The sequence below is a fragment of the Methylophilus luteus genome, from assembly GCF_042676265.1.
GTDB classification, from domain to species: Bacteria; Pseudomonadota; Gammaproteobacteria; order Burkholderiales; family Methylophilaceae; genus Methylophilus; species Methylophilus luteus.
In genome coordinates, this window is sequence record NZ_JBHTKB010000001.1 from 1472842 (window position 1) to 1530512 (window position 57671).

Annotated in this window: 55 protein-coding genes (1 of these 55 running past the window's edge); 14 read left to right on the forward strand and 41 right to left on the reverse strand. The window is 54.1% G+C overall.

Annotated features, from left to right (window positions below; translation table 11 throughout):
- Nucleotides 1–100: 100 nt before the first annotated feature.
- From kdsB to ACFQ1Z_RS06885, 9 genes are all read right to left on the reverse strand, one after another.
- Complete coding sequence (gene kdsB, locus ACFQ1Z_RS06845; protein ID WP_379056552.1) at nt 101–844, reverse strand: 3-deoxy-manno-octulosonate cytidylyltransferase; 744 nt, start codon at nt 842–844, stop codon at nt 101–103.
- A gap of 11 nt (nt 845–855) precedes the next feature.
- The gene (locus ACFQ1Z_RS06850; protein WP_379056554.1) at nt 856–1038 is read right to left on the reverse strand and encodes a Trm112 family protein; all 183 of its coding nucleotides are present in this window, start codon (nt 1036–1038) and stop codon (nt 856–858) included.
- A complete protein-coding gene (lpxK, locus tag ACFQ1Z_RS06855; protein WP_379056556.1) occupies nt 1035–2075 on the reverse strand; it encodes a tetraacyldisaccharide 4'-kinase in 1041 nt (346 codons plus the stop codon). The genes ACFQ1Z_RS06850 and lpxK overlap by 4 nt, the downstream gene beginning before the upstream one ends.
- A complete protein-coding gene (msbA, locus tag ACFQ1Z_RS06860; RefSeq protein ID WP_379056558.1) occupies nt 2075–3829 on the reverse strand; it encodes a lipid A export permease/ATP-binding protein MsbA in 1755 nt (584 codons plus the stop codon). Before msbA ends, lpxK begins: the two co-directional genes overlap by 1 nt.
- A 197-nt stretch (nt 3830–4026) precedes the next feature.
- Complete coding sequence (locus ACFQ1Z_RS06865; protein ID WP_379056559.1) at nt 4027–4455, reverse strand: ExbD/TolR family protein; 429 nt, start codon at nt 4453–4455, stop codon at nt 4027–4029.
- Between the two features lie 26 nt (nt 4456–4481).
- Complete coding sequence (locus ACFQ1Z_RS06870; protein WP_379056561.1) at nt 4482–5087, reverse strand: MotA/TolQ/ExbB proton channel family protein; 606 nt, start codon at nt 5085–5087, stop codon at nt 4482–4484.
- Between the two features lie 102 nt (nt 5088–5189).
- Entirely contained in the window at nt 5190–7553 is a 2364-nt protein-coding gene (locus ACFQ1Z_RS06875; RefSeq protein WP_379056563.1) for a DNA internalization-related competence protein ComEC/Rec2, read from the reverse strand.
- Between the two features lie 85 nt (nt 7554–7638).
- Nucleotides 7639–8346 (reverse strand): ABC transporter ATP-binding protein, encoded by a 708-nt coding sequence (locus ACFQ1Z_RS06880; RefSeq protein ID WP_379056564.1) that lies wholly within the window; start codon nt 8344–8346, stop codon nt 7639–7641.
- Complete coding sequence (locus ACFQ1Z_RS06885; RefSeq protein WP_379056565.1) at nt 8339–9646, reverse strand: lipoprotein-releasing ABC transporter permease subunit; 1308 nt, start codon at nt 9644–9646, stop codon at nt 8339–8341. The genes ACFQ1Z_RS06880 and ACFQ1Z_RS06885 overlap by 8 nt, the downstream gene beginning before the upstream one ends.
- A 214-nt stretch (nt 9647–9860) precedes the next feature.
- On the opposite strand from ACFQ1Z_RS06885, the gene ACFQ1Z_RS06890 reads away from it, so the two are divergent.
- The gene (locus ACFQ1Z_RS06890; RefSeq protein ID WP_379031573.1) at nt 9861–10064 is read left to right on the forward strand and encodes a CsbD family protein; all 204 of its coding nucleotides are present in this window, start codon (nt 9861–9863) and stop codon (nt 10062–10064) included.
- A gap of 124 nt (nt 10065–10188) precedes the next feature.
- Here the strand turns inward: ACFQ1Z_RS06890 and ppc are convergent, their stop codons facing one another.
- On the reverse strand, nt 10189–12978 hold the full coding sequence (ppc, locus tag ACFQ1Z_RS06895) for a phosphoenolpyruvate carboxylase (RefSeq protein WP_379056567.1): 2790 nt from the start codon (nt 12976–12978) through the stop codon (nt 10189–10191).
- Nucleotides 12979–13153: 175 nt separating this feature from the next.
- On the opposite strand from ppc, the gene ACFQ1Z_RS06900 reads away from it, so the two are divergent.
- On the forward strand, nt 13154–13363 hold the full coding sequence (locus tag ACFQ1Z_RS06900; protein WP_379056568.1) for a hypothetical protein: 210 nt from the start codon (nt 13154–13156) through the stop codon (nt 13361–13363).
- A 42-nt stretch (nt 13364–13405) separates the two neighbouring features.
- Here the strand turns inward: ACFQ1Z_RS06900 and ACFQ1Z_RS06905 are convergent, their stop codons facing one another.
- From ACFQ1Z_RS06905 to rsmD, 5 genes are read right to left on the reverse strand one after another with little or no spacing between them, the layout of a single operon-like run.
- Entirely contained in the window at nt 13406–13666 is a 261-nt protein-coding gene (locus ACFQ1Z_RS06905) for a hypothetical protein (protein ID WP_379056570.1), read from the reverse strand.
- Nucleotides 13659–14066, reverse strand: a complete 408-nt coding sequence (gene gloA / locus ACFQ1Z_RS06910) for a lactoylglutathione lyase (protein WP_379056571.1) — start codon at nt 14064–14066, stop codon at nt 13659–13661. The genes ACFQ1Z_RS06905 and gloA overlap by 8 nt, the downstream gene beginning before the upstream one ends.
- A 44-nt stretch (nt 14067–14110) precedes the next feature.
- Nucleotides 14111–14359, reverse strand: a complete 249-nt coding sequence (locus tag ACFQ1Z_RS06915) for a YfhL family 4Fe-4S dicluster ferredoxin (protein ID WP_379056572.1) — start codon at nt 14357–14359, stop codon at nt 14111–14113.
- Entirely contained in the window at nt 14360–14845 is a 486-nt protein-coding gene (gene coaD, locus ACFQ1Z_RS06920) for a pantetheine-phosphate adenylyltransferase (RefSeq protein ID WP_379056573.1), read from the reverse strand. It abuts the gene before it with no gap.
- A 31-nt stretch (nt 14846–14876) separates the two neighbouring features.
- Nucleotides 14877–15437: a 16S rRNA (guanine(966)-N(2))-methyltransferase RsmD gene (gene rsmD, locus ACFQ1Z_RS06925; protein WP_379056574.1), complete on the reverse strand. Its 561-nt coding sequence runs from the start codon at nt 15435–15437 to the stop codon at nt 14877–14879.
- 133 nt (nt 15438–15570) lie between these two features.
- Between rsmD and ACFQ1Z_RS06930 the strand changes: the two genes are divergently transcribed.
- Nucleotides 15571–15777, forward strand: coding sequence for a PLDc N-terminal domain-containing protein (locus ACFQ1Z_RS06930; protein ID WP_379056576.1), 207 nt, complete (start codon nt 15571–15573; stop codon nt 15775–15777).
- 58 nt (nt 15778–15835) lie between these two features.
- On the opposite strand, the gene ACFQ1Z_RS06935 is transcribed toward ACFQ1Z_RS06930, so the two are convergent.
- The gene (locus ACFQ1Z_RS06935; RefSeq protein WP_379056578.1) at nt 15836–17146 is read right to left on the reverse strand and encodes a M16 family metallopeptidase; all 1311 of its coding nucleotides are present in this window, start codon (nt 17144–17146) and stop codon (nt 15836–15838) included.
- Between the two features lie 54 nt (nt 17147–17200).
- Entirely contained in the window at nt 17201–18592 is a 1392-nt protein-coding gene (locus ACFQ1Z_RS06940) for a M16 family metallopeptidase (protein WP_379056579.1), read from the reverse strand.
- Nucleotides 18593–18789: 197 nt separating this feature from the next.
- Between ACFQ1Z_RS06940 and ftsY the strand changes: the two genes are divergently transcribed.
- Genes ftsY through ftsX form a run of 3 tightly spaced genes read left to right on the forward strand, consistent with a single transcriptional unit; the run spans nt 18790 to nt 21412 of the window.
- Nucleotides 18790–19773, forward strand: a complete 984-nt coding sequence (gene ftsY / locus ACFQ1Z_RS06945; RefSeq protein ID WP_379056580.1) for a signal recognition particle-docking protein FtsY — start codon at nt 18790–18792, stop codon at nt 19771–19773.
- Nucleotides 19774–19833: 60 nt separating this feature from the next.
- Nucleotides 19834–20511, forward strand: coding sequence for a cell division ATP-binding protein FtsE (gene ftsE / locus ACFQ1Z_RS06950; RefSeq protein WP_379056581.1), 678 nt, complete (start codon nt 19834–19836; stop codon nt 20509–20511).
- Between the two features lie 10 nt (nt 20512–20521).
- Nucleotides 20522–21412, forward strand: a complete 891-nt coding sequence (ftsX, locus tag ACFQ1Z_RS06955; RefSeq protein WP_379056583.1) for a permease-like cell division protein FtsX — start codon at nt 20522–20524, stop codon at nt 21410–21412.
- A 1622-nt stretch (nt 21413–23034) separates the two neighbouring features.
- On the opposite strand, the gene ACFQ1Z_RS06960 is transcribed toward ftsX, so the two are convergent.
- Together ACFQ1Z_RS06960 and ACFQ1Z_RS06965 are read right to left on the reverse strand one after the other, a co-directional pair.
- On the reverse strand, nt 23035–24681 hold the full coding sequence (locus ACFQ1Z_RS06960) for an electron transfer flavoprotein-ubiquinone oxidoreductase (protein ID WP_379056585.1): 1647 nt from the start codon (nt 24679–24681) through the stop codon (nt 23035–23037).
- A gap of 28 nt (nt 24682–24709) precedes the next feature.
- Nucleotides 24710–25648 (reverse strand): LysR family transcriptional regulator, encoded by a 939-nt coding sequence (locus ACFQ1Z_RS06965; protein ID WP_379056587.1) that lies wholly within the window; start codon nt 25646–25648, stop codon nt 24710–24712.
- A 179-nt stretch (nt 25649–25827) separates the two neighbouring features.
- On the opposite strand from ACFQ1Z_RS06965, the gene ACFQ1Z_RS06970 reads away from it, so the two are divergent.
- The 4 genes from ACFQ1Z_RS06970 to ACFQ1Z_RS06985 all read left to right on the forward strand — a co-directional run bounded on the left by ACFQ1Z_RS06970 (nt 25828) and on the right by ACFQ1Z_RS06985 (nt 28871).
- A complete protein-coding gene (locus ACFQ1Z_RS06970) occupies nt 25828–26580 on the forward strand; it encodes an electron transfer flavoprotein subunit beta/FixA family protein (protein ID WP_379056589.1) in 753 nt (250 codons plus the stop codon).
- Nucleotides 26577–27506 carry an electron transfer flavoprotein subunit alpha/FixB family protein gene (locus ACFQ1Z_RS06975; protein WP_379056590.1) on the forward strand — a complete coding sequence of 310 codons (930 nt, stop codon included), beginning with the start codon at nt 26577–26579 and terminating at the stop codon, nt 27504–27506. Before ACFQ1Z_RS06970 ends, ACFQ1Z_RS06975 begins: the two co-directional genes overlap by 4 nt.
- A 63-nt stretch (nt 27507–27569) precedes the next feature.
- Nucleotides 27570–28352, forward strand: coding sequence for a ferredoxin--NADP reductase (locus ACFQ1Z_RS06980; protein WP_379056591.1), 783 nt, complete (start codon nt 27570–27572; stop codon nt 28350–28352).
- 51 nt (nt 28353–28403) lie between these two features.
- Nucleotides 28404–28871, forward strand: coding sequence for a GNAT family N-acetyltransferase (locus tag ACFQ1Z_RS06985; protein ID WP_379056592.1), 468 nt, complete (start codon nt 28404–28406; stop codon nt 28869–28871).
- Between the two features lie 27 nt (nt 28872–28898).
- Here ACFQ1Z_RS06985 and ACFQ1Z_RS06990 read toward each other — a convergent pair whose 3' ends face one another.
- The 3 genes from ACFQ1Z_RS06990 to ACFQ1Z_RS07000 form a co-directional block, all read right to left on the reverse strand.
- On the reverse strand, nt 28899–30317 hold the full coding sequence (locus tag ACFQ1Z_RS06990) for an MFS transporter (protein WP_379056594.1): 1419 nt from the start codon (nt 30315–30317) through the stop codon (nt 28899–28901).
- 116 nt (nt 30318–30433) lie between these two features.
- Nucleotides 30434–31225, reverse strand: a complete 792-nt coding sequence (locus tag ACFQ1Z_RS06995) for an SDR family NAD(P)-dependent oxidoreductase (RefSeq protein WP_379056596.1) — start codon at nt 31223–31225, stop codon at nt 30434–30436.
- Between the two features lie 24 nt (nt 31226–31249).
- Entirely contained in the window at nt 31250–32272 is a 1023-nt protein-coding gene (locus ACFQ1Z_RS07000; protein WP_379056598.1) for a zinc-binding alcohol dehydrogenase family protein, read from the reverse strand.
- A 99-nt stretch (nt 32273–32371) separates the two neighbouring features.
- Between ACFQ1Z_RS07000 and ACFQ1Z_RS07005 the strand changes: the two genes are divergently transcribed.
- Nucleotides 32372–33259: a LysR family transcriptional regulator gene (locus ACFQ1Z_RS07005; RefSeq protein WP_379056600.1), complete on the forward strand. Its 888-nt coding sequence runs from the start codon at nt 32372–32374 to the stop codon at nt 33257–33259.
- A 75-nt stretch (nt 33260–33334) separates the two neighbouring features.
- Here ACFQ1Z_RS07005 and ACFQ1Z_RS07010 read toward each other — a convergent pair whose 3' ends face one another.
- From ACFQ1Z_RS07010 to ACFQ1Z_RS07095, 18 genes are all read right to left on the reverse strand, one after another.
- Entirely contained in the window at nt 33335–34267 is a 933-nt protein-coding gene (locus ACFQ1Z_RS07010) for a response regulator (protein WP_379056601.1), read from the reverse strand.
- The gene (locus ACFQ1Z_RS07015) at nt 34264–37701 is read right to left on the reverse strand and encodes a hybrid sensor histidine kinase/response regulator (protein ID WP_379056602.1); all 3438 of its coding nucleotides are present in this window, start codon (nt 37699–37701) and stop codon (nt 34264–34266) included. Before ACFQ1Z_RS07015 ends, ACFQ1Z_RS07010 begins: the two co-directional genes overlap by 4 nt.
- 216 nt (nt 37702–37917) lie before the next feature.
- Nucleotides 37918–38481, reverse strand: coding sequence for a HupE/UreJ family protein (locus ACFQ1Z_RS07020; protein ID WP_379056604.1), 564 nt, complete (start codon nt 38479–38481; stop codon nt 37918–37920).
- Nucleotides 38482–39089: 608 nt separating this feature from the next.
- The gene (gene ureG / locus ACFQ1Z_RS07025) at nt 39090–39743 is read right to left on the reverse strand and encodes an urease accessory protein UreG (protein ID WP_379056605.1); all 654 of its coding nucleotides are present in this window, start codon (nt 39741–39743) and stop codon (nt 39090–39092) included.
- Nucleotides 39740–40423, reverse strand: a complete 684-nt coding sequence (locus ACFQ1Z_RS07030) for an urease accessory protein UreF (protein WP_379056607.1) — start codon at nt 40421–40423, stop codon at nt 39740–39742. The genes ureG and ACFQ1Z_RS07030 overlap by 4 nt, the downstream gene beginning before the upstream one ends.
- On the reverse strand, nt 40424–40918 hold the full coding sequence (gene ureE / locus ACFQ1Z_RS07035; RefSeq protein WP_379056608.1) for an urease accessory protein UreE: 495 nt from the start codon (nt 40916–40918) through the stop codon (nt 40424–40426).
- Nucleotides 40919–40920: 2 nt separating this feature from the next.
- Nucleotides 40921–42624: an urease subunit alpha gene (ureC, locus tag ACFQ1Z_RS07040; protein WP_379056610.1), complete on the reverse strand. Its 1704-nt coding sequence runs from the start codon at nt 42622–42624 to the stop codon at nt 40921–40923.
- 15 nt (nt 42625–42639) lie between these two features.
- Entirely contained in the window at nt 42640–42948 is a 309-nt protein-coding gene (locus tag ACFQ1Z_RS07045) for an urease subunit beta (RefSeq protein WP_379056611.1), read from the reverse strand.
- A 313-nt stretch (nt 42949–43261) separates the two neighbouring features.
- A complete protein-coding gene (gene ureA, locus ACFQ1Z_RS07050; RefSeq protein ID WP_379056612.1) occupies nt 43262–43564 on the reverse strand; it encodes an urease subunit gamma in 303 nt (100 codons plus the stop codon).
- 30 nt (nt 43565–43594) lie between these two features.
- The gene (locus tag ACFQ1Z_RS07055) at nt 43595–44461 is read right to left on the reverse strand and encodes an urease accessory protein UreD (protein ID WP_379056614.1); all 867 of its coding nucleotides are present in this window, start codon (nt 44459–44461) and stop codon (nt 43595–43597) included.
- Between the two features lie 442 nt (nt 44462–44903).
- A complete protein-coding gene (urtE, locus tag ACFQ1Z_RS07060) occupies nt 44904–45593 on the reverse strand; it encodes an urea ABC transporter ATP-binding subunit UrtE (RefSeq protein WP_379056615.1) in 690 nt (229 codons plus the stop codon).
- A gap of 28 nt (nt 45594–45621) precedes the next feature.
- Nucleotides 45622–46365 carry an urea ABC transporter ATP-binding protein UrtD gene (gene urtD / locus ACFQ1Z_RS07065; RefSeq protein ID WP_379056616.1) on the reverse strand — a complete coding sequence of 248 codons (744 nt, stop codon included), beginning with the start codon at nt 46363–46365 and terminating at the stop codon, nt 45622–45624.
- Nucleotides 46362–47648 carry an urea ABC transporter permease subunit UrtC gene (gene urtC / locus ACFQ1Z_RS07070; RefSeq protein ID WP_379056617.1) on the reverse strand — a complete coding sequence of 429 codons (1287 nt, stop codon included), beginning with the start codon at nt 47646–47648 and terminating at the stop codon, nt 46362–46364. Before urtC ends, urtD begins: the two co-directional genes overlap by 4 nt.
- A gap of 334 nt (nt 47649–47982) precedes the next feature.
- The gene (gene urtB / locus ACFQ1Z_RS07075) at nt 47983–48900 is read right to left on the reverse strand and encodes an urea ABC transporter permease subunit UrtB (RefSeq protein ID WP_379056618.1); all 918 of its coding nucleotides are present in this window, start codon (nt 48898–48900) and stop codon (nt 47983–47985) included.
- A gap of 115 nt (nt 48901–49015) precedes the next feature.
- Complete coding sequence (gene urtA, locus ACFQ1Z_RS07080) at nt 49016–50254, reverse strand: urea ABC transporter substrate-binding protein (protein ID WP_055867838.1); 1239 nt, start codon at nt 50252–50254, stop codon at nt 49016–49018.
- 83 nt (nt 50255–50337) lie between these two features.
- On the reverse strand, nt 50338–50676 hold the full coding sequence (locus ACFQ1Z_RS07085) for an FmdB family zinc ribbon protein (protein ID WP_379056620.1): 339 nt from the start codon (nt 50674–50676) through the stop codon (nt 50338–50340).
- A 50-nt stretch (nt 50677–50726) separates the two neighbouring features.
- Entirely contained in the window at nt 50727–51950 is a 1224-nt protein-coding gene (gene fmdA, locus ACFQ1Z_RS07090; RefSeq protein ID WP_379056622.1) for a formamidase, read from the reverse strand.
- A gap of 41 nt (nt 51951–51991) precedes the next feature.
- Nucleotides 51992–53176: a porin gene (locus ACFQ1Z_RS07095; protein WP_379056623.1), complete on the reverse strand. Its 1185-nt coding sequence runs from the start codon at nt 53174–53176 to the stop codon at nt 51992–51994.
- A gap of 143 nt (nt 53177–53319) precedes the next feature.
- Between ACFQ1Z_RS07095 and ACFQ1Z_RS07100 the strand changes: the two genes are divergently transcribed.
- The 3 genes from ACFQ1Z_RS07100 (at nt 53320) to rpoH (ending at nt 55962) form a co-directional block, all read left to right on the forward strand.
- Nucleotides 53320–53973: a hypothetical protein gene (locus ACFQ1Z_RS07100; protein WP_379056625.1), complete on the forward strand. Its 654-nt coding sequence runs from the start codon at nt 53320–53322 to the stop codon at nt 53971–53973.
- Between the two features lie 248 nt (nt 53974–54221).
- Entirely contained in the window at nt 54222–54695 is a 474-nt protein-coding gene (locus ACFQ1Z_RS07105) for a hypothetical protein (RefSeq protein ID WP_379056626.1), read from the forward strand.
- A gap of 421 nt (nt 54696–55116) precedes the next feature.
- Nucleotides 55117–55962: an RNA polymerase sigma factor RpoH gene (gene rpoH / locus ACFQ1Z_RS07110; protein WP_379056627.1), complete on the forward strand. Its 846-nt coding sequence runs from the start codon at nt 55117–55119 to the stop codon at nt 55960–55962.
- A 73-nt stretch (nt 55963–56035) separates the two neighbouring features.
- On the opposite strand, the gene ACFQ1Z_RS07115 is transcribed toward rpoH, so the two are convergent.
- On the reverse strand, nt 56036–57671 hold the 3' portion of the coding sequence (locus tag ACFQ1Z_RS07115; protein ID WP_379056629.1) for a dynamin family protein. The gene runs 320 nt beyond the window's last position; only the last 1636 of its 1956 coding nucleotides appear in the window; its start codon lies beyond the right edge, outside the window; it ends in the stop codon at nt 56036–56038.

Genomic DNA, 57671 nt, shown 5'->3' on the forward strand with positions numbered 1-57671 from the left:
GCGCAGTTGCAAAAAAAAGCCTCATATTCATGAGGCTTTTTTGTTTTCTGCGGCTTAAGCATGCTGACTTATGCATGCCGACCTTAAGTAAAGGGCGGCATCAAGCGGTGCGGGAGAAGATCTCGCGCACGGCAGCCAGGTCGGCGGGGGTATCCACGCCAGTGGCTGGTGCATGCTCGGTCACGGTGACCGCGATCTGGTAACCGTGGTAGAGCACGCGCAGTTGTTCCAGGCTCTCTATCTGTTCAAGGCTGGTCACCGGCAGGCTGGCATAGCGCTTGAGAAAACCGACGCGATAAGCATAAATGCCTATGTGGCGGTGCGCGACCAGATGTTGTTTATATTCGGCATCACGTGGATAAGGGATAGCGGCACGACTGAAGTACAGCGCCTGCCCGCTGGCGTTGAGCACGACTTTGACCACATTGGGGTTTTCAAAGTGCTCCAGGTCATGGATAGGGTGGCAGGCCGTGGCCATGACTGCCTGACTATCGTTGTGCAAAGCTTGCGCGACTTCATTGATCAACACCGGGTCTATCAAAGGCTCGTCGCCCTGCACATTGACCACTATGGTTTCATCTGACCAGCCCATGCTTTGCACCACCTCGGCAATGCGGTCTGTGCCTGAAGGGTGGTCCGCACGCGTCATGACTGAGGCATAGCCATACTGCCCGGCCACTTGCAATATAGGGGCATGGTCAGTGGCTATTACCACCTCGCCCGCCTGGCTTTTGCTGGCCTGCACCGCCACCTGGATCACCATAGGCTTACCGGCGATATCCAGCAGGGGCTTGCCTGGCAGGCGGCTGCTGGCGAAACGGGCAGGGATGACGACCTTGAACATATGCGCCTGCCCTACTCGCTGTACTCGTGCTCTTGCAGGCGGCGCGCTTCATCTTCGAGCATGACGGGAATGCCGTCGCGCACCGGATAGGCCAGGCGGGCAGACTTGGAGATCAACTCCTGTTTTTGTTTGTCGTAGACCAGCGGCCCTTTGGTGACCGGGCACACCAGGATTTCCAGCAACTTGGGATTCATTTTTTATTTCCTTCGCGTTGTTTTAGCAGACTGATCACGCAATCTGCGAATGTTTGGCTGTGCCCTAGCGGTTTCAACTCGGCAGTCACAGGTAAAAACCAGGCATCGCTTAAAGCCAGATGCCTGCATTTTACGGCATCTTTCTCGGTCATCAGTATGGTTTTAGCAGACAAGTCTGCAAAATCCGCCTGCGTGTAAGCATGATGGTCGGCAAATACTTTAGTTTCACAATTTAGCCCCAGCGCCTGTATGGTCTGGAAGAATCGTTGCGGATGGGCTATGCCGGCGATGGCCACTAACGGCCGCGCCTGTAATGCGGCCAGGCTGATATGGCGGGAAGAATCAGACAGTGAGGTCCACTGCCCCAGCTGCAAAGACTGCTGAAAGGCTGGCGCTTGCTTTTCAGCTGTAGGCACTTGGCTTTCAGCCGCTGGTAGTTGCCCGCTCTCGACCAGCAGGTCCACCGTTTGCAAACGCTTTAAAGGCTCACGCAATGGCCCGGCGGGCAGCAAGCGGCCATTGCCCAAACCATGCGGGCGGTTGACCACCGCGATCTCAATATCGCGCTGCAAGGCATAATGTTGCAAGCCATCATCGCAGATCAACACATCGGTTTCAGGATGCGCCTGTAGCAGAGCGCGGCCAGCGACTGCGCGCAAGGCATGCACCCATACCGGGCTAGCGCTGCGTTGCGCGATCAGCACCGGCTCATCGCCATACAGCTCAGGTGCGCTTTCAGGGCTGACGGCGCCAGTCTGCCGGCCACCATAGCCGCGACTTATAATACCCGGCGAATAGCCTGCTGCACGCAATGCCTGGGCCAGATGTATCACCAGTGGGGTTTTGCCTACACCGCCGACTGAAATATTGCCGATGACGATCACCGGCACCGGTAATCTGCTGCTGGCAAACAGCCGCCAGCGATATAGCGCACGGCGTAAGGCCGCCAGGCCGGCAAACAGCCAAGATAATGGCAAAAGCAGGCATTGCGCCCACCCTTTGTATTGCCATTGCCGCTCAAACCATGACTGCCACATCAGTCGTCTTGAAACTCTTTGTGGTACAGCCGGTTGTAATAGCCATTGAGCGCCAGCAACTCCTGGTGCGAGCCAGTCTCTATGATCTTGCCGTTATCCATCACCAGTATGCGGTCGGCGTTCTCCACCGTGCTCAGGCGGTGTGCGATCACTATGGTCGTGCGGTTCTGCATCAGTCTGTCGAGGGCGTTCTGCACATGCAGTTCTGACTCGCTATCGAGCGCAGAAGTCGCTTCATCGAGTAGCAATATAGGTGCGTTCTTGAGGATGGCACGCGCGATGGCGATGCGTTGGCGCTGGCCGCCGGACAAACGCACGCCGCGGTCGCCTATCTCACTTTGCAGACCCAGCGGCATATGCTGGATAAATTCCCAGGCGTTGGCGGCTTTGGCGGCTTCTATCACCTCGGCTTCGCTGGCATTGCGCAAGGCTCCATAAGCAATATTGTTAAACAGGGTGTCGTTGAACAACACGATATCCTGGCTCACCAGGGAGAACTGCGCGCGCAGGCTTTCCAGCTGGTAGTCGCGCACATCGACGCCATCCAGCAGTACTGCGCCCTCCTGCACTTCATAAAAGCGCGGCAATAGATTCACCAGCGTGGTTTTGCCACTGCCGGAACGGCCTACCAGTGCGACTTTCTCGCCGGCACTGACCTGAAAACTCAGCTGGCTTAAAGCACTGCTCTTGGCTTGCGGGTAGCGCACGGTCACATCTTTAAACACCAGCTCACCGCGCGCATGCGCCAGGCGGTAACTGCCGCTTTCGCGCTCATTGTCCAGGTCCATCAGCTCAAACACACTTTGTGCAGCTGCCAGCCCGACCTGTACATCTTCATTGGCGGCAGTGATATGTTTGATAGGCGCGATCAGCATCAGCAAAGCGCCTATAAATGCCGCGAACTCGCCGACCGTGAACTGGCCCAGGGCGTAATACACCACCAGCCCCAAGGCCAGTGCCGACAGGATCTCGATGACAAAACTATTCAGGCCGGAGATCCTGGCGGTGCGTAATTCCAGGGTGCGGTTTTTAGCCACCACATTGGCAAAACGCTCATTCTCAAACGCCTGCGCGCCGAAGATCTTGACGATACGTTGCGCTGAAATCGCTTCTTCGGCAGTTTTGGTGATCTCGCCCACCGCCTCCTGCACTTTCTTGGCATTGGCGCGCAGTTTGGGCGTAGACCTGGCCAGGTACATGCCCATGATAGGTGCCACGGCGGCAAATACTAGCGTCAGTTTCCAGTCCAGGTAGATCATGTATGCCACCAGGCCTATCACCGTCAGCACGTCGCGCAACACATTCAGGGCCGAGCGCGTCACCACATTAGAAAGGCGCTCAATGTCATAGGTCAGTTTGGAAACCAGCAGGCCATTGGAGTTGGCATCAAAAAAACTGACCGGCAGCATCAGCAGCTTGGAGAACACCTGGTTACGCAGTTTTTCTACCACGCGGCGGGCGACGATACGCAGGCTATAAGAAGAAAAGAATCCGGCCAGCGCGCGCACCGTCATCAGGGCGAACAGCAGCAAAGGCAGTCCGAACTTCTGTTGCGACGACTGTCTGACAAAGCCTTCATCGGTGATCTCCTTGATCAGGGCGAGGAAGGCGGTATTGCTGGAGGAAAGCACGGCAGTGGCGACCATGGACACCACAAAGTGCATCTTGTGATCCCAGGCGTAGGCGATCAGCCGTTTATACAGCTTGCCGGGATTAACGATTTTATTCTGATCAGATTTCTGTTTGCGGGCCATGCCACTTCTCGGGAAAACGGTTAAGGAAACACAGACCAGTTGTTAAATAGGTGCAAGCCGCAGCGATGTGCGACTGATGTTTCCTAAACAAATAGCCCGCCAAAATGACGGGCCTGTAAACGGAACTTATAACAAAATAACTGGGCACCAAAATAGCAAGGCGAATGGTTCAGGCGACAAAGTAAGCCTAAGTTCACCTAGTTAGCATTCACCTGGGTGGCAAAAGTGATATGGGTGTAATTCGCCAGGCGAGATGCTTCCATAATATTGATCACAGACTGATGCGTGGCCTTGGCATCGGCATTGATGATAATGGTAGGCTCTTTACCTGCTGGCCCTTTGGCCCCGGCCTGCGCCAACGCGCTGGACAACTCGGACACCACTGCACCATTGGCTTCTTTACCGTTCACCAGGTAACGGCCACTGGCATCTACTTCAACGGTGATGGTGATTGGTTTTTCTTGTGGCGAACTGGCATCTGCGGTCGGCAGATTGATCTGCAGTTCGCTAGTGCGTGAAAAAGTGGCACTGACGATCAGGAAAATAATGATCACCAGCAACACATCGATCAGTGGAATAAAGTTGATCTCCAACTCTTCGTCGCGGACACCACGCTTGAAATTCATAATTTGCCTTAAACCTTGATTGCGACCTAGTTGCGGTCACCGTGGATGATCTCGACCAGCTTGATCGCCTGCTGCTCCATATCCACCAGGAAACCATCTACTTTGCTGCGGAAATACCTGTAGGCGATCATGGCAGGCACCGCCACCACGATACCGGCGGCCGTGTTGTACAGTGCCACTGAAATACCACGCGCGAACTGGGCGACATCGTGGCCGCTATTGGTGAATGAACCAAACAGTTCCACCATACCTATCACGGTACCCAGCAGACCCAGCAATGGCGCGACCGTGGCGATGGTGCCCAGGGTAGGCAGGTATTGTTCAAGCTTGTGGGCGACTGCACGGCCGGTTTCTTCGATCGCTTCTTTGGTGATCTCGCGCGAGTTGCCGATATTGGCCAGTGCGCTGGCAAAAACCTTGCCTAACAGGGAGTGGGCTTCGAGCCGGCTTAAGGTTTCGCGCGTGACGCCACCTTGTTTGAGCCAGTTTTGCACTTCGGGTAATAATTGATCAGGAGTGACGACTGATGCGCGCAAAGCCCAGGAACGCTCCACAATAATCGCCAGCGCAATAACGGAAGCAATAACCAGAGGCCAGATTGGCCAACCGGCCGCTAAAATGATTTCCCACACAGCAAACACTCCAGTTGTTTTTAAACTTCCGCTACTTTAGCGTTAACCAGCCCTGAGGGCAAGTTTTGTCAGGTATCGCCAGCGTTACAATTCACAGCGTGACTATTCCCAATAGCGCGGTTCGACCTGGCGCCAGCGTCGCACTAGTGGCTTGTGTCCGGATAAAAAATCAATCAGCACTGCGCCATCTCTGTCTGATCGCAGTATTTGCGTGCCTTGCGTCTCATAGCGGGCAAGCACCTCGGCTTTGGGATGGCCAAAGCGATTCAGGTAACCAGCCGTGGCGATCGCAACCGCCGGTTGCGTGCCCTGCACAAAAGCGGGCGTGGAAGAGGTCTTGCTGCCATGATGCGGGATGGTCATCACGGTAGTGGGTAATTGATCAGGGGCGGTTTCTAATAACCAGTGTTCCGCTTCTTTCTCGATATCACCGGTCAACAGCAAGCTGCCGTGGGCCGACGTCACTTTGATCACACAACTCTTGTTGTTATCTTTCACCTCTGCTGTTGCAGCTTGTGCTGGAGCAAGCACGTGAAAAACCACTTGATCCCACTGCCATTGTTGCCCCTGACGGCATGATTGAAGCGGCAAAGCGGGTGCGTGCGGCAGTGCCTGCATTTGCCTGAAAAAATCAGCCTCTGCTGTGAGCGAACTCAGGAGTTTGCCAGCGGGAACACCCGCCAGCACCGAGGCCATGCCACCGGAATGATCGTTATCATCGTGCGATATCACTGCGGTATCCAGCTGACGCACCCCCAGATGGCGTAAATAAGGCAACACGATGCGCTGACCGGCATCGCTTTCTTCATTGTAAGCAGGGCCGGCGTCATACAGCATGCTATGGTGGGCGGTCTGCACCAGCACACTGAGACCCTGGCCGACATCCAGCACCGTGACCCGCATTTGACCGGGTTGCAGCACTGATAGCGTGGGTAGCAATAGCGGCAACCACAACAGCAACCCGGCCCAGCGCAATGGCCAGCCCCGTGGCAGTAACCAGACCAGCATGCCTGCCATAGACAGACACCACGCCCACACGGAAGGCGTAGGCAAATACCAAACCGCGCCTGGCCACTGTCGTAACCAGTACAAGCCATGTGCGCACCACTCCCACAACGTGGCGGCAAAATGTAACAGGAAATCCAGCGGCAGGATGGCGCCAGCAATCGCCAGTGGTACTACCGCCAGACTTACTACGGGTATCGCCAGGCCATTCGCCAGCGGTGAAATCAACGACAACTGGTTGAACAGGAAAATCAACACCGGCACAAACGCCAGCGTGATCACCCACTGGGTGTGCAATGCATTACGCCACCAGCGCGCAGGCCGCAAACGGCCACTCAGCGCAAAAGCCAGGATGGCCACTGCGCCGAACGATAACCAGAAACCTGGTGCCATCACCGCCCAGGGATCCAATACCAGTACGACCCAGACCGCTGCACTCAACACCCAGGCAAAAGGCACGCGCTGCTTTAAACTCAGCATCGCCATCATGGTCAGCAGCATGAATAAGGTACGCTGGGTGGGGATAGAGAATCCGGCCAGGGCAGCATAGGCGATGGCGACCAGTGCCCCGCCGCTGCCTGCTGCCAGGCGGGAAGGGATACGCAACGCCCAGCCAGGGCGCAGCCGCCATAGCCAGCTGACGAACAGATAGCCTAAAGACGCCAGCATGGTGATATGCAAGCCGGAGATAGAGACCAGATGATTGACGCCGGTATCGACAAACAATTGCCAGTCGGCGCGCGCTATCTGGCTATCGTCGCCTATCACCAGCGCCCTTAATACTGCACTCTGCGGCGTAGTGCCCAGCACTTTTTCTATCCTGTCGCCGACACGGGCGCGAGCATAAGCGATCAGCGCGGATGGCTGCCACACCAGTGCCTGCAACCTGCGCATAGGCGCTTTGCTGACGATAGAACCGCCAGCTCCTATCTGGTTAGCCAGGCACCAGCCTGCATAATCAAAGCCGTGCGGGTTTCTGGTCGCGTGTGGGCGTTTGAGCCTGACCTGCCATTGCCAGCGCTCGCCTGCCTGCAATTGCGGTAATACTCGCGATGATGCCGCTGCTGGGCTGCAAGAAAATTGCTGGTCGGGAGAAAATTTTCGATTGGGATAAGACTGCTGGTAAAGATGTAATCTGACGCGCTGCGGCAGCGGGCAGTCTGCCCTGAAACTGCGCTCTATGGCAAAGTCCACATGCTGGCCACGCGCGTCGCGCTCAGGCACACCGACGATGACGCCCTGCACGGTGATCACCTGATGTTCGCAAGCGGCGGGCAACTGTGCCTGCAAGCGATGCCAGGCACGCAGTTGCGCCCAGGCAAAGCCTAGGGCCGCCACCAGTAAAATCACAAACAGTTTACGGAATAACTGGGAATAAGCCTGCCAGCGCGCGCCGGCAGTAGCACTGCGATAAGCCAGCGACCAGGCCAGCGTCAACGCCAGCAACCAACAGAGCCACACAGCCAGAGACCAAAGACGGGGTTGTTGCTGTAACAGCCATACACCAAACAACAACCCTAAGGTGGCGCCCGGCAGCATGAATGTTCTACACCGGGGTCAGCACCTGCTCGCCAAGCGCGGTGATCGCTTGCAGTGTGCCATCTTGCAGGCGATATTGCTTGTGCATACGCGCTGCCAGCGACAGGTCATGCGTCACCACCACCAGCGCCGTGCCCCGCTCTTGCTGTATCTTTAACAGCAGCTCGAATACGTGTTCGGCAGTTTGCCGGTCCAGGTTGCCGGTAGGCTCATCGGCCAGCACGCAGCGTGGCTCTGTCACCAGTGCGCGTGCCAGTGCCGCACGTTGCCGCTCGCCACCAGATAACTCGCCCGGCGTATGTTCCAGGCGGTGGGACAGGCCCACCAGCGTCAGATAGTATTCGGCTTGTGCCAGTGCCTGCGCACGTGGGATGCGGCGTATGAATAAAGGCATGGCCACATTTTCCAGCGCACTGAACTCAGGCAACAAGTGATGAAACTGGTAAACAAAGCCCAGATACTGGTTACGCATGGCGCTTTTTTCCACCTCGGACAGCGTAGACAGCGGCTTGCCTAACCATTGCACCTGGCCGTGGCTAGGGGCATCCAGCCCGCCCAGCAGATGCAGCAGTGTGCTCTTGCCACTGCCGGATGCGCCGACGATGGCGATATGTTCACCGGCTGCCAGGGTCAGGTCGACGCCGGTCAATACCGAGGTATCCAGCCCCTGATAGGTTTTAGCCAGGCCCTGGCACTGCAAAATCAGATCACTCATAACGCAAGGCCTCCGCCGGATTCATTTTGGAAGCACGTCCACTTGGGTATAGTGTCGCCACCAGGCTCAGAAAAATAGATAGGCCGATGATGGTCGTCACATCGGACCACATCAGTTTGGAAGGCAGGTCACTGATGTAGTAGACGTCTTTGGATAAGAACTGCACATTGAAAGTATGCTCTATCCACGGCACCACCGTTTCAATGTTCAGTGCCAGCAGCACGCCCAGCAATGCGCCAGAAAAAGTGCCTATCACGCCTATCATGGCGCCCTGCACTACGAACATGCGCCGTATCGCCTGCGGCGTCGCCCCCATGGTGCGCAGAATGGCGATGTCGGCCCGCTTGTCGGTCACCGCCATCACCAGCGTAGACACGATATTGAAGGCAGCCACCGCCACGATCAACGCCAGGATGATAAACATGACGCGTTTTTCGAGCTGGATAGCCTTGAAGAAATTGGCATGCTGCTGGGTCCAGTCGGTAATGTAATAATTGGGCCCCAGCGCCTGCATCAATTCACGGCTGACGCGGTCTGCGGCAAACAGGTCGGCCAGTTTGAGGCGCAAGCCAGACACCTGGTCGCCCATGCGATAGAGTTTGGCCGCATCATCCAGGTGTATCAGCGCCAGGCCGGCATCATATTCATACATGCCGACCTGAAAGATACCAGTCACGGTAAATTGCTTGATACGTGGCACCAGCCCGGCCGGGGTCACCTGCCCTTGCGGTGCCATCAGCACGACTTTCTCGCCTATGCGCACACCCAGCGCCTGCGCCAGGTCGCCACCCAGCACGATATTGAATTTGCCGGCCTGCAGATCCTGCAGCTTGCCTATCTTCATCTGCGTGGATAAATCGGACACCGCGCCTTCGGCAGCAGGCAGCACGCCGCGTATCAATACGCCTTGCACCGCCTGGTCACGCGTCAGCATGCCTTGTGCCATCACATAAGGCGCCATGCCTTGCACCGGGCTGGAGAAAGTGTTGGCCGGCAGGGATTTGATCTGGCCCTCTACATGCTGCCAGTCAGACAAGCCGGCATCAAAACTGCGCACCTCTATATGCGAAGCCACGCCCAGGATGCGTTTGCGTAACTCATCCTGAAAACCGTTCATGACTGACAATACAACGATCAGGGCCATTACCCCGAGGGCGATACCTACCATGCTGGTCAGTGAGATGAAAGAAATAAAATGATTGTTACGCTTGGCGCGCGTATAGCGCCAGCCTATCCACAATTCATAAGGTAGCCGTTGGGCCAGCGCGTGTTTAAACGCAGAAAAAGAGGCTTTATTCATGCTCGCATGTTAACAGGTTTAAAGCGCAATTTGATGAGTGGCCAGCGCCTTATGCGCAAGCTTTAACACTATCAGCGCTTTTAGCTGGGTCTGCTGTCAGCCAAGTCTTACGCACAAATACAAGATCGTCCGACTGTTCTGCCTGCTGCTTGTGGCTACTATAGCTCACAGGTCGTTGACCGAGACACTACTCTAAAACTTAGGAGATTTAATCATGAACAAAGATATTTTTGAGGGCAACTGGAAACAACTTAAAGGTAAAGTTCAGGAGCAATGGGGCAAACTGACCAATGATGACCTTGACGTGATTGAAGGTAAACGTGACCAGGTGGTCGGTAAGATCCAGGAACGTTATGGCATCTCTAAAGATGAAGCCGAAAAACAGATCAATACCTGGGAAAAAGATAACCACCATTAATTAATATGGTGAGACCCAGATGTGAGTCCCACAATGTGAGACTCATCATGTGATCTGAAAAATAGCCACTTTTAAAGTGGCTATTTTTTTAACTGGCCCTGCTGCGTGGTTGAGCACTCTGCGGCTAGCCGGTATTTCTTAACCCGGCGGCAATGCCATTGATGGTCAGCGGGATCGCCAATTTGAGTTTTTCATCGGTCTCGCCATTGCGGTAGCGTTGTATCATTTCGACCTGCAGGTGGTTGAGCGGGTCCAGATAAGGCAGGCGGTCACGTATGGATTTGGCCAGCACCGGCTGGCTGGCAAGCCGCTGCGAGCTGCCTAACAGCAGGTTGACCACCTGGGTGGTCAACTGGTGCTCGTGCTCTATGCGGCTGAAGATCTCTTCGCGCAGGCTGCGGTCAGGTAGCAGGTGGGCGTAATGCCTGGCTACAATCAGGTCGGTTTTGGCTAACACCATATCGACGTTATTGATCAGGGTCTTGAAGATAGGCCAGCCCAGCAACATTTCCCTGAGTAAGCCTAAGCGGGTCTCCTTGTTGCTGCCTGCCTGATGCAGGTATTGATGTATGGCGCTGCCCAGCCCATACCAGCCTGGCAACAGCAACCGGCATTGCCCCCATGAAAATCCCCAGGGGATGGCGCGCAGGTCTTCAATACGGCGGGTGGATTTGCGTGAAGCGGGACGGCTGCCCAGGTTGAGGCCGGCGATCTCCTCTATCGGTGTGGTGTTAAAAAAGTATTCGGCAAAGCCCGGGGTCTCATACACCAGGCTGCGGTAGCTGGTCATGGCGGTGGCAGACAGGGTCTCCATCACGCTCTCAAAGGCGCGTCGCCTGGCCGGTTCCAGCTGGTCGGCCGGAAACAGGCTGGCGTCCAGCGTGGCCGCGATCAGGGTTTCCAGGTGCTGACGGCCGACCACCGGGTCGGCATATTTGTTGGCGATGATCTCGCCCTGCTCGGTCAGGCGGATCTGCCCATCCACCGTGCCTTGCGGTTGCGCCATGATGGCCTGGTAGGTCGGGCCGCCGCCACGGCCTACCGTGCCACCGCGGCCATGGAACAGGCGCAGCTTGACTTTAGCCTGCTGGAACAGTTCTACCAGCGAGATCTCGGCTTTGTATAACTCCCAGTTCGAAGTCAGAAAACCGCCATCCTTGTTGCTGTCGGAATAACCGAGCATGACCTCCTGCTCGCTGCCCTGGTTGCGGATCACATGGCGTATGCCAAGCAAGCTTAACCACTTGCCCATGATCATAGGCGCATCGCGCAGGTCGGCGATGGTCTCAAACAGCGGCACGATATTCAGATCGACCTGGATATTGGCCGACCCCCACACCCCGCGCAGCAAGCCGGCTTCGCGTTGCAGCAAGGCGACTTCGAGCAGGTCAGACAATGTTTCGGTATGCGAGATGATATATTGGCGCACGGCATGGCAGCCAAAGCGCTCGCGCATTTCACGCACTGCTTCGAGCACGCCTATTTCTTTGTGCACCAGCTCGGAGTATTGCTGGAAAGGCGAAAACAGCAGGCGTGGCTGCTTCAGTTCTTCGAGCAGAATGCCTATTTTTTCGTCTTCATTAAATGCTGCATAATCAAATTCATAGCCGGCTTTTTGCAGCAGCTCGGTGATGACCGCTTCATGCACATCTGAAGACTGGCGGATATCCACCGTTGCCAGATGAAAACCGAATGACTCTATTGCTTTGATCAGCTTGCCCAGGCGCGGATAGATCAGCGCGACACCATGATGCTTGTGCAAGGAGTCGGCGATGGCCTGCAACGGCTGCAACAAGGCTTGCGGGCTGTCATAGGGGTCAGCCTGCACATCATCGTCTATGCGCCAGCCACAGCCGGCTAACAGGCTTTCGGCAGTCACCAACAATCTGTCATGCACGCCATTCAGGGCCAGGCGGTAAGGCTCATCCATGCGATGCGCGGATTGATCACGCGAGGCCTGGGCCAGCGCCATCACCGCCTCGTCTACTGCGATCAGGCGGGTAGAAACGCCCAGCTCGCGTTTGAGCTCGGCCAGTTCATCCAGGTAAAAGCGCAATAGCGTCACCGCCTGCAGGCGCACGGCTTCGCGCAAGGTAGTGCCATCCACGAATGGATTGCCATCGCGGTCGCCGCCTATCCAGCTACCCATGCGCAAAAAGGCCGGCAAATGGTAGTCACTGCCGGCTGGCATCAGCGCCTGCAGGTCACGCTCCAGGTCTTGCAGCAACTCCGGGATCACATGCAAAAAAGTGCTGTCGTAATAGGTCAGTGCATTTTCAATCTCGTTGACCACCGTCAGCTTGGAAAAACGCAGCATACGCGTTTGCCATAATGCCGAAACAGCGCCCTGCAACAACAGGCTGTTACGTGCCAGCTGCGCTTGTGCATGCATGTGCATGCGCGCGGCCAGCAACTCGACGATACGGCGTTCTATATCGAGCACGCTTTTACGCTGCACTTCGGTCGGGTGTGCAGTAAGCACCGGCGACACCAGCGCATCAGCAAAAAACTGCTGTATCGCCTGGGCAGGGACGCCATCCTCACCCAGCTGGCTGATGGAATGCGCCAGCATGCCGGCCACCGGCGTATGCGTATGGCTGTTCGCCAGCTGCTGGCCATACAGATCTTCAGCCAGGTTGACCAGGTGCTTGTAATAACTCAGGGCGCGCACCACACATACGGTTTGCGCTGGCGTCAGTGCGGCCAGCAATTGCTCCAGCTGTAATGAGGCGTTCTGGTCGTGGGTCTGATGGAAAGTGGTCGCTGCCTGGCGGATAGCCGCGATCTGGTCAAAAGCGGCCTGGCCTTCGACTTGCTGTATGGCCTGGTCTAGCAAACTGCCCAATAATTGAATATTGTCAGACAGCCGCGTCTCTGCCGAAACCATGTCACTGGCCACATGTTTTTTTATCATGGTGTCTTCTCCCCTAGCTCAGTGATACACTAGCAACAAGCAGGCCACCTTTGAATGATGATTTTTTACATATAAATCATGTGCTTGCAAAATTGACAGCACGGCATGCACGCCTACTCAAGGCGAGCATGCACCGATTTGGCACTGCTGCCAGCATAAGGTAGGTGATAAACAGATGGATGGAAATCGACTGATAGCGCAGGTGTTACAAAACTGGCAAGCCATGGGCACGCAAGGCCTGTGGCATCAGGATGCTTTTTTACTGTTGATATGTGTGCTGGCGGTGGTGATACTGTTTTTTAGCGGCACCGTGATAGGCTTGTTCATTCAATCGCTGTGGGCGATCTTTATCACCAGCCATCAGGCCACTGACGGAGAGAGTTAAGGCCGAGAGTTAAATGTCGGACTGAACAGGCAAATACCCTGATCAAGCGATACTGGAAAGCAGTAACTGCCTGATCGCTTCCAGCTCACGCGGAATATCCGCCGCGTAATCCTCATACTGGCGGCCGCCGCTTCTGCCATACCAGTATTTGCTGTTCCATACATCACCCTCGACCTTATGCAGCACCGCGTGTATCCAGTTGGCGGCGTGGTCACTGTAATCCTGCGCGATGTTGTGCGCCGCATCCCAGTCACCCGCCTGTGCCAGCGTCACGGCCTCAAGTAAGTGCGCCTGGTTAGACATGCTCCGGATACTCTATGCTGCCCTTCTGGATGAATTCTATCTTGTACCCATCCGGGTCTTCGATAAACGCGATCACTATGGTGCCATGTTTCATAGGCCCGGCTTCGCGTATGACTTTGCCGCCTTTGCTTTTCACCAGCTCACAGGCCTGGTAAGCATCGTCCACCTCTATCGCCATATGGCCATAGGCGGCGCCCATGTCATAGCTGGTCTTGCCGTAGTTATAGGTTAATTCGAGCACGGTATTGTTGTACTCATTGCCATAGCCGACAAACGCCAGCGTGAATTCACCATCCGGGTAATCCTGGGTGCGTATCAGCTTCATGCCCAGCACACCGGTATAAAAATCTATAGACCGTTGTAAATCACCCACGCGCAACATGCTATGTAAAATTCGCATTATCCTAACCCCTTTAATTATTTACGGAATAACAACATCAGTACTTACGCCCTGGTAATGCGCAAGTATTTGTCCATTAACTGCTCTTGAGTTTCTTGTCGGTCCGGGTCCAGCGGAATGCAGCTGATAGGGCACACCTGCTGGCACTGCGGTTTGTCAAAATGGCCTACGCACTCGGTGCACAGGTCCGGGTTGATCTCATAGATCTCTTCGCCTTGCGAAATGGCTTCGTTCGGGCACACAGGCTCGCAGACATCGCAATTAATGCATTCGTCGGTAATAAACAGGGACATTTAATCTATCAGTTTTTGTTTGATGGCGGTTTCAACGCCGGGCGACACGAACTGGTTTACATCGCCACCCAGGCGCGCCACCTCGCGCACCAGGCTGGAGGAGATAAACATGTATTCTTCTGCCGGGGTCATAAACAGGGTTTCCAGTTTGGGGTAAAGTTTGCGGTTCATGCCTGCCAATTGGAATTCGTACTCGAAATCGCTGGCGGCGCGCAAGCCACGTATCACCATCTGCGCGCCCTGCGACTGCACGAACTGCATCAGCAGGCCATCAAAACCAACTACTTTGATATTCTCGCCACTGAATACCGATTGCGCCAGGGCGACACGTTCTTGCAGGCTGAACAGGGTCTGCTTGCTGGTGCTGCCTGCCACCGCCACTATCACCTGATCAAACAGGTGCGCGGCCCGGCGCACGATATCTTCGTGCCCCCTGGTGATCGGGTCAAAAGTGCCCGGATAGACTGCAATTCTGGTTTTATTCATACGCTGATATCCCGAAAGTCTGTACGCACCTTCAAGGCTGCGTGGCTGGCGCTGGCGTGTCGGCTGGCTGCAGCAGGTGGTAATACACCTGCCCTGCCTTGCCAGACTTGACCACTTGCCAGTCCGAATCAGATTTTAACGCATATTCGGCTTCTACATATAGCCAGCCTTGTGCAGACAAATGCCCGGGCAGCAGCGGCAACAATTTGTCCAGCCATTGCTTGTGATAAGGCGGGTCACAAAAAATAACGTCGTAACGCTGGCTGTTTTGCGCCAGAAACTTCAGTGCATCGGCCTGGCGGATATCGGCTTTGCTGGCTTGCAACAGTTTCTGGTTTTGCAACAAGGCCTGCAACGGGGCTTTGGCCAGCTCCAGCATGGTGACCTGGCTGGCATTGCGTGACAGGGCTTCAAACCCCAGCGCACCGGTGCCGGCGAACAGGTCTAAACAGCTTAGTCCAGTCAGCTCCTGCCCCAGCCAGTTGAACAGGGTCTGACGCACGCGGTCCGGCGTCGGCCGCAAGCCATCGGCATCGGGAAACTTGAGTACCCGGCTGCGCCAGACACCGGCATTAAGACGAACTTGATTCATAAAGTTGAGGCAGGCTATCAGCAAGAACAAAGCAGTATTATAAAGGCGTTCGCCCGTGTGCAGCGATTTGCATGGGCCAGGCAGAAAACGCTTCGTGCTATCATCTATAAAAAATCAATCGAGGAAATCAGACATGGAATTTTTATTGGGCTTTGGCCTGTTAGGCAGTTTGATCACCACTGCGCTGGGCTTATTCTGGCTATGGATGCTGATCGATTGCCTCGCCGATCAAAAAGAAGATAAGCTGGTCTGGTTTCTGGTGATTTTCTTTCTCAGTTTGCTGGGTGCGGTTTTATATTACTTCCTGGCGCGCAAAAAACGTAAGGCTACCGTGCTGTAAAGACCGTAGCTGACGCAGCGCAAAAGCCGACCTAGTGTCGGCTTTGTTGTTAAATGGCTTACTCGGCGCCTACGATCACGGTGGCAAAACTGTCGGGGTGTATGCGGCGTTTAAAAGCGTCATTCACCTGCTGCACCGTCACTTGCGCGACGTGGTCGTTAAAACTGTCCAGGTAGTCCAGCGGCAGATGGTAGAACCCGATCAGGTTCAGATATTCGAGTATCTTGCCATTGCTGTCTACACGCAGCGGGAAACCACCGATCAGGTTATCTTTGGCCGCTTGCAGCTCAGCCTCGCTCACCCCTTTATCCACAAACTGCTCTACGGTCTGCCTGACCAGTTGCAAAGCATCCTGCGCCTGTTCTTTCTTGGTTTGCAGGCCGATCTGGAAAGGGCCTAGCTCTGCCATAGGCAAAAAGTAACTGTAGACGCTATAGGCCAGGCCACGTTTTTCACGTACTTCTTCGGTCAGGCGCGAGACAAAGCCGCCACCGCCCAGAATATAGTTACCGACGTATAGCGGAAAGAAATCCGGGTCGCCCCGTTTGTTGCCGGGCTGGCCGAGCAGGATATGCGCCTGCAAGGCAGGGTGCGGCAATTTTTTCACGCTGGCGGTTTTCAAGGCTGGCACCGGTGGCAGCGCGGCGACCGCAGGGCCTTGTGGCAAGCCGGTGCTCAGGCGTTCGGCGATGTCTTTGGCCTGCGTCAGTGTCAGGTCGCCAATTAAGGCGATCACTGCTGATTTAGCCGTGTAATGGGTCTGGTAGAACTGCGACAGCTGGGCCACCGTCAGCGATTGCACAGTATCGATCTCGCCGCTCTGATCCAGGCTGTAAGGGTGCATGCCATATACAGAACGCATAAAGGCTTTTTGCGCGATGCTGTCTGGCTCGGTCTCGGCTTCCTGCAGCCCGGCCACAATGCGGGCCTGCTCGCGTTTGAGCACCGCTTCGGGGAAATCAGGCTTATGCAATACAAAGCTGAAGGCTTGCAGTGCGCTGGCCTGCTCGCTGGTCAGGGTGCGTAATTTAAAGCCGGCGCGGTCTGCATCAAAATTGCCGCCCAGTACGGCGCCTATATCGGCAAACCGGTTAGTCAGTGCCTCTTCGTCCAGCCCGCCTGCCACCAGGGCCATCAAGTGATGGGTGACACCGGCAGCCCCCGAGGTTTCCGGCTGGTCGTGTGCGCTACCAGCGGGGAAATTGACGCTGATATCCATCATAGGCAAGGCATGGTTTTCAACAAAATACACGGCACTGCCATTACTAGTGGTCCAGTGCTGGATATTTAATCCGGCCAGTGCCTGCAGCGCATGGCCTTGCAGCAGCAAGACCAACAAGGTGGTTCTAAAAAAATTCAAAGCGTTCATTCTGTTTCCTACATGGCTGCTGCGACGAGATAAAAGGGTCGCATGCGGATTAATCTAGTGCTGATGTGGACGTCCGGCCGGTTTGGCGTTCGGATCCATAGGCTGCGGGTCCAGCGTGACTAAAGTCAACTGGTCTGGAACCAGGTATTTTTTTGCCACTGCCTGCACCTGTTCAGAAGTCACCGCCTCTACCCGGGCAGCATTTTTTTCCAGCAGGCTCAACGGGTAGCCCATGGTTTCAAGCTGGCCTATCTGCATCGCCTGGTAAAACATGGAATCACGTTTATAGACATCGGCGGCGATCACCGCCGCTTTGACCCGGTGTAATTCGGCGGCGGTCACGCCCTTGTTCTTCACCTCGTCCACCACCTCCCAGATCGCTTTCTGCAAGTCTTCCAGCGCCACGCCTTCGCTGGGCGAGGCCGCGATCTCAAAAGTGGAAGCCTGGCCGCGGTTGGTGCCGTCATAGCCGCTGTCTATATCGAGCGCGATCGCCTGTTCACGCACCAGTTTCTGGTTGAGGCGCGAGGAGCCATTACCACTTAACACGCTGGATAACACTTCCAGCGCATAGGGTTCCCAATCCTGTTCGCTGTAAGCAGGCCCGTTTTTCATGGCCGGGGCGTGAAAACCCATGGTGAAATAAGGTAATTTGGCAGGCGCTTTGACGATGGCGCGCCGCTCACCCAGCTGCACAGGCTCTACTTGCGGTTTACGCGCTGGCAACGGCCTGGCTGCCAGCTTGCCAAAGGTTTCCTCCGCCAGTTTGAATACCTCTGCCGCCTTGACATCGCCCACCACGACCACGGTCACATTATTGGGCGTATACCAGGTGTTGTACCACTCGCGTGCATCGGCGGCGGTCATATTATCCAGGTCATTCATAAAGCCGACCACCGGGCGGCCATAAGGGTGGGCGCGAAACACTGAAGAATCGAACTGTTCACTGACGCGGGATTGCGGCTTGTCTTCGGTGCGCCAGCGGCGCTCCTCTTTCACCACTTCTATCTCCTTGGCAAATTCGGCATCGGTGATCTGCAAGTTGGCCATGCGGTCTGCTTCGAGCCTGAATGACAATGGCAATCTGGATTTTTCCAGTTGCTGGAAATAACAGGTGTAATCCTTACTGGTGAAAGCATTCTCCTTACCGCCGGCCGCCGCGATCTGGCGCGAGAACTGCCCGGCCGGGACACTGGGCGTGCCTTTAAACATCATGTGTTCCAGCACATGCGCCACCCCGGTTTTGCCATTGACCTCATCCAGCGAACCGGCGCGATACCAAACTTGTGACACCACCACAGGTGCGCGGTGATCTTCCTGCACTATCAGCTTGAGGCCATTTTTAAGCGTGGTTTGTACGACTTCGGCAGCCTGCGCGCTGCACACACTGAGCAAGGCAGCCAGCAGCAACAGTGGCTGACGGCAATGGGTAACACTTTTTTTCATGATGGGATCACTATAGAAACAGGTTGTAAAAGCACAGTCTGTGACCGATGGCGTGGCTACTTAGTTCGTATGAACTTGACTATACGACCCGGGTTATAAAAACCATGCACGGCCTTTTGCTACATTGCAAAGCCATGGTCGTGGCGGTAAATGTCGATTCGGCTTAAAATGGGCATATTACCGAGTTTTAAGCTGCCATGTTCAATCCATTTGCCAAAAAAACCGAGTCTTCATCCCCTGCCCCCGAAGAAACCTCCAGCCTGAGCTGGACCCAGCGCCTGAAAAACGGCCTGGCCAAAACGCGCCAGCAATTGGGCGGTCAACTCAGCGCGCTGTTCGGTGGCGGCAAGATAGATGAAGATATTTACGAAGAGCTGGAAACCATACTGCTGACCTCGGATGTTGGGGTCAATGCCACCCAGCACCTGCTGCAGCAATTGCGTGCGCGCGTCAAACGGCAGGACCTGCAGGACACCATCGCCTTGAAACAGGCACTCAAAGAAACGCTGTCTGACCTGCTCTTGCCGTTGCAAGCACCGCTGGATGTCAGCGGCCATAAACCTTATGTGATGATGATGGTAGGCGTGAATGGTGCCGGCAAGACCACCACCATAGGCAAGCTGGCAAAATACCTGCAAGGGCAAGGCCATAGCGTACTGATCGCCGCCGGCGATACCTTCCGTGCTGCGGCGCGTGAACAATTACAGGTATGGGGCGAGCGCAACGATGTGCAGGTGATCGCGTCTGAAAGCGGCGACCCGGCGGCAGTGATTTATGATGCGGTGAATTCTGCCATCGCCAGAAAAATCGATGTGGTGATCGCCGATACTGCTGGCCGCCTGCCTACGCAATTGCACCTGATGGATGAGATCAAGAAAGTACAACGCGTGATAGACAAGGCGCTGCCAGGCGCGCCGCATGAGATCTTGCTGGTGCTGGATGCCAATACCGGCCAGAATGCGGTCAACCAGCTCAAGGCCTTTAACGAGGCTTTAGGCGTCACCGGCTTGGCACTGACCAAGCTGGATGGCACGGCCAAAGGCGGCGTCATTGCGGCGATCGCGCATTTGAGCGGGCAATCTGCCCATAGCATCCCGGTGCGCTTCATAGGCGTAGGCGAAAGCATAGATGACTTGCGCCCGTTTGTAGCCAACGACTTTATTGATGCCTTGATCGATTAGCCATGACACTCTTTGACTTTAGACTGTTAAACCAGATTGTTAAACCCAGATTGCTAACACATGATTGCATTTAACAACGTCAGCATGCGCTATCCGAATAGCGCGCACCTGTTCCGTCAGGTCAGCTTTAATATTGAAAAAGGCGATTTTGTGCTGATCACCGGCCAGTCCGGCGCCGGCAAAAGCACCCTGCTCAAACTGATGGCCGGCATAGAAGCCCCATCCGGCGGCCATATCCTGATCAATGAGCAGGATATCAGCCAGCTACACCACAACGCTATTCCTTACCTGCGCCGCCGTTTTGGCCTGGTGTTTCAGGACCATAAGCTGCTCTATGACCGCAACAGCTTTGAGAATGTCGCGTTGCCGCTAAGCATACAGGGCATCACCGGCGATGAAGCCGCCCGCCGCGTGCGCGCCGCCCTGGACAAAGTAGGCCTGCTCAACAAAGAAAAAGCCATGCCTATCACCCTGTCAGGCGGCGAACAGCAGCGCCTGGCGATCGCGCGCGCCGTGGTCAGCCGCCCTGCCATCGTCATTGCCGACGAGCCTACCGGCGGCCTGGACCGGGTCGCTTCGCTGGAGATCATGCAACTGCTCAAAGCGTTTAATGATGTAGGCGTCACCGTCGTCATCGCCATGCATGATGTGGCACAGGTGAGCACCATCGCCTACCGGACCTTGCATATAGACCAGCAAACCATCACATCCATGCCTGCCCAGGTCGGCATGTTATAAGGCTAATGGCATGAAAAACTGGCTCAACCAACACACACTCGCCATGCAACTGGTGTTACAGCGACTGAAAGCGCATTGGCTCAACACGCTGATCATCTGCATGGTGATAGGCATCACCGTCACCTTGCCCGGCCTGTTATTCGTCGGCGTCGACAACCTGCAGGACGCATCACGCTCGATCAAACAGGACGCGCAAATGAGCGCCTTCCTCAAACCGGCGCTCAACGGCAATGTCATTCAACGCCTGATCAATGACGTGCAGGCGTTACCGCAAGTCAAAGAAGTGCGCTATGTGCCCAAGGAAGAAGCGATCAAGCAACTGGGGCAACAGTTTCTGCAAAAAGACCTGCTGGCCGACCTGCCACAAAACCCGCTGCCTGACGCCCTGTTCATCACCCTGGCCGACACGCAGCCAAACACCGCAAAACCGGTACAGGAAATGCTGCAAGCGCGTGACGAAGTTGAAGAACTGGTGGTAGACAGCGTGTGGATAGAACGGCTGAACTCCATGCTGGTACTGGGCAAACGCATCGCCCTGATCTTTGCCTGCCTGCTGGGCATCGCCATGGTCACAGTCATCAGCAATACCGTGCGCATGCAGGTGCTCACGCATGAAACCGAGATCGAAGTCAGCCGCCTGATAGGCGCGACCCACAGCTTTATCCGCCGCCCGTTTTTATATATGGGCAGTGTTTATGGCCTGGGTGGAGGCCTGATCGCGGTCGCTTTACTATTCGCCATCGTGTGGAATCTGAAACAGCCGGTGCAACTGCTGGCGAACAACTATCAGAGTAATTTCCAGCTGGTGTTTCATTTGGTGAATATAGGCGGGTTGATTTTATTGGCTTCGACTTTAATAGGCTGGATAGCGGCGTTTATTGCGTTGACGCAGAAACGCTGAACTGCTTGTCCTGCGCCTTCTGGCACAGACTATAAGCTGTAATCGGTATTTCTTTGGATAGTTTTGTGCTCTGCTTGTGCTCTGATTCAGCGTTTTCTTTCGCCTGTAGGCGAGTTACTTTTCTTTGCTTGCCCAAAGAAAACGTAACCAAAAGAAATGCACCCTAGCTTCCGCTTTCTTCCTGCGTTGCTCATCAAAATAAGCGGTCGCGAAACTCGCCCTAGCGGCCTGCACAGAGCGCAGGCCACCGCGGAACTCAGACAGTCGCTCCCTTCCTCCTTATTTTGACTCCGCTACTCGGCGCGTCAGATAGGGGCCCGGAAAAACCCACGCCCTTAGTGAAGCTGGGGTTTTTCACATTCAATCCCGCGCAACCATTGCCATGGAATCGGTATTTGTTTGGATAGTTTTGTGCTTTGTTTCAGCGTTTTCTTTCGCTTGTAGGCGAGTTACTTTTCTTTGCTTGCACAAAGAAAACGTAACCAAAAGAAATGCACCCTAGCATCCGCTTGTTTCCTCCGTTGCTCACCTTAGGACTTTCGTCCGTTGCTTTGCAGGACTTAGGCATAAGCGGTCGCGAAACTCGCCCTAGCGGCCTGCACAGGACGCAGGCCACCGCGGAACTCAGACAGTCGCTCCCTTCCTCCTTATTTTGACTCCGCTACTCGGCGCGTCAGATAGGGGCCCAAAGTCAACACCACCACGATGTGACTTCTGTTAACTGCATTGGGCTGAGGGCGCTTAGCGCCTATGTAATCTAAAACCAACCCGCCAACCCTCTTGCTGTTTTGCTTTTGCTTTGCTTTGGTTTTATTGCACTAGTCGAGCGGGATACGATGTGAGAACGACCCACCACACTAGCCGCGTAGTGCCTTTCAGGGTCCCCTATCTGACGCGCCGAGTAGCACAGTCAGCGTGGGAGGGGTCGGCCAGCGTCTGTTCGAGTTCCGCGGTGGCTTGCGCAGTGTGCAAGCCGCTAGGGCGAGTTTCGTTGGACGCCCACGCTGACGAGCAACGCAGGGAAAAAGCGGATGCTAGGGTGCCCTTTCTTTTGGTGCCTTTTCTTTGGGCACGCAAAGAAAAGACACTCGCCGAGGGGCGAAATAAAAGACTGAAACAGAGCACCGAACTATCCAAAGAACTACCATTACGGTCAGCTTAGTAAGGGTGTAGTTGCTTGTGCTTTGTTTTATTCGATGGTCGAGCGGGATGCAATATAAGGAAGCTCACCCAACTAACTGCGTAGTGGTGTTGACTTCGGGCCCCTATCTGACGCGCCGAGTAGCGCAGGCAAAATAAGGAGGAAGGGAGCGACTGTCTGAGCTCCGCAGTGGCCTGCGTTCTGTGCAGGCCGCTAGGGCGAGTTTCGCGACCGCTTATTTTGACGAGCAACGCAGGAAACAAGCGGATGCTAGGGTGCCCTTTCCTTTGGTTACTTATCCTTTGGGCAAGCAAAGGAAAGTAACTCGCCGAGGGGCGAAATAAAAGGCTGAATCAGAGCACAGAACTATCCAAAGAAATACCTATTAAATCTTCCTGCAAATGTATCTCTCGTCCTGCGCGAGTCCATCAGTGTGTGCTAGCAAAGAAAAGTAACTCGCCGAGTAGCGAAACTCACCTCATCACTGCGCAACGTAATTCGGCCCGCTGCCACCCTCCGGTGGCACCCAGTTAATATTCTGCGTCGGGTCCTTGATATCGCAAGTCTTGCAATGAATGCAATTTTGCGCATTGATCTGCAACACCTGTTGCCCCTGCTGCTCAATAAACTCATACACCCCCGCCGGGCAATAGCGCTGCTCAGGCCCGGCGTAACGCGGCAGATTGACGCGCTCGGGGATATCCTGCACCGTCAGCTTCAAATGGCAGGGCTGCTGGTCATCATGGCCGATATTGCACAGGTTGACTGAACTGAGCTTATCAAAAGTCAGCACTCCATCCGGCTTGGCATATTCAGGCTGGCGGCCATTCTTTGCTTCATCCAGGGTGGCGTGATCGGCCACCGTATGTTTGAGCGTCCACGGTAAGGTGATGCCCAGGCCTGACAGCCACATTTCGGCGCCGCCCAGCACTGTGCCTACCCAGGTGCCCCAGCGTGACAGATACGGTTTCACATTGCGCACGGCGCTCAGGTCCTGCCATATCCACGAGGCACGCAGTTTTTGCGGATAACTGGCCAGTATTTCCGGCGCGCCTTGCTGTATGGCTTCAAACACTGATTCGGCTGCCAGCATGCCGGATTTCATGGCGTAGTGGCTGCCCTTGATCTTGGGCACATTGACCAGGCCGGCGCTGCAACCCAGCAATGCGCCGCCGGGGAAAGCCAGCTCTGGCAATGACTGTATGCCGCCTTCTGAAATGGCACGTGCGCCATAACTGATGCGTTGCCCGCCGGCCAGCAATGCCTTGAGCTTGGGGTGGGTCTTATACGTCTGGAAAATATCAAACAATGACAGGTAGGGGTTGCTGTAATCCAGGTGCACCACGTAGCCGACTGACACCAGGTTTTCGCCATGGTGGTAGATAAAGCCGCCGCCACCGGTGTTGGCATCCAGCGGCCAGCCCAGCGTGTGTTCTATCAGGCCTTGCTGGTGTTGCTCAGGCTGGATACGCCAGATCTCCTTGAACCCCAGCCCGTATTTGGCCGGGCTGGCAGCCGTGCGTAGACCATAGCGTGCTTCGAGCTGCTTGGTCAGCGAACCGCGCGTGCCTTCGGCCACCAGGGTGTATTTGGCACGGATCTCGATACCAGGTGTGAAATTCGCTGTCGGCTCGCCCTGTTTATCCAGGCCCATATCGCCAGTGATGACACCGACCATACGGCCGGTTTCATCATAGCTTGGCGTTTGTGCAGAAAAGCCGGTGTAGATCTCTACCCCCAGTGCTTCGGCCTGGCCAGCCAGCCAGCGGCAGACTTCACCCAGGCTGACGATATAGTTGCCATGGTTGCGCATCAGCGGCGGCATGGTCCACTCCGGGATGGCCCAGTGCTTTTCCTCGCCTAATACGACAAAGGTATCTTTAGCGACCGGCGTATCCAGTGGCGCGCCCAGCGCTTGCCAGTCTGGCAATAGCTCCTGCAAGGCCCTGGGGTCTAACACCGCCCCGGAGAAGATATGGCTGCCGACTTCGGCGCCTTTTTCCAGCACGCACACGCTGAGCTCCTGCCCTTGCGCCTGTGCCAGTTGTTTGAGACGGATGGCGGCTGATAATCCTGCCGGGCCAGCCCCGACGATCAGCACATCATATTCCATTACATCTCTTTCCATGCTTCCTCCAACATTCAGATCCCCGCCATCAGGCGATCGCCGGGATATCAATTAAATCACTACGCGTCGCCCCTTGGGTGAACGCCTGACAAAACGCCAGAAACTGGCGGATGCCGCCGGTCTGGTATTTCTGCCTGTGCCATAAAAAATAAAAATTGCGGTGAAACTGCAGGCTGTGGTTCTCGATAGGCACCAGGCTACCGCGCCTGAATGCGTCTTTGAGCGCCAGCCTGGAAATACAGCCTATACCCAGCCCTGACTCCACCGCACGCTTGATCGCCTCGGTATGTTCCAGCTCTAGCGTGATATTCAGCCTGGAGTAATCCTGGCTGAATGCACGGTCAAACGTCTCGCGGGTGCCCGAGCCTTTTTCACGCACTATCCATGGCTGCAATAACAGATCAGACTTGTAGATGGTTTTACCAGTCTGCGCGATTTGCGCCAGCGGGTGCGTAGGTGCAGCAAAAATCACCAGTTCATCGGCGATCCACGGCGCCACGGCAATATCCGGGTGGTTACACTCGCCCTCTATCATACCCAAATCCAGTGTATGATTCGCAATTTGCTCTACGATAGTGCGCGTATTTTGCACCTGCAGCTGGATATGGCTTTGCGGGTATTGTTGCAGGAATTTGGCAACCAGCAAGGTGACCAGATAATTACCTACCGTCAGCGTGGCACCGATCTTCAAATGCCCGTAACCTTGCTGGCCATGCAGCATGCGCTCGATCTCACGCGCGCGGTCCAGCAATTCTACCGCTTTGGGCAGTAGCTGTTGCCCGCTTTCGTTGATGCGTAAACTTTTGCCTACGCGGTCAAATAACTGGATCTCGAATTGCTTTTCCAGCTCGATCAGCGCGGTACTGGCAGCTGATTGGGATAATGCCAGTTGCTCACAGGCACGCGAGACACTACCAGCACGACTGATAGCGACGAATATCTCTAATTGCCTGAGCGTGTATTTCATTGAGGATAAAGGATCTGGCAGCGTTTGAGCCGTCTTAACATTAATCTATAAAATAGATATATATTATTATAATAATCAATTTAATAAATATTACAAGCTAGCTTAAAATGCTCGGTTACGATTTAAAACAGCTAAATTTAGAACACCTAGGCTAGAACATCTATGGAAAGCAGCACTTTATGAAAGCATTAGTAGCGATCAAACGGGTCGTTGATTATAACATTCAGGTACGCGTCAAGGCAGATGGTTCGGATGTGGACATTGATGGCGTCAAAATGGGTATCAACCCGTTTGATGAGAATGCCATTGAAGAAGCCATACGCCTGAAAGAAAAAGGCATAGTCAGCGAGATCATTGCTGTGACCATAGGCGGTGCCGCAAACCAGGATATCCTGCGCCATGCGCTAGCCATGGGTGCAGACCGCGCCATGCTGATTGAAACCCAGGAAACCCTGCACTCACTGGGCGTGGCCAAAGTATTGAAAGCAGTGGTCGAGCGCGAACAACCCAAACTTATTTTGCTGGGCAAACAAGCCATTGATGATGATGCCGGCCAGACCGGCCAGATGCTGGCAGCGCTGCTGAAATTGCCGCAAGCCACTTACGCTTCGCAGATCAGCATAGAAGGCGACCAGGCGACTGTTGTGCGCGAAATCGATGGCGGCACACAAACCCTGTCTGTGAGCTTGCCAGCAGTGATCACGGCTGATTTGCGCCTGAACGAACCACGCTATGTCAAACTGCCTAACCTGATGATGGCCAGAAAAAAACCGCTGGAGAACCTGGCACTGGAATCCCTGAATGTCACCCTCAGCCACAATGTGCAGCAGCTTAAGGTTGCCGCACCACCGGCACGCCCGGCTGGCGTCATGGTGAAAGATGTGAATGAATTATTGAGCAAACTGCGCTCACACGAAGGGATCATTGCATGAGAACACTGCTTATCGCCGAACATGACGGCCAGCATTTGAATGAACAAGTGGCGCGTGCCGTCACCGCCGCACAACACTGGCAACAGCCGGTGGATGTATTGATCGCCGGCGCACAGCCAGATGCACTGGCCGCACAATTGGCCGCTTTGCAGGGCGTCAATAGCGTACTGGTCGCCAGCGACGCTGCCTTGCAACACCCTACCGCAGAACACCTGGCTGATATCATAGTGCCACTGGCCAGTGCTTACACTGTAGTGCTGGCAGCGCACAGCGCTTTCAGCAAAAACCTATTGCCACGCGTGGCCGCTCTGCTGGACGTGAATATGCTGTCTGACGTGCTGGAGATCCAGGATGGCAACACCTATGTGCGTGGCATTTATGCCGGCAACGTGCTTGCCACCGTGCATAACCAGGATGCTATCCAGGTATTGACCGTAAGAGGCAGCAAATTCGCAATTGCCGCCAGCGGCGCCAGTGCCGAGATCAAGGCAGTTGCCACGCCTGCTGCGCCGCAAGGCAGCCGCTGGGTATCTGAAGCCTTTAACAAATCCGAGCGTCCGCCGCTGACAGCTGCCAAAGTGGTGGTTTCCGGTGGCCGCGCTCTGGGCAGCGCCGACGCTTTCGCCCAGGTCATCGCGCCATTGGCAGACAAACTGCATGCAGCGATTGGTGCCAGCCGTGCCGCGGTGGATGCCGGTTACGCGCCTAACGACCTGCAAGTCGGCCAGACCGGTGTGGTGGTCGCGCCTGAGCTATATATCGCCGTCGGCATTTCCGGCGCCATCCAGCATGCTTATGGCATGAAAGACAGCAAGGTGGTGGTCGCGATCAACCAGGACCCGGAAGCACAGATCTTCAAGATCGCTGACTATGGCCTGGTGGCAGATTTGTTTGAAGCCGTGCCAGAACTGACAGCTGCGCTATAATAGCATCGTAAAATAAACCCTTTAAATTCAAACCCTTTGCCTAGTCGCGAGTAAAAATAAGACATGAGTAATAAAAAATATTCCACCGAAACGATATTGAGCGTTCATCACTGGAACGACACCTTGTTTAGTTTTAAGGCCACGCGCGACCCAGGTTTGCGTTTTGAGAACGGCCAGTTTGTCATGATAGGCATGGAAGTAGACGGCCTGCCACTGACACGCGCTTACAGTATCGCCAGCCCTAACTATGAAGAACATCTGGAGTTTTTCAGTATTAAAGTGCCCAACGGCCCGCTGACTTCACGCTTGCAGCACCTGAAAGTGGGCGACCCTTTGCTGGTCAGCCGCAAGCCTACCGGCACCCTGGTCACCCACGATCTGAAACCAGGTAAAAACCTGTATTTCTTCTCTACCGGTACCGGCCTGGCCCCGTTCATGAGCCTGATCCAGGATATCGAAGTCTACGACCGCTTTGAAAAAGTGATCCTGATCCACGGTGTGCGCTATGTGAATGAACTGGCTTACGAAGAATTCATTACCAAAGATCTGCCAAACAACGAATTCTTTGGCGAAGAAGTGAAAAACAAGCTGATCTACTACCCAACCGTGACACGCGAACCCTTCAGAAACCAGGGCCGCCTGACTGACCTGGTAGAAAGCGGAAAACTGTTTGAAGATATCGGCCTGCCGCCGCTCAACCCGGAAACAGACCGCGCCATGATCTGCGGTAGCCCGGCCATGCTGGTGGATACCGCCGCCATGCTGGACAAGCGCGGATTCAAGGTCTCACCGCGCATAGGCGAGCTCGGTGACTACGTGATTGAAAAGGCTTTTGTTGAAAAATAAGTCTTAAACAACCACTCAGCCATATGATCGCAGTGTGCGGATATCAAGTTTATGAAAACGATATCTAACACTGCGATTTCATTTGAGCAAGCGCAGCTGGCCGACGTGCCGGCGTTGGGCGCCCTGCTCACCCTGCTGTTCGCGCAGGAACACGAATTCAGCCCTGACTCCGCCGCCCAGCAACAAGGCCTGGCTGCCATCTTGCAACAAGCGGATAGCGGCTGCATCCTGGTTGCCAGGGATGAAGGAGCGGTGATCGCCATGGTGAGTTTGCTTTACAGCATCTCTACCGCCCTCGGTGGCCGGGTCGCCTTACTGGAAGATATGGTGGTGCACCCTGACTATAGAGGCCAGGGCGTAGGCGCGAAATTGCTTGATCATGCGTTGGCATACGCCCGCAGCCAGCAGATACTCAGGATCACTCTGCTCACCGACCACGACAATGTGGCTGCCCAGCACCTGTACAGTCAGCACGGTTTTCAGCAGTCCGGCATGCAGGCCTGGCGACTGAAGCTTTAACGCCTGACGCTCAGTAAAACCCGGCGCTCAGCGCCTGGCATCCTTCATGCCGATGGCGACTATGATCGCCAGCACAAACACCAGCGAAAGCAATAGAAAGCCCTGCGCATACGCCTGGAAGACTCCCGCCGCATTGGCGCCGCATACCTCCTGCCGCCACTCGAGAAACACCGCCATCAGGGTCACCCCGACCACGCCGCCCAGTTGCCTGGCATAACTGACCACCACTGAAGACTGGCCCAGATGCTGCGGCTCCATCTCGTGCAGGGTGGCCAGGTTGAGCGCGGGCAAGATCATGCCTAAGCCGATGCGGCCAACCACAGTGGCGGCGACTATCTCCCAGTATTGCACGGTGTCGGCTGCCAGCACAAAAACCAGAAAAGACGCGCCAAAGATAGACAAGCCCGCCAGCGTGATGCGCCTGGGTGACAGTTTATCCGCCATGCGCCCGGCGAAAGGAATGGTCAGCACCAGCGCAATGCCTGACGGCAGCAATAACAGGCCGGCGTCAGTCGCACTGAAGGCCATGGCAGTTTGCAGGAATACCGGGATCAAATAAGTAGACGCGAATAAACCAAAGCCATAGGCAAACGCCACAAAAGTACCGCGACTGAAGGTGGGTTTGGCAAACAGGTGTAATTGTATGATGGCATGCGGCAGGCGCTGGGCATGCCGGATATAGCACACCATGGACACCACCAGCAATATGGCATAGCCCCAGGTCCAGAACGCCGCCAGGCCGCTATGGTGCAAGCTGGAAACAAATTCGATCAGGCCTATGGAAGCGGCAGATAACCAGCCCAGACCAGCCCAGTCAAACGGCTGCACCTCTCTTTTGCGCGGTGCTGGCAACCAGATACGCGCGGCGCCCAGTGCCAGCAAGGCAAACGGCACGCCTAACAGAAAAATAGCCTGCCAGCCGAACTGGTCCAGCATCCAGCCACTGATAGATGGCGCGATGGCCGGGGTGAACGCGATGCCTACGATCAATATGCCAGAGGCGCGGCCCTGGATATTGGGCGGGAATAAACGCATCAGCGCCATGATGCCCAGCGGTTGCAACACGCCCGCTGCCAGGCCCTGCACCAGCCGCGCAATGACGACGTGCACAAAGCTATGCGAATAAAACCCGGCGATACTGGCGGCGATCAACAGCCACAATGCCGCCATAAACACACGCCGCAGGCCAAATCGCTCAAGTAACCAGGCGGCGGGCAACATGGCGATGGTCATGGCCGCCAGAAAAGCGGTCATCGCCCATTGCACATGGTCCTGGCCCAGATGGAAAGTCCTGGTCAGGGCTGGCACCGCCACATTGAAACTGGAGGTGCATAACACCCCGGCTATGGTGCCCAGGCCTATGATGCATAACACCATCCATTTATATTGTTCGCCATAGTGCTGCGCAAGTGCATCAAAGGAATGTGCATGCCTGAACAAACGCATCAAGTCTTACCCACTGTTTATCTGTGATGGGTGACCATAACATGCCAGGCCGGCTGAGTCACCCCTTTGAGCAGCTCTGCAGCCGCAAAAACGCCTGCAGCCAAGCTGGCTACTGATCAGAACGCGCTTTTGATCACACCGCCATCGACACGTAAAGCCGCCCCGGTTGTGGCCGATGAGAGCGGGCTGGCGATATAAGCCACCAGGCTGGCGACTTCTTCGGTGGTGGCAAAGCGCTTGATCAGTGAGGTAGGCCGCACATGCTCAAAAAACTCTTGTTCAAACGCGGCCTGGGTCTTGTTTTCGGCCTGCGCCAGCGCCTCGACAAAATCACCCACGCCGCGTGAACGTGTGGGGCCAGGCAGAATGCTGTTTACAGTGATCTGCGTGCCGGCCAGGGATTCTGCCAGGCCACGCGCCACCGCGATCTGTGCCGCCTTGGTCATGCCATAATGTATCATTTCCGGCGGGATCTGCACCCCGCTCTCACTGGAGATAAACACGATGCGGCCCCAGTCTTTTTGCTGCATACCGGCCAGATACAGCCTGGCCAGGCGTACGCCGCTCAATACATTCACATCAAAAAAACGTTGCCAGTCTGCATCAGGGATATCTGCAAACGCCTTGGGTTCAAAAATGCCCAGGTTATTCACCAGGATATCCACTTGCGGAAACCGCGAAACCAGCGACTGTGCCACCTCGGCCTGGGTCAGGTCGCCGGCAAAACCTGAAACCGTTTTACCGGTAGTGCGCTGGATATCTGCAATCGCCTGTTGCACTGAGGCATCGGAGCGGCCATTGATGATCACCTCTGCGCCTTCCTGTGCCAGCAAACTCGCGATCGCCAAGCCGATACCAGCGGTAGACCCGGACACCAATGCTTTCTTGCCTGCCAGTTGTAAATCCATCTGTTTTTCCTTTAGTTGTGATGTTTAAAAACCTTCCAGTACCAGCTTGCCTATAGACTTGCCCTGCTCTATCAGCGCATGTGCCTGGCGCAAGTTTTCCGCGTTGATCTTGCCCAGATGCTGCTGTACCGTAGATGTGATCTGCCCCTGCTCCACCATGTCAGCTATTGTATTCAATATATCATGTTGCCTGATCATATCCGCAGTGCCAAACAACGAGCGCGTAAACATCAGCTCCCAGTGCAAGGAAAGGCTTTTTCTCTTGAGCAGGCGCACATCGATAAACTCAGGGTCATCGATCAGCGCCAGCTTGCCCTGCGGTTTTAGCATCTCAACCATAGACGAGAAATGCTGGTCTGTCTTGTTCAGGCCGATGACGTAGTCCACCGGCGGCAAACCTAGCTGCTGCAATTGTGACTGCATGTTATTACCCTCGCCAGTCGCGCCATGATCAAGCACATGGTCTGCGCCCAGCTGTAACAGCCAGTCGCGGCTTGCAGGCCTTGAGGCGGTGGCGATGATGGCGAATGCAGTCAACTGCTTTAACAGCTGGATCAAAATAGAGCCCACCCCTCCCGCCGCGCCTACCACCAGTATGCTGGCCTGGCTATCCTCACTGTTGACCTGCAGGCGGTCAAACAGCAACTCCCAGGCGGTGAGTGCCGTCAGGGGCAAGGCCGCCGCCTGGTCATAAGGCAGGTTGCCAGGCTTGCGGCCCACAATACGCTCATCCACCAACTGGTACTCGGCATTACTGCCCGGCCGGGCGATAGAACCGGCATACCAGACCTCATCGCCCACCTTGAAATGCGTCACCAGCTCACCAACAGCACGGACTACGCCGGCGGCATCCCAGCCCAGCACCCTGGCCTGCCCTGCGGGCGGTGCACTACCCAGCCTGACCTTGGTATCCACCGGGTTGACCGAGACTGCTTTCACCTCTACCAGCAGGTCATGTCCGCTGGCCTCTGGCACAGGCAGCTCAATATCCTGCAATGCCTCGGCCTGTTGTATAGGCAAGTTTTGATAAAACGCTATCGCCTTCATCTGTATTTCCTTAATTTGATGTAATGCCTGCATTCTAGCGCCATGATTATCAACATAAAACCAGGTATCATTAGATAAATAATTAACATATTATTAATAATGATCAGCCTCAACGACTTAAAGATCTTTGTCGCTGTCTGTGAATACCAGCAGTTTTCTGCGGCCAGCAAGGTGCTGGAGATCAGCCCTGCTGTCGCCAGCCTGGCTGTGAAGCGTCTGGAGACACAACTGGATGCACAATTGCTGGTGCGCTCTACGCGCCATGTGGCACTGACTGAGGCAGGCCAGCGCTACCTGCCTTTTGCCCGAACAGCGCTGGACACCCTGAGCGAAGGCCAGCAGCTGCTGCGCAGCCAGCAAGCTGAGATCAGCGGCCGCCTGACCATTTCCGCCCCCTCTGACCTGGGCAGAGGCATATTGAGAAAGCTGATAGATCAATTTCAGGCCCTGCATCCAGCCCTGGAAATCAAACTGCTGGTGAGCGATAAAGTCACCCATCTCTACCGGGAGACGGTCGATATGGCGATACGCTATGGTGTGCCAGGCGATTCCAACCTGTTCGCCACCTCACTGGCAGCGGCCAATCAGCGTGTGCTGTGTGCCAGCCCTGAATACTGGCGCCTGCATGGCATGCCGCAACACCCTGAAGACCTGCTGGCACATGATTGCCTGTGTTTTATGCTGGATGACACTGTGCACAACCAATGGCGGTTTGCCCATAATGGCCACGCCATACATGTCAAAGTCACTGGCAACAAAGTGTCGGATGATGGCGAGATCGTTCGCCAGTGGGCTTTGGCCGGGTATGGCATCGCCTATAAGTCGCAACTGGACGTCGCTGAGGATATACAGGCGGGTAGACTGGTGGCTGCGCTGACCGGCTATGAAACAGAAAGTGCGCCGCTGAACGTGCTGACGACACAAAAGCCCGGGCAACTGCCCAATGTGAAGAGGCTGATAGATTACCTAAAGCAGGCACTGACTTGAACAGGCACTGGCCGCACCCGGGCCAGCCAGACCTGGCCCAGCCAACCACGGCCAAGCCCAAATAAGGCCCAGCCATTAAAACTTGATTTTAGAAGTCACTAACGAAGCAGCGGCAGTCCTGGTTTCTACGCCCAGTTTCTGGAACACATGTTCCAGGTGTTTATTGATGGTGCGCGGGCTGGTGCCCAGAATCTCGCCGACATCCTTATTGGTTTTGCCTTTCACTGTCCAGTACAGCACTTCTGACTCGCGCTTGGTCAACTGGAATACTTTGCCCAGTGATTCGATCTGCAATTCATCCGAGTGTTCGCGCAACACGATCACCCATTGCTCCTCACTGGTGTTAGCCACAGTGAGGCTGAGCCGCGCATTACCCTGGTTGACATTCAGGGTCTGCATGGTCTGCCCGGCGGCAAATTGCTGCACACAACTTTCCAGCCACTGGTAGATCATGGGTGGCAGGGTCTGCACCGCGCTATAGGCTTCTTTGGCTACCCATTCGGCAAAATACTGTTCCAGGTATTGCTTGGCTAAAGGCGTTTGCCAGACCAGCCGTTTATCCGCCGGCAAAATGGCGATGGTGGCCTGGCCAAACGCATCCAGCGCCGAAGTGGCCTGATGCATCTTGGTGGCGTTCTGCACATGCGCTTTCACGCGCGCCAGCACTTCTGCCGGGCGCACCGGTTTGGTGACGTAATCGACGCCACCCGCATCAAAAGCCATGGTCACATGTTCTATCTCAGTCAGGCCGGTCATAAAGATCACCGGGATATGCTGGGTTTCAGCCGTGGCCTTGATGCGCCTGCAAGTCGCAAATCCATCCAGGCCAGGCATCATGGCGTCCATCAGGATCACGTGTGGCTGCACCAGGTGTGCGACCTGCAAGGCCATTTCACCAGAATTGGCAACACAGACCTGATAGCCCGATTCATCCAGCGCGTCATGCAGATAAGCCAGGTTTTCCGGCACATCATCCACAATCAGCACGGTATAGTTTGGGTTGGTCATTTTGCATCCTCAATCAAGCGTTGCAGTGTAGCAAAATCAAAGCGTTCCATGGCCGCATTCAGTGCGTTTATCAAAGTCTGATGGTGCGAATATTCGCGCGCCAGCGTAGTCATCACTTCGCGCGCGCCTTTGACATAGCCCACCTTGGCAAACTGCATCAGGTTTTCCAGCAAGTCTTCCGGGATAGCTTTGCTATCGACCGCCGTCACCGCGACGGCGGACTCGACGACCGAGAGCGCCTGCCGGTCCAGGCTGCTATCGACATAGCGCCAGGTCAGCTGCAGCTGATGGCCTACCCAATCCAGCACTTCGTCCAGATTGACCGGTTTGACAAAGAAATCGCGGGCCGGGATCTTGGCCTGGTTATCCAGGCTGCGGTCATAGGCATTGGCAGACACGATAGCGATAGGGATCTGCGAATGGTGCACCTCGCGGATGATATAGGCGGCTTCCCAGCCGTCCATCACCGGCATGGCCAGGTCCATCAATATCAGGTCAGCCTTGACCGCCTGGTACTGGTTGACGCAAGCCTGGCCATTGGCCGCCTCGTGTATGATAAAGCCCAGCGGCTGCAGAGTATCACGCAACAATTCGCGGTCGGCGTCTTCATTATCCACCACCAGAATCGTGCGTGGTGCGCCCTGGTAGCCGGTACGCTGCCGCACTGCCTGTTTGGAAAGATGCGCCGTTTCGCGAATCTGCGGCAGGAACAAGCGGATATCAAAGCGTGTGCCATAGCCGACCACGCTGTCGAAATGGATCTCACCACCCATCAGCTGTGTTAACAGTTTGCTGATGGTCAAGCCCAGGCCCGTGCCGCCTATGCCGACCACATTGGCGGCGCTGCCGCGCTCAAACGGCTCGAAGATCTTCTCGACCTCGTTAGGCGCAATGCCGGGGCCGGTATCCTGGATCTCGATCTGCGCGATCTCGCGTGCGTAGCTGATACGGAAAGTCACGCTGCCCTTGCTGGTGAATTTCACCGCATTGCCGAGGATATTCACCAGTATCTGCATCAGGCGTTTATGGTCTGCGCGCACATACTCCGGCAGAACGCCCACCTGCTCAAAATGAAAGCTCAGGCCTTTGTTCTGCGCCTGGATCTCAAACATGCTGACGATGTGGGTGATAAATTCAGGAAAATGCAGCGGTTTGACATCAAACGCCATTTTGCCGCTTTCAATCCGCGCAATATCCAGCGTGCTTTCTATCAGTGACAGCAGGTGTTCGCCGCCACGGCTGATGGTCTTGATCGCCTGCTTTCTATGGTCGGGGATACTTTCATCATTGGTCAGCAGCTGGGCATAACCGAGGATACTGTTGAGCGGCGTACGCAATTCATGGCTGATGCCGGTGATATAGCGGCTCTTCGCCTGGTTGGCTTCTTCTGCCAGCTGACGGGCTTTTTGCAGCTGGCTGTCGGTTTTCTTGTGCGATTCTATCTCTTCCAGCAACAGCCCGGTCTGGCGGTTGGATTCTTCCTGCGCCACACGGCGGCTGGCGGAGGTGAGTACCAGCCACCAGGCGACGATGCCGCCCAAAAACAGCAGCGCGACGAATATCTTGAGATAACCGAGACGGAAACGCAGCATCAGCTCTGGCGATTCCTGGCCTATGGTCAGCGAATCATGCAGGTAGATCAGGCCTATGGTGGCGCCAAACAACAGCATGGCGATCACCATCAGCAACAGAAAATGGGCGACACCGCCATTCAGGTGCGGCCATAAGCGCTCAGGCAATATCTTTTTATTCAGGGCCTCCCACTGCGCACTGAGCCGCGCCTGCGGTTTACAGGCATCATGGCACCTGGCATCCAGGCAGCAGCACAGCGAACAGATGGCACCACCGTAAGCCGGGCATTGCGCCATATCACTGAGCTCGTATTCGCGCTCACAGATCACACACTGCTTGGTCGCGCCGGCCTGCACATACACCGGGCGCGGCCTGGCCAGGTAGTATTTACCTTTGGTATACCAGGCGATCAGCGGCGACAACAGCAGCGCGGTGAATAATGAAATAAAGGTAGAAAACGATTGGGCGACCACGCCCATGACGCCGGTATAAGCGGCGATAGAGATCGCCGACGCAATAAACATGGCGCCTACGCCTACCGGGTTGATGTCATACAGATAGGCCCGCCTGAACTCTATACCCTTGGGGCTTAAACCGAGTGGCTTGTTGATGACCAGGTCTGCCACCACTGCCGCGATCCAGGCGATGGCGATATTGGCATACAAACCCAGTATCTCTTCCAGTGCCTGAAATACATTCAGCTCCATCAGCACGATGGCGATCATCACATTGAATGCCACCCATACGATACGGCCAGGGTGGCTATGGGTGAGGCGGGCGAAGAAGTTAGACCACGCCAGTGAACCGGCATAGGCATTGGTCATATTGACCTTGATCTGCGAGACGCAGACAAACAGTGCGGTCACCGCCAGCGCGATCTCATGGTTGCTGAACACATGCTCAAACCCCACCAGGTACATATGCGTAGGGTTGACCGCAGAACTCACCGGCATGCCGCGGTTGAATACCAGATAGGCCAGCAACGCGCCGGCCAGCATTTTCAGCATCCCCAAAATCACCCAGCCAGGCCCGGCCAGCAACACGCCCAGGTTCCAGCGCCAGTAATTCTCTTTATTGCGGGCCGGCATAAAACGCAAAAAGTCCACCTGCTCACCCACCTGCGGGATCAACGCCACACCCACCGCCGTCGCCGCACCAAACATCAGCCAGTTGAAATGGCCGCCATTGGCAGACACCCCGGCAAAATCACTGAGGCGGCTGACCACATCCGGGTCTGCATGCAGGATAGCGAAAAAAGGCAGGAACATCAGCGCGATCCAGATCGGCTGCGTGATCATCTGGATGCGGCTGATCAGCGTGACCCCATGCGTGACCAGCGGGATCACGATCAGTGCACTGACCAGATAGCCCAGATATAGCGGCAAATGGAAGTACAGTTCCAGCGCATAGCCCATGATCGCCGCTTCCAGCGAAAACAGGATAAAAGTGAACGAGGCGTAAATAAACGAGGAGATGGTAGAACCGATATAGCCAAAGCCGGCGCCACGCGTCAGCAGATCCATATCCAGCCCGTATTTGGCAGCGTAATAGCTGATAGGCAAACCGGTCAGAAAGATGATGACCCCCACCGCCAGGATAGCCCATAAGGCATTGGGGAAACCGTAATTGATGGTGATGGTGCCGCCAATCGCCTCCAGCACCAGAAAAGAGATCGCGCCCAGCGCCGTATTCGAGACACGCAGGATAGACCATTTGCGGAACGCACGCGGCGTATAGCGCAAGGCATAATCCTCTATGGTCTCGTTGGCGACCCAATTGTTATAGTCGCGACGGATTTTGACGATACGTTGTATCGGTTCGGCAGTGATCTCGCTAGGTATTCCGGGAGACGGCGTAGACAATCAATAACCCTTTAATGATGGCAGGTTTTAATAAGCAGCCTGCGGCGATGCACCCCAGGCCAAAACATTCCCCACGCTATATTAAGGTCTGCAGGACAATCAATCATTACGTTAATTGACGTAGCGGCGAAAGGCAAGCAACATCACAGGCCTTTACATCAAAAAAGCGGACCTGCAAGATCCGCTTTCTGCACCTGCATTTTTAAGCTAGCCGCTTCAGGCAAGCAGCCAGTAGGTGCCCAGGCCCACCATCATGCCGCCCAGCAATTGCGTGCCGGCTTTCAGCCACAGCTGTTGCTGGCGCCCCAGGATCCAGCCCAGGCCATGCAGTGTAGCCGTTGCCAGCATCATTCCGGCTAGCGCAGCCCAGCTTTGTCCAAGCTCAACGCCATGCACATACCCATGCGCCGCCGCGACTAAAGCAACTACACTGAACTGCACCCACCTGGATAACTCAATGCGTGCGACCAGCAAACCACCCATCACCAGCACACTGGCAGCCACCATCACCTCAGCCAGAGACAGCGGCAACCACACCATCGCCAATGCCGCAAATATTGCCATCACGCTTACAAACAATACCGGCAATTGCCAGCCTTGCTGTGACTGCCTACGCACCGCCCAGATACCGAGTGACAGCATCACCAGCAAATGATCCCAGCCGGTCAGCGGATGCAGAAACCCGGTGGCGAACCCTGCGCGCAGGTCATGTCCAGGATGTGCATATGCCACACCCGATAACACACTAGCCCCGATACCTAAAAGAATACTTTTTTTCATAGAATCTTCTCCCACAACATTCAATTACTCATAGATTATTTAACTTGCCAGCAGCGCTCTGCTAAAAATGAGCGCTACGCGTTTGTGGCAAGGCGTGTCGGCGCAGACAGTACACACAAGTACGGTAAGCCGGCAACAACACCATCATTTGTAGCGCATCCCCTAGTTCTGCTAAAAATGAGCGCTACGCGTTTGTGGCAAGGCGTGCCGGCGCAGACAGTACACACAAGTACGGTAAGCCGGCAACAACACCATCATTTGTAGCGCATCCCCTAGTTCTGCTAAAAATGAGCGCTACGCGTTTGTGGCAAGGCGTGCCGGCGCAGACAGTACACACAAGTACGGTAAGCCGGCAACAACACCATCATTTGTAGCGCATCCCCTAGTTCTGCTAAAAATGAGCGCTACGTGTTTGTGGCAAGGCGTGTCGGCGCAGACAGTACACATAAGTACGGCAAGCCGATAACACCACCATCATTAATAGCGCATCCCTTATTTCTGCTAAAAATGAGCGCTACGCGTTTGTGGCAAGGCGTGCCGGCGCAGACAGTACACATAAGTACGGCAAGCCGGCAACAACACCACCACGGACGCGTAGCGCTCATTTTTCACTGCATGAGGCCTTGTTTTTCGATGAAAGCGACAATCTCCTCCAGCCCCTGCCCACTCTTCAAATTGCTGAAAATAAAAGGCTTTTCACCACGCATGCGTTTGGCGTCCTGATCCATCACTTCCAGCGAAGCACCGACCATAGGCGCCAGGTCTATCTTGTTGATCACCAGCAGATCAGACTTGGTGATGCCGGGGCCACCCTTGCGCGGGATCTTCTCGCCAGCCGCCACATCGATCACATAAATCGTCAGGTCAGATAACTCGGGACTGAACGTCGCCGCCAGGTTATCGCCACCACTTTCGACAAACACGATATCCAGGGTCTGGAAACGTTTGCTCAACTGCGCGACCGCCTCCAGATTCATGGAGGCATCTTCGCGGATCGCCGTATGCGGGCAACCGCCGGTTTCCACACCGATGATACGCTCAGGAGATAGTGCCTGATTGCGCGTCAAAAATTCGGCGTCTTCCTTGGTGTAAATATCGTTGGTCACCACGGCAATGTTGTATTGCTCGCGCAAACGCTGACATAAGGCCAGCGTCAGTGCCGTTTTACCGGAGCCGACCGGACCGCCGATGCCGACGCGCAATGGCTCCTTAAAGTCGGTGACGGCCGGGGTGGGTGTATCAAACTGGGTATGTATTTTCATGATCTGAATAACCTGCTGTATTGTGTTTCGTGTTGACAGCCAGCGATGCTGAGTAAGGGATTGAAATTACTCATGGCATCATCCGGCAAAGCCATGGCGTCCGCTACCACTTGTGGCAACTGTGCACCCATGGCCAATAAGATTGTTTGTCCGGCCACCTGGCCTAACGGCACGGTTTTCATGGCAGCACTGGCCTGATTCTCCAGCCAGCCCCACACATAACCATGCAAAGCCTGTTCAGGCGCGATCTGCCAGTGCTGGGCAATGGCAGCGTATAAAGTTGGGAAAGCGGGCGACGCCAGGGTGTTGACCTGTGCCACCAGTGTTTCTGACATAGGTTTGAGGTCATTCAGCAAACGGCGCAAGGAATAACCCATCTGCCGAGTTTCTGCCCAACCTTCTGCCGTATCGCGCCCGGCCTGGTAAAAACTGTCCCACGCCTGCACAGCGTCCAGGTCTGCTGCCTGCCAGGCCTGGTATAAGCGGTATAACACCGGCAATTCAAACCTGGCCTGGTAGATCTGCAAGCTGTCGCTTATCCAGGCCTGGGCAGAAGCGACATCTTTCACTTCACCTGATTCGATCGCCCATTCCAGCCCTTGCGAATAGCAGTAGGCACCCACCGGCAGCATGGGGCTGGCTAATTGCAATAAGCGGCTGAGTGCGAGGGCATTTGCCATCTAAACACCTTGCCCTTTGCTACGTGGGCGTAGCGATTGCAAGCCATCGTCATCATGACTGTGTCTATGACCGCCACCATAAGCGCCCGCTTCAGGTTCAAACGGTGCCTGCACTTCGCTCACCTGCATGCCCAGCCCGATCAGCATATCGCGCAGCACATAGTCCTGTTCCAGCCGTAGCCAGCCATCGCCGATCTGCAGCGGCACGTGCCGGTTTCCCAGATGATAGGCGGCACGCATCAGATCGCGTGGCGTGGGTGCGATCACGTTATAAACAGGCTCTTGTGCGGCAACGATCTGCACTACCAGCTGGCCATCCTCAGACCGGATCAGATCGCCACCACGCAGAATAATGCCACGACTTAAAAATAGCGCAGCTTCATTGCCTGAGGCGAGTTTCACGCGCAGGCGACTCTTCTGCCGCAGGTCAAAAGGCAGTTCAAGTGTGTCGTCTATATGACCACTGACAGTAATACGTTCGGTTAAATGAATCATGATCAAAAGAGGAAATAACGTTGTGCCATAGGCAATACTTCCGCTGGCTCACACACCAATGGCATGCCATCGGCAAGCACTTCATAAGTTTCTGGGTCGACGTCTATCTTGGGCATCCAGGTGTTATGTACCATGTCGGATTTTTTCACACCGCGCGTGCCTTTGACAGCGACCAGTGTTTTTTGCAGCCCCAGTGTTTTCAGCTCAGGATTATCCAGCCCGGCTTGCGAAACAAAGGTCACTGCTGTTTTCAGGCCGCCGCCATAAGCACCAAACATGGGGCGGTAATGCACAGGTTGCGGCGTGGGGATAGAAGCATTCGGGTCACCCATGGCAGCGGCAGCGATCATGCCGCCTTTGATGATGGTAAAAGGCTTCACGCCAAAGAATGCGGGTTTCCACACCACCAGGTCAGCCAGTTTGCCGACCTCGACCGAGCCGACCACATGCGAGACACCGTGGGTAATGGCCGGATTAATCGTGTATTTGGCGATATAGCGCTTGATACGGAAATTATCATTGCCAGGGCGGTCTTCAGCCAGCGGGCCACGCTGTATCTTCATTTTATGCGCGGTTTGCCAGGTGCGTATGATCACCTCGCCGACACGGCCCATGGCCTGCGAGTCAGACGACATCATGGAGAATGCACCCAGGTCATGAAAGATATCTTCAGCAGCAATGGTTTCGCGGCGGATACGGCTTTCGGCAAACGCGATATCTTCGGCGATGGCCGGGTCCAGATGATGGCAGACCATCAGCATATCCAGGTGCTCATCTATGGTGTTGACGGTAAATGGCCGCGTCGGATTGGTCGACGAAGGCAATACATTCGGGTAACCCGCTGCCTTGATGATATCCGGCGCATGGCCGCCACCCGCGCCCTCGGTATGAAAAGTGTGTATGGTGCGGCCCTTGAAAGCGCCTATGGTGGTCTCGACAAAACCGGATTCGTTCAGGGTATCCGAGTGTATGGCCACCTGCACATCCATTTCGTCGGCGATGCTCAGGCAGTTATCGATCGCCGCCGGGGTGGTACCCCAGTCCTCATGCAGTTTCAGGCCTATCACACCGGCCTGCACCTGTTCGCGCAACGGTTCGGGCAGGCTGGCATTGCCCTTGCCGAGAAACCCCAGGTTCATGGGAAAAGCATCCGCCGCTTGCAGCATGCGGTGTATATGCCACGGCCCTGGCGTACAGGTGGTGGCAAAGGTGCCAGTGGCCGGCCCGGTGCCGCCGCCTATCATGGTGGTGACGCCGGACATCAGCGCTTCTTCAATCTGTTGCGGGCAGATAAAGTGGATATGTGTATCTATGCCGCCGGCAGTGATGATCATGCCTTCACCGGCGATCACCTCGGTACCGGCACCGATCGCAATCGTCACGCCGGGCTGGATATCCGGGTTGCCGGCCTTGCCTATGGCGGAAATATACCCGCCCTTGATGCCGATATCGGCTTTGACTATGCCCCAGTGGTCTATGATCAATGCATTGGTGATCACGGTATCGGCCACTTCAGCCGCCAGCCCCTGCCCCTGCCCCATGCCGTCACGGATGACCTTGCCGCCGCCAAACTTTACTTCTTCGCCATAGATGGTGAAATCTTTTTCCACCTCCACCCACAACTCGGTGTCTGCCAGCCTCACCTTGTCGCCAACGGTGGGGCCGAACATTTCGGCATAAGCGCGTTTATCCATTTTGACTGTCATTATGCTTTCCCTACCTTATTTCAATGCACCCATGACTTTTGCAGCAAAGCCATAGACCTCGCGCTTACCGACCAGATTAACCAGCTGCACGGTACGGGTCTGGCCTGGTTCAAAACGCACAGCGGTGCCTGCGGCGATATTCAGACGATAACCGTAGGCCAGCTGCCGATCAAATGACAGCGCTTCATTGGTCTCGTAAAAATGATAATGCGACCCGACCTGTATAGGCCGGTCACCCTTATTCGCCACATCCAGCGTCATCGTTTCACGGCCAGTGTTTAATTCGATGTCGCCTGCTGCGACCTGCATTTCGCCGGGAATCATCAATTGCTCCAGTCGTTTTTTATTTGGTTTTTAGTCATTGCTTGTTTTTCACTTAGCTAAGGCAAGCATGAATTTCCATAAGATCAGTTAATGATCAAAATGGATGAAGTGCAATGCGCCCGGAGCACAGAAACCGGAATGTACATACAGTACATGAGGATTTCGAGCACCGCGCAACGCCGCAATTCCCTATTTTCATACTCACTCAGGCATGGTGCTGCAAGCGTGGAGGGCAAGGCGCTCAACCGCAGACAGTACAATCAGTACGGCAAGGTTGAGCAACACCGCCATCCGCGCTTGCAGTGCCATGCCTTTACGGGATTGGGTGGTGGACGGTGACTAGCTTGGTCCCATCCGGAAACGTCGCCTCCACCTGTATATCCGGGATCATTTCCGGCACACCTTCCATCACTTCATCGCGCGCCAGCAAAGTGGTGCCATAACTCATCAGCTCGGCCACGGTTTTACCATCGCGCGCGCCTTCCATGATGGCGGCCGAAATAAAGGCCACCGCTTCCGGGTAATTCAGTTTCAGACCGCGTGCCTTGCGTCGCTCGGCTAACAGTGAGGCGGTGAAAATCAATAATTTATCTTTTTCTCTTGGGGTTAATTCCATAGATTCATTCTCTGATCATATTTTTTGCTATCAGGTATTCCAGATACGCGGCCTGACCGCGTCTTTTTGATAATACCATGGCCGCAACAGGTGCCAGCATTGCTCGAAATATTGCCTGGCCTGCTGAGAAGCATGGCCGACATAACGTATACAAAGCACTTCTGGCAACGCGGTGATACCGACTTTAGCATCGGTGACCACGATCTCGCGGCAGGCTTGCAATACTTCGTCTGGCACGGCTCCCGCACAGACCAGAAAAGTGCCGAATACCGCGGCATCTGCCAAACCGACGCGGCTGGTTTTTAGCAGATCACCGGCTTGCATAAGTGCGCGTTCGTTCCAGATCAACTGACCATCACGCGCGATGCGCTGATTCAACTGATACAGGCCACGCTGCCATACTTCCTGCTGCGCCTGCCGTCCCAGGCAAACAATGTCCCAGCTGGCAAAAGTCGCATCTGCGGCTAAATGGATATCAGCGCTAAACCCGACTTCAGCCGCATCAAACAGGATATTTTCTTGCGGAAACCATTCCAGGCCACTAGCGGCAGCTAACTGAAACTGCAGGGTCTGCGTCGCTTTGCTGCCGTGCGCCTTATACCATTTGCCTGCACCAGGCGTCGTCAACAAGGCCCTGGCACCCTCACCTACCTCCACTTGCAGATGCAGCGCATCACCACCCGCAACTCCGCCCGGCGGATGCACCACCACCGCATGACAGATATCCTCACCTTCAGGGTGCAGGCTTTTCTGCACCACCAGCGGGCCTTTATGTAGCCTATGCGCAAGATAAGAACGGTCATCGCGCCTGGCAAAGCCCAGTTCTAGCTTGGCCTGCCAATGTTTTACGGTTACCGTTTGCGCTGGCGATGTTGTCGTATGCTTCAAATCATCCATCACGGCATCATGCCACAGCTGATAAAATTATTTTCAATAGTTGCCACAGAGGACACAGAGTTCACAGAGATTTCAAACCTAAACATGTGTTGAATGTAACTTTTCTCTGTGTGCCACAGCTCATCAATAATTTTTTAATACTTGCCACAGAGGTCACAGAGAGCACAGAGATTACCCACCTCAACCGAGGTATTGAATTAAGCTTTTCTCTGTGACCTCTGTGACCTCTGTGACCTCTGTGACCTCTGTGTCCTCTGTGGCTTAAACGGCGTTGCTATCGCAGGCTTCAAATCGTCCATCACGGCATCATGCCATAGCTAAGAAAATTATTTTTAATACTTGCCACAGAGGTCACAGAGAGCACAGAGATTGCCAACCTCAACCGAGGTATTGAATTAAGCTTTACTCTGTGAACTCTGTGTCCTCTGTGGCTAAAACACACTTACACAGAAAGGTAACTTTTCACCTTGGCAGCATCGACATTGTCGCGGGTGTCTTCGTGGATAAAGCGGCCTTTATCGATGACGATGATGCGGTCAGCCACTTCCATGGTGAAACTCAGCACCTGTTCAGACACGATGATGGTGATCTCACGCATTTTGCGGATCTCGTTCAGTACCTTGGCGATATCCTTGATGATAGAAGGCTGTATGCCTTCGGTCGGTTCATCTAGCAACAACACTTTCGGGTTAGTCACCAGCGCACGCGCGATCGCCAGCTGTTGCTGCTGACCGCCGGAGAGGTTGCCGCCCTTGCGTTTGCGCATCTCGTGCAGCACCGGGAACAAGGCAAAAATATCATCGGGGATCTCGCGGCTGGCGGATTTCTCCAGTCCGGTCTCTATATTTTCCTGTACCGTCATATTCGGGAATATCCAGCGGCCTTGTGGTACATAGGCCAGACCTTTCATCACCCTGTCATGCGTGGCTGCGCCCTGCAGATCGACGCCATCGACTGTAGCCTTGCTGGCTTTGCTCGGCAAAATGCCCATCAGTGACTTGAACAAGGTAGTCTTGCCCATGCCGTTACGGCCCATGATGGCCAGGGTCTCGTTTTTGTTGGCTTTAAAATTCAGGCCATGTATCACCTGACTTTGGCCATAACTCACCTGCAGATTTTCAATTTCAAACATGCTGTGCTCCTTTGATGGCCTGACCCACTTAATGACCTAAATAAACTTCAATGACTTTTTCATCAGCCTGCACTTTTTCCATAGGCCCTTCGGCCAGGATCTTGCCCTGATGTAATACGGTGACCTTGTGCGCGATCTTCTTCACGAATTCCATATCGTGCTCGATGACGATCACTGACCGGTTCTGGCAGATGCGGTTAAGCAGCTCGGCAGTCTGGTCGCGCTCCTTGGCGCTCATGCCGGCCACCGGCTCATCCAGCATCAACAGTTCAGGCTCTTGCATCAGCAACATGCCGATCTCCAGCCATTGTTTCTGGCCATGGCTGAGCAGGGCCGATTCCATGTCGAGGAATTCGGTCAGCATGATGTCTGCCGCTACTCTGCGCACCTGGTCTTCTACTTCCTGCGTGCGTTTAAAGGTCAGGCTGCCAAACACGCCACGGCCTTTCGGGTATGACACTTCCAGGTTCTGGTATACCGTCAGGTTTTCATAGATGGACGGATTCTGGAATTTACGGCCTACGCCAGAACGCACGATCTCGTGCTCTGACAGCTTGGTCAACTCGGTATTGTTAAACTTGATAGAGCCGGCGGTGGATTTGGTCTTGCCGCAGATCAGGTCCAGCACCGTGGTTTTTCCGGCACCGTTAGGGCCTACCAGTACCCGTAATTCGTTTTTATCGATATACATGGTCAGGTTATCCACCGCTTTAAAGCCATCGAAGGAGACGGTCAAATCTTCTACTGCCAAGACGAAGTCGGTATTACTCATGCTTCTGCTCCTCTCAATTTATTACTCTCAATCGCAGAAGTCGCATCTGCTTTCTTGCGGGTTGCTTTATTGGTGGCCACAGCGGTAGAGTCGGTGGCCAAGGTCGTTTCAGCCAGTGTTTCGGTAAGTACTGCTTGCGCTTCTACCTTAGAAGTACTTACCTCAGGCTTTTTTGCAGACGCGGCCTTGTCTTTGAACCAGCCATATTTAGTCGCGTATTTATCCCAGATACCAGCCAGACCACTAGGGAAGAACATCACCACCGCGATAAACAGCCCGCCCATCAGGAACAACCACATTTCAGGGTAGGTTTCGGAGAACACGGTTTTACCGTAGTTGACCAGCAAGGTGCCGTAGACCGCACCCACCAGTGAGGCACGACCACCCACGGCACAGAAGATCACCATTTCGATCGATGGCACGATACCGACAAACGAAGGTGACATAAAACCGACCTGCAGGGTGAACATGGCACCGCCGACGGCAGACATCATGGCCGCCAGGCAGAAGATAAAGATCTTGAAATTGGAGACGTCATAACCGGAGAAGCGCACGCGTTCTTCTTTGTCACGCATCGCCAGCAGCAACATGCCGAACTTGCTGCTCATGATGTATTTAGAGAGGAAGATCGCGCCAAACAGCAACAGGCCGTTCACAAAGTAGAGGATATATTTGGCTGAGTCACTACGGATATCCCAGCCCAGCATGGTACGCAAGTCTGTCATGCCGTTCACGCCACCGGTATAGCCTTGCTGGCCGACGATGAGTATGCTCAGGATCAGGGCGACCGCCTGGGTGATGATGGAGAAATACACCCCGCCCACCCGGCGTTTGAACATGGCGTAACCAATGATGTAGGCGAACAAGGCCGGGATCGTCAGCACGGCAAAGATGGTGAACGGCAAGCTCTTGAACGGCTCCCAGAACCATGGCAATGCGGTCAGCTGGTTCCAGTCCATAAAGTCGGGGATACCAGGGGTAGACTGTATCTTGGTACTCAGTGGGTCTGAAGCTTCCAGCTTGAGGAACATGGCCATGGCATAACCACCGAGGCCGAAGAAGATGCCCTGGCCCAGACTCAGGATACCGCCATGCCCCCACAGCATGACCAGGCCGACAGCGACAAACGCGTAAGTCAGGTATTTACCAATCAGATTGAGGCGGAAGATATCTACCCCCAGTGGCAATACGACGAAGATGATCGCTGCCAGCACCGCCAGGCTGATCACACCTTCTTTGCCACCCAGTAACGGGCTGGCTTTCATTTTTTCCCATAATGTCATCAAGATTCTCCTCTGTTGATGCGTTGATTCTATTGCGGCAGGGCAAAACACTTAATACGTTCATTTACTTATGGAAATGCTGAATGATTGCCTGTAGCAACAATAGCTGCATCAAAATAACTGCTCTGCCCGCCCGTCATTCTGGCGCAGGCCAGAATCCAGGTCAGTATCCACGTAGCACCTCGCCTGGATTCCGGCCTGCGCCGGAATGACGAGAGTAAACAACTGAAGGCAACACACACTATTTCAAAGCTTGCATGTCATAAGCTTCAAGAAAACCAAGTACAGCGCATCCTGATGGGAACCGGTTAGGGTTCTCATCGATTAATCACGTTTATTTACGCAGTTTGGAGGCAAACAAGCCCTCTGGTTTCATCATCAAAATGCTGACGATGACGAGCAAAGTAGATACCTTGCCCATAGAGCTGGTCATGAAGAATTGCAGTATCGATTGCGCCTGGGCGATACCGAAGGCCGAAGCAATAGTACCGACGATGCTGGCAGCACCCCCGAACACCACCACCATAAAGCTGTCGACGATGTACAGCGTGCCTGTAGTCGGGCCGGTAGAAGCAATGGTGGTAAACGCAGCCCCGGCAATGCCGGCAATGCCGCAACCCAGCGCGAATGTCACGCGGTCGACCTTGGCGGTGTTAATACCTACAGCACCGGCCATGGTACGGTTTTGCACGGTGGCACGTACACGCAGGCCCCAGCGTGACTTATACATAAACATATACACACCAAAAGTGACCAGCGCTGCCAGCACCATGACGAACAAACCGTTGATAGGAATATCGATATCCGGTGTTGGATTGACCGAACCCAGCATCCACTCCGGCAATTCGGCACTCACTTCTTTGGCACCGAATGAAGAACGGAAGATCTGCTGCATGACCAGGCTTAAGCCCCAGGTGGCCAGCAAGGTATCCAGTGGCCGCTTGTAGAGGTGCCGTATCATGATGAATTCAATGAAATAACCGACAGCGAACGCCAGTAAAAAGGCGATCACAATGGCAAATATAAAGTAATAATTAGTGAAACCGTAAGTCGCGGCCACTTTGGAAAGCATGACTGTGGTGTAAGCACCTATGGTCATAAACTCGCCGTGCGCCATGTTGATCACACCCATCTGCCCGAAAATAATCGCGAGACCTAGTGCCATCAGTAGCAACACTGTAAACATGCTCAGGCCCGAAAAGCCCTGCATCACCACAATATTGCCTATTTCTGCCATCGAATAACCAAACATAGCGGTCTCCTGTTAAATGCAATTTCTATAATGAATCTGTATTGAGTTTGTTACTTGCGCCAAACGGTAGCCGGGGTTACCGGCTACCGTGTCAGCTATTTAAGACAACACCAGTTTATTGGTAGCCTTTTGGAAATGGATCAGGTTTGATGTAACCAGAGGTGTAGACCACTTTAGCCTGGCCATCTTTGCCCCACTGACCAATACGCAGTTTAGTCGTCAGGTGATGGTTAGCTTCTACAGTCACAGGGCCTTCAGGTGCATCTTTGAACTCGTAGCCAGGCAATGCTGCTTGTACCTTGTCTACATCAAAGCTACCTGCACGCTCAACTGCAGCCTTGTACAACCATGGGCCCAGATAAGCAGCTTGTGTCACGTCGCCGATCACAGCATCTTTACCCCAGCGTTTTTTGAATGCTTCAACAAATTTCTTGTTTGCATCATTGTCTTGCGACTGGAAGTATTTCATTGCTGAGTAGAAGCCAGCCAGGTTTTCGCCACCAATGCCTAATACTTCATCTTCAGTCACCGAAATGGTCAGCATGGTCTGTTTGCTGGAGTTCAGGCCAGCTGCGTTCAATTGTTTGAACCAGGCCACGTTACTGCCGCCCACTACCGCTGCGTAGATCACATCAGGTTTTTTCAGTTTGATCTTGTTGATCACAGAACCGAACTGGGTGTCACCCAAAGCGATGTACTCTTCGCCTACCACTTTGCCGCCTAGATGTTGCTCGATATGTTTACGCGCAATCTTCATGGAAGTACGTGGCCAGATGTAGTCAGAACCGATCAGGTAGAAAGTTTTGGCTTTTTTCTCTTTAGCGATCCAGTCCAGACCTGCCAGGATCTGCTGTGTCGCTTCCTGACCTGTATAGAACACGTTTTTAGACTGCTCTAAGCCTTCATAGAAAGTCGGGTAGAACAGCAAGCCGTTGTCTTTTTCAAACACGGGCAAGGCAGCCTTACGTGAAGCAGATGTCCAGCAGCCCATCACAGAAGCCACTTTGTCTTTTTCCAGCAGTTTCTTCGCTTTTTCAGCAAAAGTCGGCCAGTCTGAGGCGCCATCTTCCTGCACGACTTCGATCTTGCGACCCAGGATACCGCCCATGGCGTTGATCTGCTCGATCGCCAGTTTTTCAGCCTGGATAGAACCTGTTTCACTGATCGCCATGGTGCCGGTGGCGGAGTGCAGGATACCGACTTTTACGGTGGTGTCAGTCACGGCCAGGCCGGTGGTGTTCACTTTTGCTGTTGGATAATCTGCAGCAAATGCGTGTCCGGTAACGAGACCCGCTGCCATCATGGCACCTAACATTGCGCCTTTGATAAAACCCCTTCTGTTCAAGGTACTCATTACATTCTCCTTTAAAAACAATTAACTACAAAAATAGATCACAAAAACTACTGCAATTTTTTACTATGAGGACTATGTCCAGGCTAATGGCCTATCATCCATGGCCTGGCTGTTTTCTTGGTTTGCATCTGCATCGCCGGTTTGCCGTCATCCGGGTTCACCTTGGTGGTGGTTTTGCAGGTATGTGAGCCTGTGCAACCACAACTTGAGCGCCGGCCACTGCGTGGCTCGTGGGCAGATTTCTCGTTACGTTCATATGCGGACCGTTGCTGTTTGCCCATGATGGCCAGTTTGGGCACCGACAGGATGCGCGGGCTTTCAGAGCCACAGCACTCACAATCGGCTGGCAAACTGGATTCACTCATTTTGCGTAGCGCGGTAAACACGCCACAACTGTCACACTCATATTCGTAAAGAGGCATCTGCTTTTCCTTATGCAAACTGTTTAAACATCACTGCTAGTGCCCGGTGTTTAAGTACTTGGCGCTACATTGATGCCAGGCGGCACTTCGATCTTGGGTCCGTCAGCATTCGGCCGGATATCAAACTCGAAAATCTCGGTCGGCACCCACAAGGTCGCACACGCATTCGGGATATCGACAATGCCGCTGATATGCCCTTCTACCGGCGCCGTGCCCAGGATGGCCACCGCCTGTTCACCGCTATAACCGAATTTCTTCAGGTACTCGATCGCATTCAGGCAAGCCTGGCGGTATGCAACGTGCACATCCAGGTAATGCTGCTTGCCTGCTTCATCTACCGAGATACCTTCAAAGATCACATAATCGCGATAAGTCGGTGAGATAGGGCTAGGCTGGAAAATAGGGTTCTTGATACCGTATTTCTTGACGCCGTCCTTGATCAGACTGACCTTGATATCCAGGTAACCGGCCATCTCAATCGCGCCGCAGAAGGTGATCTCACCATCGCCTTGTGAAAAGTGCAGGTCACCCATAGACAGGCCGCCGTCTTTCACATACACCGGGAAATACACTTTAGAACCCTTGGTCAGGTTTTTGATATCGCAGTTACCACCGTGGTCACGCGGCGGCACGGTACGCGCACCTTCAGCCGCGGCTTTGGTGGCTGCCTCGCCGGATAAACGGCCCATCACCGCAGACTTAGGCTCAGGTGGCAGTGCCAGTGCTGGCACGCGGTCAGGGTCGGTGGCGATCAGCGCAGCTTCGCGCTCATTCCAGGTTTCCAGTAATTCGCGTGATGGCAGGCAACCGATCAAACCCGGGTGCATGATGCCGGCATAACGTACTTTAGGTACATGGCGCGAAGTGGTGTATACGCCATGGAAATCCCAGATCGATTTGCTGGCCTTAGGGAAATGGTCAGTCAGAAAACCGCCACCATTTTCTTTGGCAAACAGGCCGTTAAAGCCCCATTGCTGGTCTTCAAAAGTACCTACGTCCAGGATATCCACCACCATGAGGTCGCCCGGTTCAGCCCCTTCGACCCCGATAGGGCCGCTCAGGTAATGCACCTGGGTCAGGTCCACGTCACGGATATCGTTGGCGCTGTCGTTGTTACCGATCTGGCCGCCGGTCCAGTCCATGCACTCGACACGGAACTCGTCACCAGGCTTGACCATGGCGATCATAGGCAGGTCCGGGTGCCAACGGTTATGGATCTGACCGTCCTGCTCCCAGGGTTTTTTATCCAAATCCAGCTTCACTATTGTTTTCATTACGCTCATCTCCTTTGTGAGAAAGGGTTATAAGGTGTTGATTAAAATTGCATCTGTAATGCAAGTTTGAAGAAATTGTCAGTAGACGTTGTAGGCGTATCGGTTTTGCCTACAGTCGCGGTGATGACTGAGTTGTATGGGGCAATCACGTAGTTCGCACCGATCTCGAAACGTTTGGTATCAGCACCGGTACGAGTGTTCACACTGCCACCAGTAGTCAAACCATCCGCATCAAATTTCTGGTAACGGACGATAGGCATGACCTTGCCCCAACCGATTGGATCGTTGAACAGGTAACCCAGACCAGCTGAATAAGCCTTACCTTGCTCAGCTAGGAAGACATCATCAGTGTCGTAGTAGTAGTAAGCCGCTTCGGCAGAGAATGTGCCTGGACCTACGTCTTTTTTCTCAAGCAAGAAATCAACACTGTAGGAAGTGTAATCACCTACAACTCCCGCCAATGTACTGATTGCGCCATCTTTTTTCATACGTCCGGCAATACCGATAGCCAGAATGTCCTTAGCACCAAAATAATTACCAGTACCGTAGTAGCCTGGTTCAGCATCCCAGAAATCAACTTGTACTCGACCGGCATACATCAATTTATCTTTTACTGCGGCATTTTCTTGACCGCCTAAACGTGCGCCAGCAGGACCACTGAAGCGGAAAATGTTGTCGCCTTCAAATGCGCCGAAAGAAACTGCCACGTGGTCTTCCATAAAGCTGGTCACCACAGCCACACCGTCATCACGGCCGATCACGCCACCGTTCCAGCCGTAGCGGGAAGCGATGTTTGCCCAGTAGCCACCACCCATGGAGTAGTAAGGGCCTGCCATGTTGGCGCGGTCACTAGGAGAGAGGAAACGACCAGCCCAGATAGACACTTCAGGCGTCACCTGGAACTGCACGTTGGCATCAATTACTTCAAAGTTACTGCCTGCAGAACCACCACCTGATTTCTCGGTGTTCAGCATGCCCTTTATGTATTTATTGAAAGAACCTGACAAATACAAACGCGCACTATCCAGCGCAAAATCGTTGGAGCGGTCACGCCCGTTATTGGCTGCATCTTCAACAGAGTTATAACTGGTGATAAAACCAAAGCCGGCACTGATATACTTATCTTCGCCAAAACTGATAGTGGCACCCGCATTTGCCAATTGCGCACCCAGGCCAAAAGCCATTGCTACTGCAGTATGCAAGGCACATTTTTTAATATTCATCATCTAAAACTCCCTTTCTCGTTAACTTCAAACAATCACAGTCGATCAAAACTTGTGCTCAGATTAACGACAGGCAGGTGTAGGACAAATACGTCAATTTGCGTAGGATGTGAAATACCAAACACCGCTAGACTGCACATAACAAATTGATCACGGGGCTAGCAATGCGTCTTTTAACTTACTTAGTTTTAGTGGCTTTATTACCTGGCTGTGGCGAGGTTTCATACAAGCGCGGCGGTTCACAACAAGATATAGACAGAGCGCACCAGGCCTGCCGTGGCAGCGGCGATCAGCTCGCCGCCTGCCTGGCAGAGCAAGGCTGGCAAAAACCAAAAGTTGACGCCATGGACCCGCTGTTTGCGACGATAGAAACCCGTGACAACCGAGCGGAAGTCATCAGCAAGCCAAGTCCATTTATTGAAATCACACCCGAAAAAAAGCAAAAACCAGCCACCCCGGCTGTTGTAAAACCGCCACAGGCTGATGCAACGCTTCCAGCCCAGCCTAAACAGGTAGCAGCACCCGCCGCCCAGGCGACAACCACTGGCACAACAACAGAAGATAAAACAGACAAGCCCGCCACCCACTCAACGGTGAACGACGGACCGGACGTGGCATACGCGATCAATTCATGGTGGAAAATGGGCGCTTTCCCAGACAAGCTGAAACAGGATCAAGTCTCCTGCGAGAAAAAACTGGGGCCGGATTATTTACCCGACTACAAAACGCAGACCTTTAAACGCGCCTTTGTGGTGTGCATGCATGATTTGGGATGGATGGCGATACGGAATATTAAATAAGGTATCGCTTTAATAAGTTACACGCAGGAAAATTGCACTGCATTTTCCTGCGTATTTTTAGGTATCACTTTAATCAACATTTTTTATCTGCTTCTTTATTAGGATAAATTCCTAACCAACTGTCAGCGCATTCTGACATTGCTATCAGATTTATGAGACTACTTTCCTTTTCGACAGATTTTTAAAATGCCCTCAATGCATTTATTTCATGCTTAATTAATGAGCATGTTTATTTGAGAGGGAATACCATGATAAAAAATGTAGCGATGGGTGTAGTATTTTTAACAACTTCAGCGCTAGCCTTCGCAGATGGCGTAGCAGTCAGCATAGGCCAGCCAGGCTTTTACGGGCAGATCGTATTGGGCGACCCCTACCCGCCACCGCAGGTCGTATATGCGCAACCGGTGATCATACAGCCACCCCCAGTCGCGGTGGTGCAAGCCCCTATGTACCTGCGTGTGCCGCCAGGCCAGATGAAAAAATGGTCACGCTACTGTGGCCGCTACGGTGCCTGTGGCAGACAGGTTTATTTTGTGCAGGATTCCTGGTACCAAAACGTATATGCGCCTCGTTATGTGAGTTATGCGCATGATCATGGTGATTACAGGGGAAGAGACGACCACCACCATGACTACCATGACCATAAAGGGCACGGCCCCAAACACGGTGATCGTGGACCGGGCAATGGCAAAGGGCGTGGAAACGGTAAAGGCAGGGACTAAGCTTTAATCGTACTAGCTCACATCTGAGCTGACAGTGACCCACTTCTCAAAGGGCCTGTCAGCTCAGCGTGACTGAATATTGCCTAGCAGGGTAACTGACACTCTGCCCCAATAGCTCAGCCAAATTCCTGCCAAGACCTATGCCATTAGGTGTGATAATCGCTTCCATCGACTAACCTTTCAGATGATTGTTTATGAGCTAACTGGTCTGCACTAGCACATGCAAACTGATTGCTCTTAAACAACTTATCCAGAATTGTTTAACAAAGTTTAATTAAAATATTCCGCAAAGATTTGAGCTACGTTTTCGACTGGTAAAAATATAATGGCTTGAACTTTTTTTCAGGCTAGCACTCTCACAGCATGAGTGCTAAAATAAGTTTAAACCTCTTCTTTCACAAGGAGCTTTACCATTACCGCTTTGACTATACCTGTTGTTTCATCCGCTGATAGCCTGGATAAATACCTGCAAACCATTAAGCAGTTTCCAATTTTGACGCCTGAAGAAGAATACAGCTATGCCACAAGCTTGAATAAGACTGGTGACCTGGAATCTGCGCGTGCGTTGATTGTGTCGCACCTGCGCCTGGTGGCTAGCATTGCGCGTGGCTATAGTGGTTATGGCCTGCCGCAAGCCGACCTGATTCAGGAAGGTAATATTGGCTTGATGAAAGCAGTGAAACGTTTTGACCCCGAGCGCGGCGTGCGTCTGGTTTCGTTTGCCATGCATTGGATCAAAGCCGAGATACATGAGTACATCGTGCGCAACTGGCGTCTGGTGAAAACCGCGACGACCAAGGCGCAACGCAAGCTGTTCTTTAATCTGCGCAGCATGAAGCAGGGTTTTGAAACATTAAGCCCGGATGATGTGCATCGCATTGCCACTGAATTGAATGTGAAGCCTGAAGAAGTGGTCGAGATGGAGTATCGCCTGAATGGTCAGGAGATTCCATTAGATGCGCAGGTGGATGATGACGGCGAGGATGTATATAGCCCTATCGCTTATCTGCAGGATGAAGGTCCCGAGCCTTCTGCTTTGCTGGAAACACTGCAAACCGAGCATATGCAGACTGAAGGTCTGAGCAATGCCTTGCAACAGCTGGACGAGCGCAGCCGCCGTGTATTGCAGGCGCGCTGGTTGACTGAGGGTGATGTATCAACCTTGCATGAACTGGCTGCCGAGTTCAATGTGTCTGCCGAACGTATACGCCAGATCGAGCAAAAGGCAATGCAAAAGATCAAGACTTATATGCTGCAGAGCAATTAGTACTGCAAAGCACAACAAAAACGGGTGCCCAGGCACCCGTTTTTGTTTCTGCATCGCTTAACTGCTATTCTTTTTAAGCTGCCTGTACGATAAGCTCTTCGTGCTGCAAGGCCTGCAGTGCTTTACCATTGAGCTGATCCAGTTCTGCCAGTTGCTGGCGTATGGATAACTCCACCTGCTCCAGATCGGCGATGCGCTCTTCCAGCGTGTCAGTCGCCTGGTAGATACGTTTGATACTTTCCACCCGGCGTTTCAGTTGCACATGGTGCTCGCGCATCTGGCTTTCCATGGGCGCGATCACCGCTTTCAGCCAGCTTTCGGCATCACGGTTGGCAGCCTCATATTCGAGGATCACATGGCTGGCCAGCGTTTCAAAAAACTTGCTGGTCAGGGTGAATTTCTCGTGCGCGATCATATTGAATGTGGTGTTGAATTGGTCGCGGTATATGGTTTCCAGTTTGTTCAGCGCCTTGAGATAGCGTGAGGTAGAAAATGGCGGTGGTGTTTTTTGCAGTAGGCCATGCTCTTTAGAGAATTTTTCATACATGGCTTCCATCATCTTTTTGATTTCAAGCACATGCACGTCGGCTTCCATCATGCGGCGCTTGAGGTCACTGAAAAAGTCATCCATGGCCTGGCGCATGGTTTTGGTAAACGAGGCCTTCATCATATTGTCACGCGTTTCGCGCACTTTGTTCTTGAGTGCAGGCATGCCCAGATGATGGAACAGCTGGTTGGATTGCACTGAAAACACGCTACGCAATGCCTGGTAGCGTTGCAAGCCTACTTCAAAATTGACTTTATCCTGTTTGACCTTGCGCATCATTTGCGCAATCACGTCTTCATTCTTGCCTTGCAGGCAACGCAGTTCTTCCGTTTGATCGATGACGCTTTGCAAGCGGGTTTCCAGCACGCTGCGCGTTTGGGCAACCATGTCTTCGATCTCACTATGTATGCTTTCACGCACGATCTCCTGTTTGGCAGGGATCAGTTCTTCAGATAGATTTTTTTCTAGTTGCAGCAAGCGGCTTTTCGCCAGTAACTGGTGATCGCCGGTGACTTTAGCCAGCAGGCCTTTCTGCGCCGAAGTCGGCAAGATCTGCTCACGCGCCAGCCCCAGCAATTCGGCAGTGGTCTGTAACTGCCGGTAAAGCTCGGTCTGCACTTCATCATCCGTTTTCAGCGGGTCCCACAGACCGTCTATCTTGTTCAGTACCGCCATGCGGCCTTTTTGTTTCCAGCGCGCGCCACTGATATAACGGCGCCAGACTTCCATTTCTGATTTGGTGACGCCGGTATCGGCACCCAGTATAAACAGCACTGCATGTGCATTCGGCAACATGCTCATGGTCAGTTCCGGTTCCGCGCCTATGGCGTTCAATCCCGGGGTATCCAGTATCACCAGGCCCTGTTTCAGCAAGGCATGCGGGAAATTGATCACCGCATAGCGCCAGCAGGGGATCTCCATCAGGCCATCTTGCCCTATCAGCATCAGGTCGTCAGGATGGTCCGGGTGGTATAAGCCCAGCGTCTGCGCTTCTTCGCGCGTGACGCGCCGGGTGCGGCTGACTTCTTTAAAGGCTTCGACCATGCTCTCGCGCGAGTGGGCGTCAAACTCGATCACCGACCAGGCCTGTGGCATGCGGCGGTATTCACTGATGGAAATCTGGTTGGCGTTGCTTTCTATAGGCAACAGAGAAAGGCTGACC

Excerpts from the sequence above, each read along its gene's own strand:
- ACFQ1Z_RS06915 (WP_379056572.1), bottom strand. The coding sequence starts at position 14,359 with ATGTCCCTGTTTATTACCGACGAATGCATTAATTGCGATGTCTGCGAG.
- ACFQ1Z_RS06985 (WP_379056592.1), top strand. The coding sequence starts at position 28,404 with ATGAAAACGATATCTAACACTGCGATTTCATTTGAGCAAGCGCAGCTG.
- ureE (WP_379056608.1), bottom strand. The coding sequence starts at position 40,918 with ATGATTCATTTAACCGAACGTATTACTGTCAGTGGTCATATAGACGAC.
- ACFQ1Z_RS07085 (WP_379056620.1), bottom strand. The coding sequence starts at position 50,676 with ATGCCTCTTTACGAATATGAGTGTGACAGTTGTGGCGTGTTTACCGCG.
- urtC (WP_379056617.1), bottom strand. The coding sequence starts at position 47,648 with ATGACATTATGGGAAAAAATGAAAGCCAGCCCGTTACTGGGTGGCAAA.
- urtA (WP_055867838.1), bottom strand. The coding sequence starts at position 50,254 with ATGAGTACCTTGAACAGAAGGGGTTTTATCAAAGGCGCAATGTTAGGT.
- ACFQ1Z_RS06940 (WP_379056579.1), bottom strand. The coding sequence starts at position 18,592 with ATGAAAAAAAGTGTTACCCATTGCCGTCAGCCACTGTTGCTGCTGGCT.
- ACFQ1Z_RS07020 (WP_379056604.1), bottom strand. The coding sequence starts at position 38,481 with ATGAAAAAAAGTATTCTTTTAGGTATCGGGGCTAGTGTGTTATCGGGT.
- ACFQ1Z_RS06980 (WP_379056591.1), top strand. The coding sequence starts at position 27,570 with ATGAGTAATAAAAAATATTCCACCGAAACGATATTGAGCGTTCATCAC.
- urtB (WP_379056618.1), bottom strand. The coding sequence starts at position 48,900 with ATGTTTGGTTATTCGATGGCAGAAATAGGCAATATTGTGGTGATGCAG.
- ACFQ1Z_RS06995 (WP_379056596.1), bottom strand. The coding sequence starts at position 31,225 with ATGGATTTACAACTGGCAGGCAAGAAAGCATTGGTGTCCGGGTCTACC.
- urtE (WP_379056615.1), bottom strand. The coding sequence starts at position 45,593 with ATGTTTGAAATTGAAAATCTGCAGGTGAGTTATGGCCAAAGTCAGGTG.
- gloA (WP_379056571.1), bottom strand. The coding sequence starts at position 14,066 with ATGCGAATTTTACATAGCATGTTGCGCGTGGGTGATTTACAACGGTCT.
- ureA (WP_379056612.1), bottom strand. The coding sequence starts at position 43,564 with ATGGAATTAACCCCAAGAGAAAAAGATAAATTATTGATTTTCACCGCC.
- ACFQ1Z_RS06975 (WP_379056590.1), top strand. The coding sequence starts at position 26,577 with ATGAGAACACTGCTTATCGCCGAACATGACGGCCAGCATTTGAATGAA.
- ACFQ1Z_RS07005 (WP_379056600.1), top strand. The coding sequence starts at position 32,372 with ATGATCAGCCTCAACGACTTAAAGATCTTTGTCGCTGTCTGTGAATAC.
- coaD (WP_379056573.1), bottom strand. The coding sequence starts at position 14,845 with ATGAATAAAACCAGAATTGCAGTCTATCCGGGCACTTTTGACCCGATC.
- ACFQ1Z_RS06990 (WP_379056594.1), bottom strand. The coding sequence starts at position 30,317 with ATGCGTTTGTTCAGGCATGCACATTCCTTTGATGCACTTGCGCAGCAC.
- ACFQ1Z_RS07000 (WP_379056598.1), bottom strand. The coding sequence starts at position 32,272 with ATGAAGGCGATAGCGTTTTATCAAAACTTGCCTATACAACAGGCCGAG.
- ACFQ1Z_RS06935 (WP_379056578.1), bottom strand. The coding sequence starts at position 17,146 with ATGAACGCTTTGAATTTTTTTAGAACCACCTTGTTGGTCTTGCTGCTG.
- ACFQ1Z_RS07010 (WP_379056601.1), bottom strand. The coding sequence starts at position 34,267 with ATGACCAACCCAAACTATACCGTGCTGATTGTGGATGATGTGCCGGAA.
- ACFQ1Z_RS06890 (WP_379031573.1), top strand. The coding sequence starts at position 9,861 with ATGAACAAAGATATTTTTGAGGGCAACTGGAAACAACTTAAAGGTAAA.
- ACFQ1Z_RS06880 (WP_379056564.1), bottom strand. The coding sequence starts at position 8,346 with ATGAGTGATCTGATTTTGCAGTGCCAGGGCCTGGCTAAAACCTATCAG.
- ACFQ1Z_RS07105 (WP_379056626.1), top strand. The coding sequence starts at position 54,222 with ATGATAAAAAATGTAGCGATGGGTGTAGTATTTTTAACAACTTCAGCG.
- lpxK (WP_379056556.1), bottom strand. The coding sequence starts at position 2,075 with ATGTGGCAGTCATGGTTTGAGCGGCAATGGCAATACAAAGGGTGGGCG.
- ACFQ1Z_RS06850 (WP_379056554.1), bottom strand. The coding sequence starts at position 1,038 with ATGAATCCCAAGTTGCTGGAAATCCTGGTGTGCCCGGTCACCAAAGGG.
- ACFQ1Z_RS06900 (WP_379056568.1), top strand. The coding sequence starts at position 13,154 with ATGGATGGAAATCGACTGATAGCGCAGGTGTTACAAAACTGGCAAGCC.
- ACFQ1Z_RS06960 (WP_379056585.1), bottom strand. The coding sequence starts at position 24,681 with ATGGAAAGAGATGTAATGGAATATGATGTGCTGATCGTCGGGGCTGGC.
- ACFQ1Z_RS07095 (WP_379056623.1), bottom strand. The coding sequence starts at position 53,176 with ATGATGAATATTAAAAAATGTGCCTTGCATACTGCAGTAGCAATGGCT.
- urtD (WP_379056616.1), bottom strand. The coding sequence starts at position 46,365 with ATGAGTAATACCGACTTCGTCTTGGCAGTAGAAGATTTGACCGTCTCC.
- ACFQ1Z_RS06885 (WP_379056565.1), bottom strand. The coding sequence starts at position 9,646 with ATGAATAAAGCCTCTTTTTCTGCGTTTAAACACGCGCTGGCCCAACGG.
- ACFQ1Z_RS06865 (WP_379056559.1), bottom strand. The coding sequence starts at position 4,455 with ATGAATTTCAAGCGTGGTGTCCGCGACGAAGAGTTGGAGATCAACTTT.
- ACFQ1Z_RS07055 (WP_379056614.1), bottom strand. The coding sequence starts at position 44,461 with ATGGATGATTTGAAGCATACGACAACATCGCCAGCGCAAACGGTAACC.
- ftsX (WP_379056583.1), top strand. The coding sequence starts at position 20,522 with ATGAAAAACTGGCTCAACCAACACACACTCGCCATGCAACTGGTGTTA.
- ACFQ1Z_RS06965 (WP_379056587.1), bottom strand. The coding sequence starts at position 25,648 with ATGAAATACACGCTCAGGCAATTAGAGATATTCGTCGCTATCAGTCGT.
- ACFQ1Z_RS06905 (WP_379056570.1), bottom strand. The coding sequence starts at position 13,666 with ATGTCTAACCAGGCGCACTTACTTGAGGCCGTGACGCTGGCACAGGCG.
- ureG (WP_379056605.1), bottom strand. The coding sequence starts at position 39,743 with ATGAAAATACATACCCAGTTTGATACACCCACCCCGGCCGTCACCGAC.
- ACFQ1Z_RS07045 (WP_379056611.1), bottom strand. The coding sequence starts at position 42,948 with ATGATTCCCGGCGAAATGCAGGTCGCAGCAGGCGACATCGAATTAAAC.
- kdsB (WP_379056552.1), bottom strand. The coding sequence starts at position 844 with ATGTTCAAGGTCGTCATCCCTGCCCGTTTCGCCAGCAGCCGCCTGCCA.
- ftsY (WP_379056580.1), top strand. The coding sequence starts at position 18,790 with ATGTTCAATCCATTTGCCAAAAAAACCGAGTCTTCATCCCCTGCCCCC.
- ACFQ1Z_RS07030 (WP_379056607.1), bottom strand. The coding sequence starts at position 40,423 with ATGGCAAATGCCCTCGCACTCAGCCGCTTATTGCAATTAGCCAGCCCC.
- ppc (WP_379056567.1), bottom strand. The coding sequence starts at position 12,978 with ATGATAAAAAAACATGTGGCCAGTGACATGGTTTCGGCAGAGACGCGG.
- fmdA (WP_379056622.1), bottom strand. The coding sequence starts at position 51,950 with ATGAAAACAATAGTGAAGCTGGATTTGGATAAAAAACCCTGGGAGCAG.
- ACFQ1Z_RS06970 (WP_379056589.1), top strand. The coding sequence starts at position 25,828 with ATGAAAGCATTAGTAGCGATCAAACGGGTCGTTGATTATAACATTCAG.
- ACFQ1Z_RS06930 (WP_379056576.1), top strand. The coding sequence starts at position 15,571 with ATGGAATTTTTATTGGGCTTTGGCCTGTTAGGCAGTTTGATCACCACT.
- msbA (WP_379056558.1), bottom strand. The coding sequence starts at position 3,829 with ATGGCCCGCAAACAGAAATCTGATCAGAATAAAATCGTTAATCCCGGC.
- ureC (WP_379056610.1), bottom strand. The coding sequence starts at position 42,624 with ATGACAGTCAAAATGGATAAACGCGCTTATGCCGAAATGTTCGGCCCC.
- rsmD (WP_379056574.1), bottom strand. The coding sequence starts at position 15,437 with ATGAATCAAGTTCGTCTTAATGCCGGTGTCTGGCGCAGCCGGGTACTC.
- ftsE (WP_379056581.1), top strand. The coding sequence starts at position 19,834 with ATGATTGCATTTAACAACGTCAGCATGCGCTATCCGAATAGCGCGCAC.